This is a genomic window from Capnocytophaga sp. oral taxon 338 str. F0234 (assembly GCF_000192225.1).
Taxonomy (GTDB): Bacteria; Bacteroidota; Bacteroidia; order Flavobacteriales; family Flavobacteriaceae; genus Capnocytophaga.
This window is the reverse complement of the sequence record NZ_GL872413.1, coordinates 310905-368575: the sequence shown is the minus strand read 5'-3', so window position 1 is coordinate 368575 and position 57671 is coordinate 310905. Positions and strand designations below refer to the sequence as shown.

50 protein-coding genes and 1 pseudogene (1 of these 51 only partly in view) are annotated in these 57671 nt (G+C 37.4%); 17 read left to right on the top strand and 34 right to left on the bottom strand.

Annotated features, from left to right (window positions below; all coding sequences use genetic code 11):
- The 24 genes from sufB to HMPREF9071_RS01680 form a co-directional block, all read right to left on the bottom strand.
- Positions 1–855 carry the 5' portion of a Fe-S cluster assembly protein SufB gene (gene sufB, locus HMPREF9071_RS01790; RefSeq protein WP_009744827.1) on the bottom strand. Its footprint begins 615 nt before the window's first position, so only the first 855 of its 1470 coding nucleotides appear in the window; it begins with the start codon at positions 853–855; its stop codon lies beyond the left edge, outside the window.
- Between the two features lie 198 nt (positions 856–1053).
- The gene (locus HMPREF9071_RS01785) at positions 1054–2229 is read right to left on the bottom strand and encodes an OmpA family protein (protein ID WP_009744826.1); all 1176 of its coding nucleotides are present in this window, start codon (positions 2227–2229) and stop codon (positions 1054–1056) included.
- Positions 2230–2494: 265 nt separating this feature from the next.
- Positions 2495–5653: an efflux RND transporter permease subunit gene (locus HMPREF9071_RS01780; protein WP_009744825.1), complete on the bottom strand. Its 3159-nt coding sequence runs from the start codon at positions 5651–5653 to the stop codon at positions 2495–2497.
- 87 nt (positions 5654–5740) lie between these two features.
- Positions 5741–6490 carry an SDR family oxidoreductase gene (locus HMPREF9071_RS01775; protein ID WP_009744824.1) on the bottom strand — a complete coding sequence of 250 codons (750 nt, stop codon included), beginning with the start codon at positions 6488–6490 and terminating at the stop codon, positions 5741–5743.
- A 42-nt stretch (positions 6491–6532) separates the two neighbouring features.
- The gene (locus HMPREF9071_RS12200) at positions 6533–6685 is read right to left on the bottom strand and encodes a hypothetical protein (protein ID WP_009744823.1); all 153 of its coding nucleotides are present in this window, start codon (positions 6683–6685) and stop codon (positions 6533–6535) included.
- Positions 6666–7253, bottom strand: a complete 588-nt coding sequence (locus HMPREF9071_RS01765; RefSeq protein WP_009744822.1) for a zeta toxin family protein — start codon at positions 7251–7253, stop codon at positions 6666–6668. Before HMPREF9071_RS01765 ends, HMPREF9071_RS12200 begins: the two co-directional genes overlap by 20 nt.
- A 21-nt stretch (positions 7254–7274) precedes the next feature.
- On the bottom strand, positions 7275–7883 hold the full coding sequence (locus HMPREF9071_RS01760; RefSeq protein WP_009744821.1) for a hypothetical protein: 609 nt from the start codon (positions 7881–7883) through the stop codon (positions 7275–7277).
- A gap of 13 nt (positions 7884–7896) precedes the next feature.
- On the bottom strand, positions 7897–8568 hold the full coding sequence (locus HMPREF9071_RS01755; RefSeq protein WP_009744820.1) for an SMI1/KNR4 family protein: 672 nt from the start codon (positions 8566–8568) through the stop codon (positions 7897–7899).
- Between the two features lie 12 nt (positions 8569–8580).
- Complete coding sequence (locus HMPREF9071_RS01750) at positions 8581–9126, bottom strand: SMI1/KNR4 family protein (protein WP_009744819.1); 546 nt, start codon at positions 9124–9126, stop codon at positions 8581–8583.
- A gap of 9 nt (positions 9127–9135) precedes the next feature.
- A complete protein-coding gene (locus HMPREF9071_RS01745; RefSeq protein ID WP_253908243.1) occupies positions 9136–9690 on the bottom strand; it encodes an alpha/beta hydrolase in 555 nt (184 codons plus the stop codon).
- Positions 9691–9911: 221 nt separating this feature from the next.
- On the bottom strand, positions 9912–10664 hold the full coding sequence (locus tag HMPREF9071_RS01740; RefSeq protein WP_009410928.1) for a DUF6261 family protein: 753 nt from the start codon (positions 10662–10664) through the stop codon (positions 9912–9914).
- Positions 10665–10798: 134 nt separating this feature from the next.
- Positions 10799–11338 carry an NAD(P)H-dependent oxidoreductase gene (locus tag HMPREF9071_RS01735; protein WP_009744817.1) on the bottom strand — a complete coding sequence of 180 codons (540 nt, stop codon included), beginning with the start codon at positions 11336–11338 and terminating at the stop codon, positions 10799–10801.
- A 69-nt stretch (positions 11339–11407) separates the two neighbouring features.
- Positions 11408–12148, bottom strand: a complete 741-nt coding sequence (locus HMPREF9071_RS01730) for a hypothetical protein (protein WP_009744816.1) — start codon at positions 12146–12148, stop codon at positions 11408–11410.
- Positions 12149–12221: 73 nt separating this feature from the next.
- Positions 12222–12962, bottom strand: a complete 741-nt coding sequence (locus tag HMPREF9071_RS01725) for a hypothetical protein (protein WP_009744815.1) — start codon at positions 12960–12962, stop codon at positions 12222–12224.
- Positions 12963–13078: 116 nt separating this feature from the next.
- Positions 13079–14476, bottom strand: a complete 1398-nt coding sequence (locus tag HMPREF9071_RS01720; protein WP_009744814.1) for an efflux transporter outer membrane subunit — start codon at positions 14474–14476, stop codon at positions 13079–13081.
- A gap of 57 nt (positions 14477–14533) precedes the next feature.
- Positions 14534–15073: a carboxypeptidase regulatory-like domain-containing protein gene (locus tag HMPREF9071_RS01715; RefSeq protein ID WP_040357894.1), complete on the bottom strand. Its 540-nt coding sequence runs from the start codon at positions 15071–15073 to the stop codon at positions 14534–14536.
- A gap of 316 nt (positions 15074–15389) precedes the next feature.
- Entirely contained in the window at positions 15390–15956 is a 567-nt protein-coding gene (locus HMPREF9071_RS01710) for an isoprenylcysteine carboxylmethyltransferase family protein (protein WP_009744811.1), read from the bottom strand.
- 71 nt (positions 15957–16027) lie between these two features.
- Positions 16028–16222, bottom strand: coding sequence for a hypothetical protein (locus HMPREF9071_RS12195; protein ID WP_009744810.1), 195 nt, complete (start codon positions 16220–16222; stop codon positions 16028–16030).
- Entirely contained in the window at positions 16219–17160 is a 942-nt protein-coding gene (locus tag HMPREF9071_RS01705) for a carboxypeptidase-like regulatory domain-containing protein (protein ID WP_009744809.1), read from the bottom strand. Before HMPREF9071_RS01705 ends, HMPREF9071_RS12195 begins: the two co-directional genes overlap by 4 nt.
- Before the next feature lie 5 nt (positions 17161–17165).
- The gene (locus HMPREF9071_RS01700) at positions 17166–17672 is read right to left on the bottom strand and encodes a hypothetical protein (protein WP_009744808.1); all 507 of its coding nucleotides are present in this window, start codon (positions 17670–17672) and stop codon (positions 17166–17168) included.
- Positions 17669–18646, bottom strand: coding sequence for a carboxypeptidase-like regulatory domain-containing protein (locus HMPREF9071_RS01695; RefSeq protein ID WP_009744807.1), 978 nt, complete (start codon positions 18644–18646; stop codon positions 17669–17671). Before HMPREF9071_RS01695 ends, HMPREF9071_RS01700 begins: the two co-directional genes overlap by 4 nt.
- A 67-nt stretch (positions 18647–18713) precedes the next feature.
- Complete coding sequence (locus HMPREF9071_RS01690) at positions 18714–19826, bottom strand: efflux RND transporter periplasmic adaptor subunit (protein WP_009744806.1); 1113 nt, start codon at positions 19824–19826, stop codon at positions 18714–18716.
- A gap of 231 nt (positions 19827–20057) precedes the next feature.
- On the bottom strand, positions 20058–21311 hold the full coding sequence (locus tag HMPREF9071_RS01685; RefSeq protein WP_009744804.1) for a Bcr/CflA family multidrug efflux MFS transporter: 1254 nt from the start codon (positions 21309–21311) through the stop codon (positions 20058–20060).
- A complete protein-coding gene (locus HMPREF9071_RS01680) occupies positions 21308–21784 on the bottom strand; it encodes a GbsR/MarR family transcriptional regulator (RefSeq protein WP_009744803.1) in 477 nt (158 codons plus the stop codon). Before HMPREF9071_RS01680 ends, HMPREF9071_RS01685 begins: the two co-directional genes overlap by 4 nt.
- Before the next feature lie 562 nt (positions 21785–22346).
- Here HMPREF9071_RS01680 and HMPREF9071_RS01675 point away from each other — a divergent pair.
- The gene (locus HMPREF9071_RS01675) at positions 22347–24677 is read left to right on the top strand and encodes a hypothetical protein (protein WP_009744802.1); all 2331 of its coding nucleotides are present in this window, start codon (positions 22347–22349) and stop codon (positions 24675–24677) included.
- Between the two features lie 18 nt (positions 24678–24695).
- Here the strand turns inward: HMPREF9071_RS01675 and HMPREF9071_RS01670 are convergent, their stop codons facing one another.
- The 8 genes from HMPREF9071_RS01670 to HMPREF9071_RS01635 form a co-directional block, all read right to left on the bottom strand.
- Complete coding sequence (locus tag HMPREF9071_RS01670; protein WP_009744801.1) at positions 24696–25091, bottom strand: hypothetical protein; 396 nt, start codon at positions 25089–25091, stop codon at positions 24696–24698.
- Positions 25092–25114: 23 nt separating this feature from the next.
- Positions 25115–27289 carry a glutamine synthetase III gene (locus HMPREF9071_RS01665; protein WP_009744800.1) on the bottom strand — a complete coding sequence of 725 codons (2175 nt, stop codon included), beginning with the start codon at positions 27287–27289 and terminating at the stop codon, positions 25115–25117.
- Between the two features lie 46 nt (positions 27290–27335).
- Positions 27336–28574, bottom strand: coding sequence for a sulfate adenylyltransferase subunit 1 (locus HMPREF9071_RS01660; RefSeq protein WP_009744799.1), 1239 nt, complete (start codon positions 28572–28574; stop codon positions 27336–27338).
- An 11-nt stretch (positions 28575–28585) separates the two neighbouring features.
- The gene (locus tag HMPREF9071_RS01655; protein ID WP_009744798.1) at positions 28586–29884 is read right to left on the bottom strand and encodes a peptidoglycan DD-metalloendopeptidase family protein; all 1299 of its coding nucleotides are present in this window, start codon (positions 29882–29884) and stop codon (positions 28586–28588) included.
- Positions 29885–29991: 107 nt separating this feature from the next.
- Positions 29992–31110, bottom strand: a complete 1119-nt coding sequence (locus HMPREF9071_RS01650; protein ID WP_009744797.1) for a beta-ketoacyl synthase N-terminal-like domain-containing protein — start codon at positions 31108–31110, stop codon at positions 29992–29994.
- Positions 31111–31122: 12 nt separating this feature from the next.
- Complete coding sequence (locus HMPREF9071_RS01645) at positions 31123–32856, bottom strand: mechanosensitive ion channel family protein (RefSeq protein ID WP_009744796.1); 1734 nt, start codon at positions 32854–32856, stop codon at positions 31123–31125.
- A 270-nt stretch (positions 32857–33126) separates the two neighbouring features.
- The gene (locus HMPREF9071_RS01640) at positions 33127–33663 is read right to left on the bottom strand and encodes a hypothetical protein (RefSeq protein ID WP_009744794.1); all 537 of its coding nucleotides are present in this window, start codon (positions 33661–33663) and stop codon (positions 33127–33129) included.
- A gap of 2 nt (positions 33664–33665) precedes the next feature.
- Positions 33666–34169, bottom strand: a complete 504-nt coding sequence (locus tag HMPREF9071_RS01635; protein ID WP_009744793.1) for a hypothetical protein — start codon at positions 34167–34169, stop codon at positions 33666–33668.
- 218 nt (positions 34170–34387) lie between these two features.
- Here HMPREF9071_RS01635 and HMPREF9071_RS01630 point away from each other — a divergent pair, with 218 nt between their 5' ends.
- Both HMPREF9071_RS01630 and rnr read left to right on the top strand, forming a co-directional pair.
- Entirely contained in the window at positions 34388–35476 is a 1089-nt protein-coding gene (locus HMPREF9071_RS01630; protein ID WP_009744792.1) for a glycoside hydrolase family 6 protein, read from the top strand.
- A gap of 681 nt (positions 35477–36157) precedes the next feature.
- The gene (rnr, locus tag HMPREF9071_RS01625) at positions 36158–38299 is read left to right on the top strand and encodes a ribonuclease R (RefSeq protein WP_050784924.1); all 2142 of its coding nucleotides are present in this window, start codon (positions 36158–36160) and stop codon (positions 38297–38299) included.
- 45 nt (positions 38300–38344) lie between these two features.
- Here rnr and HMPREF9071_RS01620 read toward each other — a convergent pair whose 3' ends face one another.
- Positions 38345–39094: a 1-acyl-sn-glycerol-3-phosphate acyltransferase gene (locus tag HMPREF9071_RS01620; RefSeq protein WP_009744788.1), complete on the bottom strand. Its 750-nt coding sequence runs from the start codon at positions 39092–39094 to the stop codon at positions 38345–38347.
- Positions 39095–39263: 169 nt separating this feature from the next.
- On the opposite strand from HMPREF9071_RS01620, the gene HMPREF9071_RS01615 reads away from it, so the two are divergent.
- The 3 genes and pseudogenes from HMPREF9071_RS01615 (at position 39264) to HMPREF9071_RS01605 (ending at position 41212) form a co-directional block, all read left to right on the top strand.
- Positions 39264–39524, top strand: a complete 261-nt coding sequence (locus tag HMPREF9071_RS01615) for a phosphopantetheine-binding protein (RefSeq protein ID WP_009744787.1) — start codon at positions 39264–39266, stop codon at positions 39522–39524.
- A complete protein-coding gene (locus HMPREF9071_RS01610) occupies positions 39524–40732 on the top strand; it encodes a beta-ketoacyl synthase (protein WP_009744786.1) in 1209 nt (402 codons plus the stop codon). Before HMPREF9071_RS01615 ends, HMPREF9071_RS01610 begins: the two co-directional genes overlap by 1 nt.
- A 15-nt stretch (positions 40733–40747) precedes the next feature.
- Positions 40748–41212 (top strand): annotated as a pseudogene (locus HMPREF9071_RS01605) (DinB family protein).
- Between the two features lie 308 nt (positions 41213–41520).
- Here HMPREF9071_RS01605 and HMPREF9071_RS12190 read toward each other — a convergent pair.
- Entirely contained in the window at positions 41521–41694 is a 174-nt protein-coding gene (locus HMPREF9071_RS12190; protein ID WP_162859665.1) for a hypothetical protein, read from the bottom strand.
- Between the two features lie 117 nt (positions 41695–41811).
- Here HMPREF9071_RS12190 and lipA point away from each other — a divergent pair, with 117 nt between their 5' ends.
- From lipA to HMPREF9071_RS01550, 11 genes are all read left to right on the top strand, one after another.
- Positions 41812–42693, top strand: a complete 882-nt coding sequence (gene lipA / locus HMPREF9071_RS01600) for a lipoyl synthase (protein ID WP_040358146.1) — start codon at positions 41812–41814, stop codon at positions 42691–42693.
- Between the two features lie 401 nt (positions 42694–43094).
- Positions 43095–45407, top strand: a complete 2313-nt coding sequence (locus tag HMPREF9071_RS01595) for a 2,6-beta-D-fructofuranosidase (RefSeq protein WP_009744780.1) — start codon at positions 43095–43097, stop codon at positions 45405–45407.
- Positions 45408–45451: 44 nt separating this feature from the next.
- Positions 45452–46978 (top strand): DUF1593 domain-containing protein, encoded by a 1527-nt coding sequence (locus HMPREF9071_RS01590; RefSeq protein ID WP_009744779.1) that lies wholly within the window; start codon positions 45452–45454, stop codon positions 46976–46978.
- An 18-nt stretch (positions 46979–46996) separates the two neighbouring features.
- Positions 46997–49357: a glycoside hydrolase family 3 protein gene (locus tag HMPREF9071_RS01585; protein WP_009744778.1), complete on the top strand. Its 2361-nt coding sequence runs from the start codon at positions 46997–46999 to the stop codon at positions 49355–49357.
- Between the two features lie 19 nt (positions 49358–49376).
- Entirely contained in the window at positions 49377–51689 is a 2313-nt protein-coding gene (locus tag HMPREF9071_RS01580; protein ID WP_009744777.1) for a glycoside hydrolase family 3 N-terminal domain-containing protein, read from the top strand.
- 77 nt (positions 51690–51766) lie between these two features.
- On the top strand, positions 51767–52795 hold the full coding sequence (locus HMPREF9071_RS01575) for a nucleoside hydrolase (protein ID WP_009744776.1): 1029 nt from the start codon (positions 51767–51769) through the stop codon (positions 52793–52795).
- 225 nt (positions 52796–53020) lie between these two features.
- Positions 53021–54226, top strand: a complete 1206-nt coding sequence (locus HMPREF9071_RS01570) for an alpha/beta hydrolase (RefSeq protein ID WP_040358144.1) — start codon at positions 53021–53023, stop codon at positions 54224–54226.
- Between the two features lie 87 nt (positions 54227–54313).
- Positions 54314–54988, top strand: a complete 675-nt coding sequence (tsaB, locus tag HMPREF9071_RS01565; protein WP_040357889.1) for a tRNA (adenosine(37)-N6)-threonylcarbamoyltransferase complex dimerization subunit type 1 TsaB — start codon at positions 54314–54316, stop codon at positions 54986–54988.
- A 626-nt stretch (positions 54989–55614) separates the two neighbouring features.
- A complete protein-coding gene (locus HMPREF9071_RS01560) occupies positions 55615–56427 on the top strand; it encodes a class I SAM-dependent methyltransferase (RefSeq protein WP_009744773.1) in 813 nt (270 codons plus the stop codon).
- Between the two features lie 141 nt (positions 56428–56568).
- Positions 56569–57075 (top strand): OmpH family outer membrane protein, encoded by a 507-nt coding sequence (locus tag HMPREF9071_RS01555; protein ID WP_009744772.1) that lies wholly within the window; start codon positions 56569–56571, stop codon positions 57073–57075.
- A gap of 335 nt (positions 57076–57410) precedes the next feature.
- Positions 57411–57671 (top strand): Arm DNA-binding domain-containing protein (locus HMPREF9071_RS01550; RefSeq protein WP_009744771.1); only part of this gene is annotated, 261 nt, incomplete at its 3' end.

Here is a 57671-nt window from a genome sequence, read left to right as displayed (position 1 = left end):
ATCTCCAGGAAACCAATTTTGTACAGTAGAATACTTGATTTCTCCTCCTTCCATAGCGATAAGTTCTACTACAGCTGCATGGAGCTGGTTTTCATCACGCTTAGGTGCAGTACAACCTTCTAAGTAGGACACATAAGCTCCCTCATCCACAATGAGGAGGGTACGCTCAAACTGTCCTGTACCTGCTTGGTTGATGCGAAAGTAAGTAGAAAGCTCCATTGGACAACGTACCCCTTTAGGCACATAACAAAAAGAGCCGTCAGTGAAAACTGCCGAATTCAATGCTGCATAGAAATTATCCGTCTTAGGTACTACTGTTCCCAAATATTTGCGAACAAGGTCTGGATGCTTTTGGATTGCTTCCGAAATAGAACAGAAAATAACCCCCTTCTCTGCTAATGTTCTCTGGAAAGTAGTGGCTACTGAAACAGAGTCCATAACCACATCCATCGCTACAGTAGGCTTTTCTTCCACTCCGGAAAGTCGCTTTTGCTCCTCAAGAGAAATACCCAACTTATTGAAAGTTTCCAAGAGTTTAGGGTCTACTTCGTTCAAACTGTTGAGTTTAGGTTTTTGTTTAGGGGCGGAATAATAGGCAATATCTTGAAAATCTGGAGTTTCAAACTTTAAATTTGCCCAATGGGGAGGCTCAGGCATTGCTTTCCAAATTCGAAAAGCCTCCACACGCCAATCGGTCATCCATTGAGGTTCATTTTTCTTCTTAGAGAGTGCAACAACAACCTCTTCATTAAGTCCTTTAGGAAAAGTGTCGGACTCAATATCAGTATAGAAACCATACTTGTATTCACTATTTTCTAATTCTTCCTTGAGTTCTTCTTCTGTATATTTTGCCATTCTACAATATATTTCAGATTCAACATATTGAATAAAAGATTGTTAAATCTTTTAACTCACTTTCTTTATACTTATTCTTATTAAGGGACAAAAGTACTATTTTTTCTGTACTTATGATATATTATTATAGGTTAAAGTATATATAAAAAATGCGGGGTGCACATGCGCACCCCGCATTCCAATTTATCTTTATACAAATTATTCTACGATAGTAGAAATACTTACACGGTTCCAATCTGGTTCGCTAAACATATCACCGATACCATTTCCTTCAGCTTGAATACGGTCAGCAGCAATTTTGTAACGAGAAACCAAGATTTTCTTAACAGACTGAGCACGATCAGCAGCTAATTTCTGATTTTTCTCTAAATTACCTTCTGGAGAAGCATATCCTTTGATAACTACCTTACTATTAGGATATTTTTTAAGGTAAGTAGCGATACGTTCTACGTTAGGTAACTGAGATGGTTCAATATTAGTTCTACCTACACGATAAGTAACTACAGATTCTAAAGTTTTCTTACTAGTAGTAATTGTTTTTTCAATCACCTGAGGTTTTTTGTTACGAGCTTCTTCCAAATCTCTTTCTAACTGAGCAATTCGTCTTTGACTTTCAGAGAGTTGATCTTCTTTTCCTCTTAGGTCACTACGTAACCCCGCTAATTGTTTGTTAAGTGCTTCTAATTCTTCTCTGTTAGAAGGTCTAGTAAAGTGATGTGCTCCATTACTTCCTTTAAAGCGATATACTACGCCAGCGGTAAGCTGAGTAAAAGAGGCTGAACTATTCAAACTATTTATAGAATTTTTAGCTGGTGTATCTACTGCATAAACAATAGCAGGGCTTAGCTTAATACCCCATGCTTTGCTTTGACCTAAGTTGAATAACAAATTAGAACCAAACTGAGCACTCATTCCATTAGTAATGCTATTTTCACGTGTATTTACCCCTGGAATAATGTTTTGTATGTATTGGTGCATCCAACCTAATCCAGCAAAACCTTCTACTTCGAAGAAGCGAGGAGCCTCTTTGTATCCTGCAAAAAGATTACTTAAATTCACAGTACCAACTAAACTTACATTAGTTTGGTCAATAAAATTACCATACTTAGGATCATCATCAACTAAGTTAGGACGTACATAAGCCATCCCTTCTAATCCAAGACGGAAAACAGGGGAGATTTGTTTGCCAATCTCAGCTCCAAAAGTGGCACGGGTATTTTTAAGGAAAGCCTCTTGAGTAGTGTAAGAGAATCCACCAGCTTTCACACCTACTTGCCAGTTGTCAAAAAATTTGCTGTTGCTTAGTGTTTCTTGTGCGTTAGCACTTACTGCAGCTGTAAATATAGCTGCGAGAGTTAAAATATTCTTTTTCATAAAAAATTCTTTTTCTAATTCTTTATTTAATTCGGCGCAAATATATAACTTTTTTCGCTATCAAAAATATTTTGAAGAAATAAATATGTTTTTTATAATATATATAACACTTTTTATAATTTCATAAAGGTCTATCTGTTAAATTTATTTGCTATATCTGCTATAGCAGAATAAAAAAATTTCCCCTTATAATTATCAAGGAAAATAAAGAAGGTGTTCAAAAGACTCTTTAAACACCTTCTTTTCATGAGTATAGAACTCCCTACTAATAATTATTGGTAGGAGAGACAAAGATTTCCTCTTTTTGCTCAGTACCGCTAATGCGTTCTTGTAAGTGTTGGAAGATCACAAAGAGTACAGGGATGACTACCAATCCAAAGAAAGTCCCAATAAGCTGTCCTGCAGCAGCTCCTGTAGCGACAGAACGGTTCCCTGATGAACCAACTCCAGTGGCAAATACCAAAGGCATCAATCCTACAATAAAGGCAAAAGAGGTCATTAAAATAGGACGTAAACGTGCCATTGCTGCATTAATCGCCGCTTTAGAAAGGCTTTCCCCATGTCGTCGCCTCTGTACAGCAAACTCCACTATCAAAATCGCATTCTTCGCCAAGAGTCCTATCAACATAATGAGTGATATTTGGAAGTAAATATTATTCTCCAAACCAAAGAGCCATTGTCCTAAGAAGGCACCAAAGATCCCAAAAGGTAAGGACATGAGTACTGAAAGTGGTAAAAGATAACTTTCATACTGAGCAGAAAGAATAAAATAAGTAAATATCAAGCTGAGCATGAAGATGATAATAGTTTGTGTTCCTGCGTTCTGCTCCTCACGAGTAAGCCCTGTATAATCTATACCATAGTTAGAATTAAGGGTTTGAGCAGCAACTTCTTCTACAGCTTTTACAGCATCTCCTGTACTGTAACCAGGATTGCTATTTGCTGAAATAGAAACAGAAGTAAAGAGGTTATAACGACTCAAAGATTGAGGACCAAATACTCGATTCAATGTTACAAATTCTGAAATAGGAGCCATCTCACCATTTCCTGCTCTCACAAAGAGCCCATTAAGGCTATTTATATCCTTACGTGATTCTGGTAAAGATTGCACCATTACACGGTACTGCTTCCCATAAAGGGTAAAGTCAGTAGCATAAAAGCCTCCAATGTAATTCTGTAAGGTGGAGAGAATAGAACTTACCGAAATTCCTGATTGCATAGCTCGCTCTACATTAATATCCATTTGATACTGTGGATAATTAGTGTTAAAGGATGTCTGAACATATTGTATCTCAGGTCGTTTCATAAGAGCGTCCATGAACTGTTGAGTAGTTTTACTCACCTGACTAATCTCATCACCGGACTTATTAAGTAACACAAGAGAGACTCCATTACTTATACCGAATCCTGCTACAGAAGGTGGTTGGAAGAAGAGAAATCGTGCATCCTTAATATGAGCAACACTTGCAAAGGCTTTGCCTATAATAGCTTGAATACTTTGATCAGGATGTTTGGCACGCTCCTCGAAAGGTTTGAGGGTAAAGAAGCCCATACCATTATTACTACCTGACCCAGAGAGCATCCCATTCCCCGTAATATAGGTAAAGTTGGCAACTCCGGGAATATCACTAAGGGTTTTGCTGGCTTCTCTCAGCACATTGGCAGTACGCTCCATAGAAGCTCCTGGAATAAGTTCCACATTCATCATCACAAATCCTTGGTCTTCACTGGGTACAAAGCCCGATTGTAGGTTCTTATTAGCATAATAAATTCCTCCTCCTGCTATCGCAAAAAGCACTAAGGTAATCCACTTATGACGAAGGAAGAAAGTAAAAGTCTGTCCGTACTTGAGCGTAGCGGTATTGAAGGCAATGTTGAACTTGTGAAAAAACTTACCTATCCAAGATTTTTTCTCATATTCCTTATCTCCATGAGGCTTAAGAAAGAGAGAACACAATACTGGACTCAGGGTAAGCGCATTAATAGCTGAAATAATAATTGCCACAATCAAGGTAATCCCAAACTGCTTATAGAATACCCCTGTGGTACCACTGATAAAAGTTACAGGCACGAATACTGCCGCCATCACCAAGGTAATGGAGATAATAGCTCCTGTTATTTCATTCATCGCTGAAATAGTCGCTGGCTTTGCCTTCTCATGAGTCTGTTCCATCTTGGCATGGACAGCCTCGACCACCACAATGGCATCATCTACCACAATACCAATAGCCAATACCAAAGCAAACAAAGTAAGCATATTGATAGAATAACCAAAGAGATTCAAGAAGAAGAAGGTACCCACAATAGAGACTGGTACGGCTATGGCAGGAATCAGTGTGGAACGAAAATCCTGTAAGAAAACATACACCACAAGGAACACCAAAAGGAAGGCTTCCAAAAGAGTAGAAACCACTTTAGAAATCGCAGCATCCAAGAAAGTATTTACATTAAAGTTGATAGAATAAGTAATTCCTTCAGGGAGGGTTTTCTCAATAGATTTAAGGTATTTGTCAATATTCTGTACCACCTCATGAGCATTGGCGCCAGGAGTCTGGGAAATCCCCATAGAAACGGCAGGGCGCCCTTTACTCTCAGCAAAGCTGGAGAAAGTAAGAGCATCAAGCTCTACCTTGGCAACATCCTTTAACCGAAGTACCCGTCCGCCATCCAAAGCCTTAATAACTACATTCTCATACTCAGAGACTTGGTTATATTTCCCTTTATACTTGATCACATATTCATAGGATCCCCCACTATTTTGCCCCAAAGTACCCGCAGCAGCTTCCAAACTTTGAGCAGAGATCGCTGCAGTAACTTCCGTAGGGTTCAGCTTATAGGCTTGGAGTTTTTGAGGATCCAACCATACGCGCATGGAATAAGTTTTGGCACCAAACACATCGGCATCTCCTACTCCATTGATACGCTTAAGAGCAGGGATTACGTTAATACTCAAATAGTTTTGCAAAAATACATCATCCAACTCTGGATTTTCGGAGAAGAAGGAAAGGAACATAAGATTTCCAGATGTGCGTTTCTCCACGGTTACCCCTGCTTGTTTTACCTCAGCAGGAAGAATTGCATTAGCATAGGATACTCGGTTCTGCACCATTACCGCTGCATTATCGGCATTGGTACCATGTTTAAAATATACGGTGATACTTGCCCTACCACTATTGGAAGCGGAAGAAGTAATATAGTCCATATTTTCCACCCCGTTGATCTGTTCTTCCAAAGGAATCACCACCGCCTTAAGTACCGTTTCAGCATTGGCACCTCCGTAGCTGGCACTTACTTGTACTGTAGGTGGCGCAATTTCAGGGTATTGGGAAATAGGTAAAGAAATAATTCCTAAGATCCCTAAGATGACTATCAAGATAGAAATTACCGTTGATAATACCGGTCTGTTAATAAAATTCTTTATCATATAAAATTAATTATTCATTATTAAAAAAGTCGTTATTTGTATAAACTCTCCTCCAGCAAAAGGATGATTATAGAAAGAAATAGATATTTAAAATTCTTGTTTGGTAGGGCGTAAAGTGATTTCATTGATGGCTACCTCTTCAGGCTCGCCAATAGCATAAGCAATCGCACGAGCAACTGAATCGGCAGGGATCTCGTATTCCTTATAGAAAGCCTGAATATTAGCACTGGCTTCAGGGTCGGAGCTACCATACTTGAGTTCGCTCTCCACCGCACCAGGGTAGAGGGTGGTTACACGGATATTGTCCTTAGCTACCTCCATACGTAAACCTTCACTAATCGCTTTAACAGCGAACTTAGTGCCACTATACACCGTACCACGCCCTGCTGCCACACGCAAGCCTGCCACTGATGATAGGTTGATGATGTGTCCACTGTGTTGTTGTTGCATCGTAGGGAGTACTGCTGCAATGCCGTAAAGTACTCCTTTAATGTTAGTATCAATCATTCTGTCCCATTCCTCTACTTTAAGTTTTTCCAATGGTGCTTGAGGCATAATGCCTGCATTATTGATAAGCACATCTATACGGGAATAAGCATTAAGCGTTTCCCGTACAATATGTTCCACATCGGAGCGTACGGCTACATCAGCAACCATTACGAGGGCTTCTCCACCTTGGTTTTTAATGGTTTGAGCCAATTTTTCCAGACGTTCCCTTCGACGAGCTGCCAAGACTACCTTTGCTCCGTACTTTGCTAAGAGTAAAGCTGTTGCCAGACCAAGTCCACTGCTGGCACCGGTGATAATCACTACTTTATTTTTAATATTTTCTTCCATTATTATATATTTAAAATTCTAATACATTTCCTCTTTCATTCTCTACGGATTAATAGTAACGATTTTACCCCCACGGCGCACCACAATCTTTTGATTATTCTTGCGTTTTTGGACAATCATTCGCTCATAAGCAAGAGATAAACCTTTTAAAAGTTTTTCTTCTAATATATCTTTTTTAACTTCTTTCTTTTTCATAGCTGTTTTTCATTTGATTATAGAGGTCTGTATTATAAATTATTTCTTTCTCTCCTTTGTATTTCTTTGCAATAGGAGTACGTTCTCCCTCTGAATTATCAAATATATAACAAATATCTACCGTATCGATATAGATAGTAAAGAGATTTACAATACCGTTATAATATCTTCTTTCAATGGTTTCTAAGGGAATATTATGACCTCCTTCAGCAACTCGCTGGGCAACCCGCTTTTTAGCCATATTGGGTGAGTCCAACCAAAAGAACAACAGGGTAACCTCATAGCCATTGGCTTGTGCCCATTCTATTTTTTGCTTATAGCTTTTAGTAGCCAAAGTAGTTTCAAAGGCAAAAGTTTCTCCTTTTTGCAATAGTTCGTCCATACGAGCGAGCATTATTCTACCGGCTTGCATAGCTACGTTTTCGGGCTGGAAAGGCGATAGCCCCTTGGCTATCTCGTCGGCATTGATAAACTCTTTACAGTCGAGTACTTCGGGCAAAATGGTAAAGGAAGCGGTGGTTTTTCCCGCGCCATTACAACCTGCTATGATATAGAGTTTTTTGCTCATTCTGTTGTGTTTATATATTGGCTATATATATTCTTCAAATTTTCCTGAGCGCAAAGCTACCGTTTGCTCTTGTATAAGGTTTTGCATCTGTTCTTGTAGAGCTACGTCTTTACCATTGTTGACAATAATTACCCTTGTAGCGCGGAGTATCAAGCTATTACGCATTGAAAACTCAAGCAGTAAATCATTCTCTTTTACGGCTTTTTTTAGTACTTGTTCGCGTTCTTTTATCGCTTCCAACGAAAGAATATTAGCAAAAAAGTTAGTAAAAAGATCTTGCGCCTCCTTAAAAGAAGAAGTATATTGGGTAACCTCTTTATAACGTGCAAAAATAGCCTGTTTTTGCGCCTCTGTACACAACGGATTGTTATAGAAAACGGATAAAATATCCCAAAAAGTATCCCATAGAGGAAACTCTTCGTCTAATGGTAACTTGATGATTTCCTCATAATAATACATTATGGGTTCATATTTCTCTTCTATATGGAAGCTATCCAACAACGATTCCAACAGAAAACTATCACTATGGCGCTTGATACGGAATTTTTGTATCTTTTTAAGCCGTTGCCACAATCTTTTTTCTGCATCGGTGGTGCAAAAAGGAGCTATTTCTGATAAATAGATGTTCATTTTCTTTTTATGATTATTCTGTCATCTCATAAAACCAATTTAAAAAAGGGTCATCGGTTGCTTCATCGTCCATACTATGAGGGGTTACCACTTCTAATCCTATTGCGGGGATAGTGGTATGAAACGTATTTTGCACCCACTCTTGGTATTGTGTATTGGGGTGGACGAACATTTCGTTCTTATCACTGTTAGGAGGGAGTGGATAATACTCGTCCCAACAAATTTCATCATAACCAATGGCTAAAAGGCGCAAGAAATCCAAGGCGTTTTTCACCAATATACAGGTCATCATAGAGCCTGAACCCGACCCGATATGCACGATTTGGGTACGCCCTTCATCGTCGAGCCATAGGGCACATTCCGAACCATCCCCTCCGCTCTGTGCAAAGGAAAGCAAACGCTGTGCAGTTTCCCCCTTATGTTTCCCGAAAGAAATCTCTAACAGCTCCTCACGTTCTGAGAGTTTTGCCACATAAAACGAAATATCAGTACCGCCTTCACGTTCGTCCTCTTTCCAGCTATCTCTTAGCTTATCTTGTGGATATAGATAGCCATAACGCACGCCATCTCTGTCCTCATAATAACCATTGTCCTCTATCCACTGATAGAGTTGGCGGAGTTCCTCAGGGATTTGCATTCCCTCAGGGAGGGCATTTTCTAATTGTTGTAATAAAATATTTTTCATTTTTCTTTACGATTATTCATACATCATCGCATCATACCAACCTTCAAAATCATCATTTAAGCCATTATCCTCTGAGCCCATTGGTACAAAAATATCTATTCCTTTTGCGCGAATAGATACTTTATTGAAATTCAATTGCTTTTTTACCACTTCCCAGTTGCCTGTCTCTTCAACCGTATTCACACAACGGACTATTTGGGTTGTTCCTCTGTAGTCCAACCACAAAGCTACCATAGAACCATTATATATATTTTCGGCTATTTGCAAAAAACGCTGGGCGGCATCGTCGGCATTCTTACCAAAAGAAATGGTTAAGAGTTCTTTACGAAAGTTTTCTTCTTCCATATAAAAAGCAATATCGATATCTACGTTTACGTCATCTAGGTATGTATTCCTAAAAGGATTTTTAGGATACAGATATCCGTAACGTACACCATCGTCTCTGTCCTCATAATAGCCATTACCTTCTATCCACTGATAGAGTTGGCGAAGTTCTTCGGGGATTTGCATTCCTGTGGGAAGTGCGTTTTCTAATTGTTGCAATAAGATGTTGGGCATAATTTGTTGTTATTTCTCATTAAAGATATCTAATACTTTATCTCTCACTAATGGAAATTCAGTATATCCTCCTCGGTCGAGGAAGTGTTTCCCTTGTGGAAGACGAATAAACTCACAATTGAGCAAGCGAGAGAGATTATCACTTAGCTGAGTGGGTACTATATCATCATCTATAGCCGAAATAACCACTGCTTTACCTACCATTGGCAAATGTTTGGAACTTGAAAACTTCTCTACAAATGGGTTTAAGCTCTCGAAATTGGGCACTGGTTCATAAAATCCCGATACGAGTACGATACCTTTAGGTTCTTTTTTGCTCTCCAATAGGAAATCCAGAGTAGTAATCGTACCCAAGCTATGCGCTACTATTACTGTTTGAGGTGTTACATTCACCTGTTTTTTAAGTGTTGCTATCCAATCATCAACGTTTGGATTATCAGGAGAAGGCATTGCAACACGATAGGCTTTAATTTTATGCTTTTTTAATTCTTCTTCTAACCACTTAAACCAATGATTATCGGGTGTGGCGCCATATCCGTGTACTATATACACTTGTTTTTCCATTTTTTTAGTATTTTTATTCTGTGCATAACTTAGAGAAAATACACTTAAAACTAATATTAATAATATATTTTTCATATAAAACATTGTTCTAAATAATACATTAATATATCATCAAGATAACAAATCACATCTCAAAACACTACTCAACGTATCGTAAAGGTACGTAAATTACTCTTTGTTGAATAATTTACGTACCGTTGATACGTGTAAATGAGTTGTTTTTAACTCTCTTTGGTGCCGTTGCTTGCCGTTTTGGGATTCTTTTTGGCACGTGTAGACCTACTTGCTTTCAGCGCTACGAGCTTATCAATATGAATATTGATACGTGCAATAAGCTGATTAAGGGCTTCGGTGGGTTGTATCACAGCAAGAGCATTGAGATGCATAATGATTTCGCGATATACCACATCGATGTCTTTGCGAATGAGCCTGAGTGCGCGAGTCCCTGCGATAGTAGAAGCCCGCTCATCGCGGCGTGTTCGGTAAAGCTCCATAAAGGTGTTCTCGGCTTCTTCAAGCCAATTCACCCATCGCGCTAACGAAATCTTCTTAACCGCTGCCGCATACTTATCGGCGCGAAGGTCTTGAATGAGGTTTTGTGTCTTGCTGTGTTGCGACTCGAAACTCTCGGAAATGATATTGCCATAGGTTTTGAGCAATATCTTAATAAGCACTGCCGCCTCGCGTTCCTCTTTCGTAGGACTGTAATAGGCTTCGTTCACGCAAGCCGAAAGCCCTCGAAACATATTGTCGCGATTGCGGTCTAATTCTTTCAAGCGATGCGTGTGTTCACTCTTGGCAACCACCTCAAGCGATTTGTTTTCCTCCTCTACCAAAGGCGTAAACTTACCCAAAAGGGTAGCGAGCGATTCAATATTGGCTTGTTCTAACGCCAATTTCACTTCGGTTACGAACCCGTAATGTTCGTGGTTCTGTAAACTTGCAATAGCAAGTCCTTTAATTCTTTTATTCATAATGAATCTCGGTTATGATTTGTTAAGAAATAATGCCACAACAAACGTACCAAAAGCCTTGATTTTCTGTCTAAATTAGCCGTCAGAAGTGTTAAACTTTAAGATTTAAAACTTTGAAAAGATATATAAACTAATTATTGTTTAGCAAATTCTTCTAAAAACTGCCTATATAATGGTACACTTCTCTCTATCCATTTGGTTGTACTGTTCATCTCGATGCCGTAATAGGCAAAAAACGGACGAAAATCGGCGTGAATGTATTCGAATGTGAGTTCAAAAGGACGCAACAATTCCTTAAGGGTGTATTTATATTTTTCGTTATGCGCATATTCACGCTCATCAATACCTGCCGAAATGGCAAGCGTTACCTTTTTGCCACCTACTTTATAACCGCTTTTTCTCCCGTAAGCCCAACCGTAGGTAAGGACTTCGTCTTGCCATTTCTTTAACAATGGGGGCATACTAAACCAATAGAGCGGAAACTGAAATACAATGTGGTCGTACTGCTCTATCAGTTGTTGTTCCTTCCTGACGTCGATATGTTCGTCGGGGTATACTTTGTACAACTGATGTATGGTATATTGCTTTGGGTATTTCTCGAGCTCCTCAATCCAACGTTTGTTGATGAGAGAATCCTCTATATGAGGGTGTGTTACTATAATGAGTGTCTTCATTCGATACGAGCCGCACGGGCAATTAATGATTTAATTAAATTGTTAATATATTCAAATTGCTTAATCAATTTACGAATAATCAAAAGTGAATAGCACGATACGGCTTACAGGCTCGTAAAGCATAATGATAGCATCGATACCGCCACCGTACCAATCGTAGCTTGCCGTTTCTGCAATAAAATAGAAAGGATTTCCTTGATAGGTTATACTAATCCCATCGTTAGGGAGGTCATTACCTATTTCTATTTTCATATCAAATGCTTTCGGATACTCATCACTTTCAATAGTTGTAGTCCAATTTCCGTCCCATATATCTCCCCCCAATCTGTTTAAGTAGTTCACTTTATTCATTTTTCCGTCGTATTCAGGAGAATATAAATTAATTAATGAACCGTATTTTTCAAAATTTGCTTTACTTTTCTCGTAGCCTTTCTGCATTTCTTGAAATTCCTTTTCTTCTTCGGAATTGAAATCCCAGTCGTGAATGGCTGTTCTTTCAAAAAATCCTTCTTTTCCCAGAAACTCAAACTTATTATCATCAGTCAATTTAAAGGCTAACCAATTCGTAGCAGTATATTCATTATGATATTCGGTAGTATTATAGCCTATATAAACCTCGTAAGGCTCAAACGGACTGAGCATATATACCTTTTGCCCTGCCCATTCGGGGTTGATTTCTGCCAAATCGATACTCATCAAGGGCAGAAAATGTTTTCTGAGCCATTGTTGGTCTTTCGTAAAGATGTCTTCTGCCTTTGGGAACGCCTGCAAATGGTCGTTCAATTCTTGAATGTTTTCTCTTGATTGCATAATGATAATTATTTAAGGTTTATGAATTTAAGGCGAATTGCAATTCGCCCCTACGCATACCACAAAAACGATGTTATGAATAATCAAAAGTGAATAGCACGATACGACTTACGGGCTCGTAAAGCATAATGATAGCATCGATATGCCCATCACACCAACTATAGTTAGGAGTACTTGCTACAAAGTAAAAGGGGTTTCCTTGATAGGAAATTTTAATCCATTTATCAGAATCTTCATCTTCATAATCTAATTTCATATCAAAAGCCTTTGGATATTCTTTACTACTAATTGTACCTACCCAATTTCCTCCTATTATATGTCCTCCTAATATATCTAAAAATTTAGTAAAGTTAGGTTTCCCATCATATTCAGGAAACTGTAAGCTCACCAATGAACCGTATTTCTCGAAATTTGCTTTACTTTTCTCGTAGCCTTTCTGCATTTCTTGAAATTCCTTTTCTTCTTCGGAATTGAAATCCCAGTTATGATATTTAGTTCTTTCAAAAAATCCTTCGTTCCCTAAGAACTCAAACTTGTTATCATCGGTGAGTTTGAATGTTATCCAGTTAGGGGCAGTGTATTGATTGTGATATTCGGTAGTGTTTCCCCCCATATATCCTATATTCGCCTCAAAAGGGCATAACATATACACTTTTTGTCCCGCCCAATCGGGGTTGATTTCTGCCAAATCGATACTCATCAGGGGCAGAAAATGCTTTCTGAGCCATTGTTGGTCTTTCGTAAAGATGTCTTCTGCCTTTGGGAACGCCTGTAAATGGTCGTTCAATTCTTGAATGTTTTCTCTTGTTGTCATAGTGTTTTGTTATTTATAAAACTTGTCAGATGAATCAGACTGGTCAGACGAGTCAAATAGTGACTTTGACAAAGTTTAAAACTTTGCTAAAGTGTTGGGCGAACTGCCATTCGCCCCTACCTCCAACCGCCACCAAGGGCTTTATACAAGGTAATGCCATACTGCATACGGGTAAACTGTGCGTTGGCTACACTAAGCTCGGCATTGAGACGGTTTACTTCGGCTGTAATGACCTCTAAATAATTCACCATACCGCTATCGAACAATTGTTTGGAATAGTCGGTGGCATCTTGATAGGCTTTCATTTCTTGGGTTTTGAGTTGAATGAATTCGTCTTGCGAACTAAATTGACGCATTGCATCGGATACTTCTTTGCCCGCTGAAAGAATTGCTTTTTTGAAATTCAGCAAAGCGGTTTCTTGAGCAGCTTTCTGCACTTCGTATTGGGTGCGAATTTGTCGGCGATTGAGGATAGGTTGCGCCAATCCTGCTATAAAATTAGCAAACATTGATTTGGCAGAAAACCAAGTATCGAGTTCGGTACTACTGATACCTCCACGAGCGGAAAGAGTAAGCGTAGGATAGAAATTGGAACGCGCTACATTCGTAAGTTCAAAGGCGTTGCGCAAGTTCAGTTCGGCACGTGCCACATCAGGACGATTTTCGAGCAGACTTACCGCATACCCTTGATGAAACTGTGTGGGGAATTGTTGTTCAGCAAGCGTGCTTCGCTCTATCGTATGAGGCTCTTCCCCCAAGAGTACACAGATGGTGTTCTCCAATGCCCAAACGCTATTGTTGATAGTAATGAGTTGCGCCTGTGCGTTGTATACGAGTGCTTCGATTTGTTTGGTTGCTACTTCGGTAGTAGAACCTGCTTTTTTGAGTTGTTTGGTAGTTTCTAAACTTTTGGTACGAAACTCAATAGTTTGTTCGAGTACTTTTTTCTGTTCGTCGAGCATCAAAAGTTGGTAATAAGCCGTTGCTAAGGTAGCTACCACTTCGGACTGTACTGCTTTTTGTGCCTCTACCGTAGCGAGGTAAGAAGCATAAGAAGCGCGTTTTTGAGCGGATAGCTTGCCCCATATGTCGGCTTCCCACGAAGCGTTACCTGTGATATCGAATAGATTGTTGTAAGTACGGTCGGAAGCTCCACCTCCGGCATTCAATGAAGAGGTGCTACGAGTATAGTTAGCTCCTACCGAGAGGGTAGGAATAAAAGCTGCCTTACTTTGTTTGAGGTAGGCTTGTGCTGAAACCACATTTTGCATCGCTACACGCACATCGAGATTATTAGAAAGTGCCTTGCTGATGTGTTGTTGCAAGAGCGGGTCGGTGAAGATATTGCGCCAAGAGACATTGGCACTACTAAGACTATCCGTAGAGATATTATCCGTACGGAAAAGTTTTTCATTTACGACATTGGGACGCTCGTAAGTTTTGCGACCTGCACAAGCGGTAAGGGTAAGGGCTACAAAAGCCGCTGCGAAACCTTTATAAATGATTCTGTTCATAATCTTAATTTAGGTAATAAGTAATAGATAATAAGCGATAAGGTTTTATAATATTAATTATTTTTGTTTATCTTTGATATGTTGGTTATAGTAATCTTCAGTATAGACAAGGACAGTATACCGAGAGAGCTTTTCTATAGTTTCGGGAAGTTCATTGCAAGTGCGTATCTCATAGGTATAAAACTCTCCGTTGCGCACATGCTCCTTGAATGCTTCTTTGTCTGTTGTGATTTTTTTATCATTGAGATAAAAGGAAATCCCATACGTACAAATTGTTTCCCTTTCGCACTTATGCCAGAGAATCGAATAGAGTGTTGTATTAAACTCTTGATGAGGTGTATTCTCTACCACACAGTATTCTTCATACTTTATCTTACGCCCTTTCAACTTTGTTTCTCCGTCAAAATAGAGAATATCAAATAGTTTTGCTTGTATAGTATAGTTTCCTTGGGCATCGGTATATACCTTTTCTCTACCATTGGATACTATTGCCGTAGGGAAAGGTTTCTTTTTCTCATCAAAAACCCTTCCTGATACGATGATTTGCGCCATAGTGGAAAGCGTAAAAAAGAATAGAAATATAGTAATTCGGGTCATAGTTGTTAGTTTTTAGTCCTCTCTGACGAGTTGTGTTCTTCAGTTGGATCAAACTGATTGGAAGGGTCAGACAATTTAGATAGTTCAGCTAAGTAAAATTGGTACACTTCCCAGATTTCTCTATATCGTCGTTCTTTCTTGTTCAATCTTCGTTTGCCTTTTTCATTAGCCATTTCTGCTGTTTTTTAGGACTCTTCCTCAGAGATAATATAGACGGCTCCATATTTAGTATGCCTACCAATAAGTGGTAGTGCATCTATAATGTAACAGATTTGTTGTCAATCCTTAATGACTTATGAGTTTTGGTTAATCTTTCTCATTCCCAAAGCAGATATCGGGGCGTTTTGGCTTTATATTCTAGATATTCTTTCCCGTATGTTTGTTCGCAATAACGCTCTTCGCCCAATATGGTGAAGTGCATCGCAATCCCGAAGGGAACAGTAACGATGAGCAGCCAAAGCGAGGCGCAGGCAATGCATGTTCCAAGCATTGCCGTAAAAAAGAATAGGTACATGGGGTTGCGTGACCAACAATAGATGCCGCTCTTAATGGTTTTTCCGGCTGGGTCAATGCCATAGCTGTGAAATGCCCAGATAAAGGCGGCTAATGACAGGGCGAATATCGTGGCACCGACAACAAACCATAGCGTGCCCAACTTAAACGGGACAAAGACCGAAAGCACAAGCAACACAATTTGAAGAAACATACTTACCCTGGACCAAAACCTGTCTTTGGACGTATACCACGACGTGTCTACCGCACGCCTGCCCACTTCGCGGAATAAGACCATATAAACAAACTGTATCAGCACTATACCAAACGCGGGTATCCAAGCGTTAAGCCAGCCGAATTGAAAGGTTGTAAAGAATGAAAAATCTAACATGTTACTTTGGGTTTATAAGGTTATAAGTTTATGCTAATTCGAAAAAAGAAACAACCATACGTTCTATATCCTCAGTATCTATTTTTATATCTTTTTCCATCAACAATAAACAATGGATAATGTTTTAGAGCATTTTTCGGGCGCCCAATAATAATCTTTGTATTAGCCACCTCTTCAGATGTTTTTACCTTTCCCAGTGTATCTTGTACTTGTTGCGCCATAGTGGAAAGCGTAAAAAAGAATAGAAATATAGTAAATCGGGTCATAATTGTTGTGTTTTTCGCATTTTTCTTTTGAATTTTCTTGTATAAATTTTATCTTGTTTTCGCCCTTTTTCATCTCTGACCGTTACAATACCAAAACGACCTTGAGTTCCATAAAGCGCTATAGCCTCTTGCTGTTCTATCTCACGGGCTTCTATCTCCTTACTGTTTTTTATCCTTCTGAGAAATTGCTTTTTATCCTTCATCGGCTTACCATTAAGGGCAAAAAGCTTATCACAAGGCGAACCTCCTACCGTCACCAGACCCACAGTTGTATAGTTGATAGAAGGTTTTTTAAGAGGAGGACGTACAAAATCCATCGTTTGTTCTGTGTTATCGGTTACAACAACACGGCACTGCCCTACACATTCACTTAGTATAGCATCCCAACGGCAAGCTTTTATCTCATATTCTCCCAAGCTATCGGTATATACCTCAGCGTCTCTTTCTCTGTTTTCTATTCTACAGCCAGCGATAGGATTACCTTCGTCATCAGTAACCCTACCCGTTACTGTTATAGGCAATTCCTTTTTTCTCAATATCTGTGCTATTTGGTAGTATTTGTATTCTTCTTGGGTCAGTTTTCCTAACTTCTTATGCTGTATTTCCTTTATTTTTTTCTCTGCTTCCTTTGTTACTATATATATCGCCCCACCTACTGCTTGTTTTCCAAAGAAATTTACTGACATTTTCGGTCTAAAATGATACACAGCTACATCTTCCGCCTTAAACGATTTCCCTTCATCTACTTTCTTTGTATTATCAAATATTTCTCCATCCAAAAAGAACACTGGCTGCGGGCTTAAACCTATCACACACCTTATATCATGATTTATATTAGGATCCTCTTCGGGTGTTTTTACCTTTTCCAGCGTATCTTGCACTTGCTGCGCTATAGTGGAAAGCGTAAAAAAGAATAAAAATATAGCAAGTCGGGGCATAGTTGTTAGTTTTTAGTCTTCTCTGACGAGTTACGTTCTTCGGTTGGGTCAAACTGATTGGAAGGGTCAGACAATTTAGATAGTTCAGCTAAGTTAAATTGGTACACTTCCCAGATTTCTCTATATTGGCGCTCTTTCTTGTTCAATCTTCGTTTGCCTATCTCACTGGCAATCTCCTTCGCTTTTTGGAATCCTTCCTTAGAAATCATATAGACCACTCCATATTTGGCACGCCTATCAAAGCGTTTTTTAGCCTCTGGAGGAAGGAAAACAACCACATTTTCTATATCCTCATTAGCTATCTTTATATCTTCTTCAGGTTTTTTTGTTTTATATTTTTTTCCATCAACAATAAACAATGGATAATGTTTTAGAGCATTTTTCGGGCGCCCAATAATAATCTTTGTATTAGCCACCTCTTCAGATGTTTTTACCTTTCCCAGCGTATCTTGCACCTGTTGTGCCATAGTGGAAAGCGTAAAAAAGAATAGAAATATAGTAAGTCTGTTCATAGCTTATTGTTTTTCTGATCTTTACGGGCTTGTCTTTTTTCGTATTTCCTCTTAGCTTTTTCAGTCACCACTACCAATACCCCATCTATAGCTCCAGAACCACAAATAGCTGTAGCTGCTGCTGGAGTAAGGTAATGAATCTCTTTTGAAATCTTTAACCTACTTGTTTTCTCTCGGAACTCCTTCTTGTCCATAACCATACCATCCAACACAAAGAGAGGTGTGGCACAATGATCCTCTGAAATTTGCACTATTGCACTCGGAGGAATCCGCTTTATCATCTCTTCTATATACGCTTTCTCTGCTTCTTTATAAGTACCTTCAAATGATCCCACAAAATTAATTTCTTGAGTTTTCTCTTCATCAGTAATCAGTTTGCAAGAAGTACAACAATGAACCATCAGCATATCCCAGCGTTCAGCTTTGATCGTGTAATTCCCTAAACTGTCTGTATAAGTCTCAGTATTCCTATCTTTGTTATATACCCTAATATTAGCAAGGGGATTTCCCTCTTTATCAGTAACTTTCCCTGAAACCACTATAGGCTGTTGCATTTGATAGATTTCCCAAATCTCTGCATAATGCCGCTCCTTTCGGTTGAATTGTCTATTGGGTGGATTATTGGCAAGTGCTTCTGCTTTCTGAAAAGTTTCCTTAGTGATGATATATAGCACCCCATTTTTTGCTCTACTCCCAAAAAGACCTTTTGCCCTTTCTGGATAAAATACCATTATGTGAGCTATATCTTCTGGTTGGAGCTTCTTGAACTTATCTCTGAGCTTGGTGTATTTCTTTCCATCAACAATACAAAGGGGTTGTCCTTTATGAGAAATTTTTCCTAAATCCCTTATACCTCCGCCTTGGTTTTCCTTAACTTGTGCCGTGAGAGACAGAGAAAACAATGTAAAAAGTAAAAGAATCTTCTTCTCCACCCACTGTCGATTGTTCTCAAAAATAGTTCTGTAAGAATCCATAATCCTTTGATTTTATCATTTCCCCCTACCCTCTTCTTGGAAAAGGGTTCCTTGAGAGACAGATTTTTTAGAATATCGGTTGAATAGCTTTGACAATACTATCCATAGAAACGGGTTGAGGAGTTACCTTGTCGCCAGTGCGTACCCCATTAAGCCCTTGTACGATGATTACATCACCTGCTTTAAGACCACTATTCACTACGACCAAATTATTAGCACGACTTCTTAAAGTAATCACAGTTTGCTTGATAGTCCCGTTTTCTACTTTATAAGCAAATACTTTTCCTTGTTGCTCAAAAGTAGCTACTTCTGGAATCACTAAGGATTTATCGAAGGTTTGCGGAATCAGAATAGTTCCACTATTCCCATTGGTGAGCAAGCGATCAGGATTAGGGAAAGTCGCACGAAATTGAATGGCTCCAGTGGTATGATCTATTTGACCGGTAACTGTTTGTATCTTCCCTTTTTGGTTATAGGTCTGTCCGTTAGCCAATATCAGAGACACTTCTGGAAAGTTAGCTATTTTCTCCTTTACAGTAGCCCCTTGGGTTTGTGCCAAATAAGCTAAATAGTCTTTTTCATTCATAGAGAAATAAGCATATACATCCTTTACATCGGAAACAGTAGTAAGCACTGTATTATTAGCGGTTACCAAAGCTCCTTCACGGTAGGAAATAGCCCCTACTACCCCACTTACAGGAGCCTTTACTACTGCAAAGCCTATATTGCTTGCGATCTCATTATATGCAGCCTTAGCGCGTTGTAAGTTGGCTTGAGCTGTTTCAAGTTGTACTTTGCTCACAATATTCTTTTCTACCAGAGGAATGAGCTTATTCACCTCTACTTGGGCTACTTCTATCTGTGCTTTAGCAGAAGCTGCAGATTGGTTAAGAGTTTGTGTTTCAAGCTGAAACATAGGTTGTCCTTGACGAACTGCCTGCCCTTCATCTACCAATACCTTTGTAATATAACCAGAGATTTTTGCTTGTACAGGACTATTAACTACCCCTTCTATATTCACCGGAAAGGAAAGATTGGAGGTAGTACTCTGTTCTGTTACAGTGATCACAGGTAATGTTTTCTCCTTTTCCATACCCATCTGAACCCCTGCTTGCTGGTTTCCTTTTTTACACCCTATCATAAGGGTAGCAATACTTGCCAAAAATAAAAATTTATTCATAAAAAAATATTATTATTTAATATAGTTCGTTTTTAGTTTCTTATTTCATGGGATTAGTCCCTGACCATATAATTATTATTTTTCTGTCCTTCTCTACATTTAATACCTCCTTGAACTTAGAAAAGTATTCCTGAACTCTCTTCAAGGATCCTCTTTGAGGTATTTTACAAGATAAAAGCATAAGGCTTTATGTTACCAATAAAAATTCTTTAAATTCTTTTTTTTTTACTTCTATTTAAGCTGTGTTCCCATAATAGGAATATCTATTTCCTTTTTAAGAGCCCCTTTAAAACGTTCTTTGTGGAGCTCTCTCCATACAAAAGCTATATAAAAAGTAATAGCTACTAATATATTCAATGTAATAGCAAATAACATAGGACGTTCTGTCTTCACAGAAAATAAAGCTAATATTGCTCCAATGATTGCTCCTATAGCAAAGCGAAACATTCCTATTAATGAATTGGCAGTCCCTGCCGTACGAGGGAATATTTCCAAAACAGCAGCATTGGCATTACTTGATACAATGGACACCATTCCTACATAGAGAGCTACCCCTATAGCCACTTCCCACAGACCTAAGTGAAAGACACCACAGATAGCCAGCCATATTCCTGCCATAAACTGTATAAACAACCCTATACGGAGAATGCGTTCTGTTCCTACTTTGGTCACAAACCGTCCACCTAAAAAAGTAGCAAGCATCATCACACCCACATTCAGAATAAAAAAATACCCAAAATTCTTAGGAGCTACTCCATACACTCCAGTATAGACAAGTGAACCTGAGGTAAGGAAACAAAACATTCCTGAATAGGAAAAAGCATTCGTGAATATATATCCTATCACCTTTCTGTTAGTTGCCACAGAACGATAATTACGTAATACCCCTATTAAATCCAAAGAGATACGTCTCTCATTGGGAAGTGTTTCATCAATACGAAGCCATACCAATAGAGCACATAACAATCCTAATCCCGATAAAAGGTAGAAGATAGAATGCCAATGGAACCAATCAGCCAAATACCCACCCAATATAGGTGCTAGTAAGGGAGCTATCATCGTTACGATCATCACCATGGACATCATCTTAGAAAAAGCAGCCTTATTGAATATATCCCTAAGTAAGGCTCCTACCACTACTGCAGGAGCGGAACCAAAGAAACCTTGTAAAAGACGTAAAACATAGAAATGTATGATCTCATCTACTTGTGTAAGCATAAGAGAAATGACTGCCGCAATGAGTACTCCTGTTAAAATGGTTGATTTACGACCATAACTATCAGAAAGGGGACCCCAAAGAAGTTGCCCAAAGGCAAAGCCTAAGGTAAAAAGAGCCAATGTAGTTTGTATCCTCTCCTCGGAAACATGCAAATCCTGTGCTATACTCCCAAATGATGGCAAATACATATCTATTGCCAATGGAGTGAGCATGGAAAGCAATCCCAAAATAAGTATAAAAAAGATATCTGTATTATAGTTTTTCACTTATTCTCTTCTTGTATTTTCTGTAAAAATTCTTCTGTTATACCCTCTATAGTAGTAAGAAATTCCAAAAGTATTTCTGTTTTCTTAAGTTTTTTCTTAGTAAATGTATCCTCTTGTAAGGGTTGTTTCTGTGTATATTCTATAAACTTAAGTGTAAAATTCTTCTCATAGCGAATCAGTTCTAAGAACTTCCCAAAGCGCTTATCAAAAGGAAAGGATTTGAAATATTTCCTTCGTTTGCCTTCCTTTACCTCATAATGAATCAACCCCTTATCCAGCAGCGTTTTGATATTTGTAGAAAGACTACTTTTACTAGCATGGAGCCTTTCTATAAGAGATTCGAAAGTAAGCCCCTCAGAACATCCCTCTATCGCCAGTATTGAAAGTATCTTAGCTGCCATAGGGGAAAGATGGTGTATTCTTCTAAAGAGTTCTGTCATCATCTCTATAAGAGCAAGTTTCTCTGTCTGCATGGTTAAGTGTTAGTTAGTATAAAAATAAATACTTTTCTGGGGCAAAGATAGTTATTTAGTTCTATCATTTGCGAACCAAAACGTTAATATTTTTGTAAAGTTACAGGGTGGGTAAAATACTATAATATCCTAACTATTATCTTTTTAAACAATATAAGAATTGATTTTTAACATATTCTTAAAAATTACGTATGCTATAAATTATAATAGTAAAAAACTCTATTATTTTGAAGAATATTAAATATTGAAAAGAGAATGCCTTATCCTAAGATAAGTTCATAGGAGAGAGTGAAAGTTTTGTTTTATTCTTTTGGTGTTTTTGTTTGTATATTGTACCTTTGTGCCCAGAAGCTACAGAGGAAATAGATATAATTAAATGAAATAAGAACTATTCCTACTCTTTATTATGAGCATAGTATCTTCTTTGTATTTTAATTAATTATAGATTTGAATTTATTTTTGTCTATAAAGACAAACAACCTATGGAAATATATACTATTTTTGTATAATTATCTATTTTTCTTATAACCAGAGGCATTAACTCTATAACCATTTATTAACCATGCGCTTACTTGGGTTCTCTTTTATATCTATTCTTTTTCTTTTAGGTTGTTCCCATAAAGAAAAAACTCCTGAGCCTGTGGATTATCTATTGAGCAAGGAACCTTCTCTTCTATTCCAAATCCATCATAAAGACCAATTTGTCAACCAATTAATTAATAATGATTTTTGGAAAAATTATTTTAAGTATTATCCCAATCAAAATGTACAAAACTTATTACATTCTCTTCCCCAGGATAATAATATATGGGTAGCTTATACCCATGATGGGGTATACCTTAGTACCTCCATTATCCAAAAGGATAGCTTAAGTCCTTGGAAAAACATTTCCGTTGAAAAATTAGATTCTTTAACTATTGAAGATAAGAAGTGGTATTATATAACTCAAAATAATCAGTTACTAATCAGTTCTTTAAAGGATATTTCTTTTCCTAAAAGCATAGAAAGCAAATATCTTGATTTTCATAAAGTTGCCAAAACAATTAGTCAAGAAGTCCCCGCTAATTTGTTTCTTGCTCAAAAGAAAAATAAAGAATTCATAGGGGGTATTTTTCCTGAAAATTTGGTGAAAAATTTGGCTTCTTGGACAGCTTGGGATCTCTTCTTGGAGAAAAATACCTTACGTATGAGCGGATCTTCTCTCCGTCCTGCGGACAGTCTCCCACAATTGCCTCTTGTAAAAAATAAGAAAAAAACTTCTGATATATACCGGATAATTCCACAAACCTTTCAGGAAATCTTCTATTTTTCCTTTGAAGAAGGGCTTATCCCTACAGAATTTTATTTTGATTTTCAACAGGATATCTCTTCTGTTTCCTTTTTTTCCTTTCAAGGGGATTCCTTAGCTGTACTACAGAGTATAAACCCTACAGAGACCTTACGCTACTTTACCATCCTTAAAACAGATTCTTTTCAAGGGGAATCTATCTATAATATAGAAGAGTTTTCTGATATTCAATCCTTTTTTTCTATATTTGGAAAGGAATTACAACCAAAGTATATCTACAAAAATGAGGAAAATCTCATCTTTTCCCAAAAGAAAGAAACTCTTGAGGGACTTATCAATGCTATACAAATGAAACAAACCCTCTCTGAGAGAAAAGCTTTTGAAAATCTGCAACAGAAAAGCAGTAGTCAAACTTCCTTCATTGCTATAGAAAACCTCCAAAAGAATTCCTCTTTCGTTGAAAAATTTCCTTCCTTAGCTCAGAAATATGGATATGCATCACTACAAATCAGCCCTCAGGATGAATTTTACTTATTAACTTTTACCACAACCACCGGAGAAGGTGAAGGAAAGTTAGCAATTCCTCAGGAAGAGGGTATAGAAGAGAGGTTCCAGATTACCTTGGACAAAGAAGCCCGCACCCTACCCAAATTCGTTACCAACCATCGTACCAATAAGCGTGAAGTAGTTATACAGGATATTGATAATCAACTATATTTGATAGGTAATGATGGAAAAATTCTTTGGAAGAGACGCCTTGATGCCCCCATTGTGGGAGAGATTTTTCAAGTGGATTTATTTCAAAATGGTTTCCTACAATTGGCATTTAATACCGAACATTCTCTTTGGGTAATTGATAGAAATGGTAGGGAAGTAGCCCCTTTTCCTATCTCCTATAAAGAAGCCATTCTTCCTTTGCAAATATTTGATTATGAAAGAACGAAAGATTATCGCTTTGTCGTTTGTTCTCAGAATCAAATTCATTTGTTAGATAAGAAAGCAAATCCTATAAAAGGATTTGAAAAATCCCATGTGCCTAATGGCCTTGGAGAAACGCCTAAACATTTAAGAATCTTAGGAAAAGATTTTATTGTCTTCCCTGAAAAGGAAGGAACCTTAAGTATCCTCCATCGTAATGGAACGACTCGCATTCCCTTAAGCCAAAAGTTTGATTTTTCTAATAATCCTATTACTTTATATAAGGATTTTATTACCTTTACTACTCGAAGTAATAAACAATTTTACATAGACGGAAATGGAGGAATTCGCTCAGAATCTTTAGGAATAAATATGCCTTATTTCTTTGATTGTCTTAAGGATATTCCTGTTATTCTTAGTGGTAATATTCTTCTTCTCAACAAGAAAAAAATAGAACTTCCTTTTGCCGAATATGACCGACCTACCCTACATTGGGTAGGAAACAGGTTTCTCTGTTCCGTTATTGATACACAGAATAATAAGCTATATATATTCAATTCCAAAGGAGATCTTCTTCCTTATTTTCCCATTTTTTCTATCTCACAAGCGGATATCACCTCTGAAAATGGAAAATTATTACTGACTTTCCTTAAAGAAAAAAACATACTCTCAGTAAGTCAATTTTGATCTTAAATTACAATTATTCTAATAAGAGTCTTTTCTGATACGAGATAGAGTATAGGCACCAAATGAAAAATCTTTTCCCGTTTTTTTAAATATATAGAGTGTCTGGGTTCGCTCTAAGGTATCTGTACGCTCATAATAGAAATTCTCTTCGTCTTCGGTTATTTCACTTATAAATGGAGCATTAGGGGCAAATTCCCTCTCAAAATTTAAGAATACCTTACGCTCTTTTTGGCTCATCACATAAGGGGAAACGCCATTAAAAAACTCTAAGTTACCGAAAGTATGTTTCCTTTGAAAAGCCTTATCCGTCTTAAAACGATATAAGAAATTTTTGAACTCCTCCTTTGTGCTTAAGTGTGATTGTGAAATCACATTGAAGGGGATAAAAAGAAATAAAAACCATAGAACTTTCATAAATAAAATATTTGCTTGCTTTCCTAATTTACAGAAAGCAGTTCCCTGTACTTAGTAAGTGTCCAAAGTTCATCATCTACCATAAGTTCAAGCTTATCACAGTGGTAGCGTATCTGGTCAAAAAAAGGTTTTACTTCATAGCAATATCCTCTGGCTTTTTCCTCAAAAGAAGAAAGGAGGTTAACCTTTTTACGAGCTTCTACCATTTGGGATACTTTGCTATGAATTTCCTTAATATGTTCTGAAATATGCCGTATTAAATCCATTTGTTCTAAGGCTACTTCCTCATAATGTTCTGCAAAGACTTCCTTAAGTCCTCGTACATTTTCTATAAGAATATTTTGATAGCGTACTGCTGTGGGTACTACATGATTACGAGCAATATCTCCTAATACACGTGCTTCAATCTGTACTGTTTTCACATATTCTTCCAAAGCAATCTCATAACGAGCCTCTATCTCCACACGGCTAAGTACTCCCATTTCCTGAAAAAGGACTATTGCCTTCTCAGAAATATTTTCTTTGAGAGCCTCAGGAGTTGTTTTATGATTACTTAAGCCCCGCTTCTGTGCTTCCTTTTCCCAAGCCTTGCTATACCCATCTCCTTCAAAAAGGATAGGCTTGGAAACCTTCACATATTCACGTAATATTTTTAGAATAGCTTCTTCTTTTTTTATTTCATTTTTCTTCAGGAGAATATTCACTTCTTTTTTGAAGTCCATCAATTGCTTAGCAACTATAGTACTGAGTACCATCATTGGTTTACCACAATTAGCCTTGGCTCCTACTGCACGAAATTCAAATTTGTTTCCAGTAAAGGCAAAAGGAGAAGTACGGTTTCTATCTGTAGCATCTATCAGAAGATCTGGTATATTTGCCAATACATTCAATACATTTTTCTCTTTAGAAGTAGTTTCCTCCACGGATGCTTTTTCTAATTCCTGAAGGACTTTAGTTAGCTGTTCTCCTATGAATACTGACATAATAGCAGGAGGTGCCTCATTAGCTCCCAAGCGATAATCATTTGTAGCAGAGGCAATAGACGCTCTTAATAGAGATTCATAAGTATGCACTGCCTTAATTGTACATAGAAAAAAAGTAAGAAATTGTAGATTTCTCAAGGGTGTCCTACCAGGGGAAAGCAAGTTCACCCCTGTATTAGTCACCAGAGACCAATTATTATGCTTTCCAGAGCCATTCACTCCCGCAAAAGGTTTTTCATGAAAAAGAATGAGAAAGTCATGGCGCTCTGCTACCTTTCGCATAAGCTCCATAAGGAGTGCATTTTGGTCTACTGCAAGGTTTGCTTCTCCAAAAATAGGAGCCAATTCGAACTGATTAGGAGCTACTTCATTATGACGAGTTTTTACAGGTATTCCCAGAAGAAGACATTCTTGTTCCAAGTCACGCATATAAGCTAATACACGAGAGGGTATAGCTCCTAAATAGTGATCTTCCAACTGTTGTCCCTTAGCTGCCGTATGTCCCAAGAGAGTTCGTCCTGTAATAAGTAAGTCAGGACGAGTGCTGGCAAGGGTTTTATCTATCAAAAAATATTCTTGTTCACAACCTAAAGTAGTCGTTACCTTACTTACATTCTTATCAAAATACTGTACCACTTCCGTAGCTGCCTTATCTATAACACTAAGAGCCTTAAGCAGAGGTGTTTTGTTATCTAATGCCTCTCCTGTATAGGCAATAAAAATAGTAGGGATACAAAGTACTGTTCCAAAGACAAAAGGAGGAGAGGAAGGATCCCAAGCGGTGTAACCACGTGCCTCAAAAGTATTGCGAATTCCTCCATTAGGAAAACTAGAAGCATCCGATTCCTGCTGCACCAACTGATTTCCTGAGAAATGCTCCATTGCCTTATCACGTGTAATAGGCTCAAAGAAAGCATCATGCTTCTCTGCAGTCCCTCCTGTAAGAGGCTGAAACCAATGTGTATAATGAGTAGCTCCTTTCTCAATAGCCCAATCTCGCATAGCGATAGCTACTTGGTCTGCTATCTTTCGGTCTATCTTAGTTCCCTTACGGATTGCTTGCATAACACTTTCAAAAACTTCAAGTGTCATTCTCTGATGCATAGCCTCTTCATTAAATACATGGGCGGCAAACAACTGCGAACGCTTACCTTTTTCAACCACAACAATAGGCTTTTTTTTCTGTAATTCAGTTAAGGCATTGAATCGTAACATATTTATATCATATAAGTTATATTAAAATAGTGTAGGAAGAGCAAACTTATTCTATCATTACAGCCCCTACAGTCGCATTGCTAGTTTCATCAATTAAAATAGCACTCCCCATAGGTGGGTTCTCTTTGAAATTATCATATACCAAAGGGGTTGCTGCCTTTATGTGAATCTTAGCTATTTCATTAATTTTCACACTTTCCACCTGAGGGGTTTGTTCAAGCGTATTTACATCTATCTTATAGGCTATTTCTTTAATAATTACCTTTGTAAGGCGACTCCTTTGCTGAAGGAGGTATTTGTTTCCCTCCCGCAATTCACGCCTATCCATCCAACATACGACCACATCTACATCTTGACTTATTTGTGGTTGACTATCCGTTTTTGTAAAATAATCTCCCCGTGAAATATCAATATCATCTTCAATATGCAACACTACCGCCTCTCCTGCTACAGCTTCTTGGATTTCTACTCCTGCCATCTCAATCCTACTTATCCTACTGAGGATACCCTCAGGTTGTACTTCAATAATATCTCCTTTTCGGTAAGTACCTGAAATTATCTCTCCTGCATAACCTCGATAATCATGCAAAGCTTCTGTTTGAGGGCGAATTACATATTGTACCTGAAAACGTGGTTGTTGGTATCTATCTTTATTAATTTCTATAGTTTCTAAAAAATCTAATAATGACGTTCCATGGTACCATGGCATTGCCTTTGTCGTATTCACAATATTATCTCCCATAAGGGCAGAAATAGGGAAATAATGAACGTTCTTTAGTGATAGTCGTTGAGCAATTGCTTCATATTCTTTTTTGATATTAGCAAATACCTCCTGAGAATAATTCACCAAATCCATTTTATTAACGGCTACTACTACCTGAGGAATATTCAATAACGAAGCTATAATAGAGTGCCTGCGTGTTTGCTCTGTAACTCCATTACGTGCATCAATAAGGATAATGATAAGCTCTGAATTAGAGGCTCCTGTAATCATATTACGAGTATACTGTACATGTCCTGGAGCATCTGCAATAATAAACTTACGCTTAGCAGTAGCAAAATAACGATAAGCCACATCAATGGTAATTCCTTGTTCTCGCTCAGCGCGCAAGCCATCCGTTAAGATAGCAAGATCAACCCCATCTTCATTTTTATTTTTAGACTGTTGTTCCAATGCCTCCAGTTGGTCTGCTAAAATACTCTTACTATCATATAATAAGCGCCCAATAAGGGTACTTTTTCCATCATCTACACTACCTGCAGTGATAAATCTTAATATATTCATTGTTAAAAATTCTAATTAGTTTGTAATGAGTCCACTATATCACCATCCTTAGCATCCTCTATTTCAATAGTTTGTATATTAGTATAGGGTACTGCATCTAATTGTTTTTTAAGAGGCTCTACAAATTTAAGATAACGGGGCTTAAGCTTAGCGTCAATAGGGGTGGCTTCAGGAAGTCTTTCTTTAAGAGGGTCTATCTGTACTCCATTTTTCCAAAAACGGTAGCATACATGAGGACCTGTAGCAAGCCCTGTACTTCCTACCAGTCCTATAATATCTCCTTGAGATACATGTTGTCCCCTTCGTGCAATAATCTTGGACATGTGTAAGTATTGGGTCTCATACGTTTTATCATGGCGGATTTTTACATAATTTCCATTTCCTGAACTATACCCTGCCTGAGTTACTGTTCCATTGGCAGTGGCACGAATAGGAGTTCCTGTAGGCGCTGCATAATCTGTACCAAAATGTCCCTTCATCCGATGTAGGATAGGATGATAACGCATTCCATAATGAGAAGTAATACGAAAAATGTCTAAAGGAGATTTAAGAAACATACGCTTCATCATATTTCCATTCTCATCATAATATCCCCATTTGTGATTAACAGTATCTGTTTCAAAATTAAAAGCATAGAAAGGTTTCCCTTTATGTTCAAAAAAAGCAGCTTTCACTCGTACAAGTCCGGCATTAATGGTATCGTCCACATAACGTTCATCATAAATGATCTTGAACTTGTCATCCTCCTGTAGGTGAAAAAAGTCAATAGTATAATCAAATATCTGTGAAAGCTTATAAGCTGCCGAAAAGGACATACCTGACTTCATTACATCTTCAATAAGATTATTCTTAATATACCCTCCTCCTTCACGTTCTACAATAGTTACTTTTCTTTCAATTTTCCTCACTGAGATAGAGTCCTTTAATCTCACCTCTATAAAGTTTAACAGATTTGGTTGATAGATAAAATAAGCCAGAGAATCGGGCATCTTTTTATCAAATATGAGTGCGTATGGCTGTCCTGCACGAAAATCCTTTGGGCGAAGTAATTCTTTAGATTTTTCTGTTATCTCTGCCACTTTTTGAGGAGAAATATGCTGATCATTAAGGATAGCTCCAAAGGTATCTCCTGTTTTAAGTGTATCTTTCACTACATTATATTCCAGCAAGTTAAACCCATATTCATAAGTAGGTTTGGGAGGTGGAGGTACCTCCACAGGGGGTTGGGCTTGTTTCTTCTCTTTTTTACAACTTACTGTTATTGCTGTAAAACTTAGCAATAGAAGGCTTACTTGCAGAATTCTCTTCATGTGTTTATGTTTAAAATAAGAGCAAAGTTCGTATTTTTTTTTTAAAGTGGAAAGTTTTTTTAAGAAATTAATATGCCTTTGTAATTCAACAATGTATTTTTAAGAAACTAATCTCCTATTTTGACTATTATAGCAGTATTACTTCCTCCAAATCCTGAAGCTGTTTTAAGGAGATACTTCACTGTAGTCTTTTGTGTTTTTCTTATGATATTCAAGGGAAAAGAAACTCCTAAGGTATTGAATCCTTCACTTTTAATCATTGTTCCTTGTTGGGCTAATTCCACACTTAAAATGGTTTCCAACAGACCTGCAGCGGCTAAGGTATGCCCAAAATACCCCTTATAACTATTTAAGGGGACTCCCTGCAAGCCCAAGCGGGAGAAAGCAATGGCTTCCATTTCATCATTATATAATGTACCTGTTCCATGTGCATTAATCAAGTCCAACTGTGATACCTCTATGTAGGCATCACATAAAGCATTCTGTACACTTAGGAATAAACCTTCTCCTGTACGTGAAGGTCCTGAAATATGATTGGCATCATTAATAGAACTACTTCCTATTATCTGAATGTTTTTCCCTTGTTCTTCAATGGTAAGAAATGCTGCCGCAGTAGCCTCCCCAAGTGTGATACCGTCACGTTCCTTATCATAAGGACAACAGGGCTTGGAGCTAATGGCTTGAAATGACTGAAACCCTGAGAGCACAAACTCTGAAATTTCATCTCCTGCTACCACAAGTGCATTTTCATATATTCCCATTCTTAATAACCTATCTGCTAAGGAAAGTGCCATAACTCCCGATACACAAGCATTGGACACTATAATAGGTTCTGTTTTTACTCCTATAAAAGAAGCTATCTTTTTTGCTATCTTTGTAAGGTATGGTAAGCTCCCTTTCTCCATTTGAGAATTTAATTGAGAAATGTTTCCCTTAGTAGTGGAGAAAATAAAAGCTGTCTTCTCTGTAATTCTTATGGTAGATAGAATGGGAACTATGGCTAAAAGGAGCATTTTCTCCAACCAAGACCATTTCTTTGTAGAACTTATATAAGGAAAATATTCTTCTACCTTTTCAGTAGAAACTTTTGCTAAATATATATCCGAAATTCTACCAAAATGATGAAAAAATTGTATCCCTGTACGTCCTTCTAATAATGCTTCTACACTATCTTGGACAGTAATTCCTAACGGAGTTACACAATTATAAGAATGTATGAATGACACTTTATTTACTAATTAGTTATGAGTTGTTTTTTCAGATATCTCTACAAATTCAATAGAAGTAAGCTCTATATTTCGTTCACGAAAAGCATTATAAATATTCTTAATAAGGTCAGACTTAATCACATACATATTCTGTGGTTCAAAGGTAAGCGCATTAATCTCATACGTAGCATTAAGTTCGTTCAAGGATATATGATAGATATAAGGAGTTATCCTATCTGTAATCCCTTTGGTAGCTTGTGCTGCAGCAATAAGAGTCGCATCTACCTCCTCCAAGCGAGCATCATAACGAACTTTTACTTGAGTGGTAATTACCAGTCCATTGGTACGCCCTATAGAAGAAAAATTCATAGTAGAGCTTGTAAGTATCGTAGAATTAGGTACTGTAACTTCCTCATTATTAATAGTCCTAAGACGAGTTACTAAACTATCTTTATGAATTACCATTCCAATAAGATCACCTACTTTTATCCAATCATTTTCTCGGAAAGCACGCATATAAGTAATAAATATCCCTGCTATTCCATTGGAAATAGTAGAAGAAGACCCTAAAGAAATGAGTAATCCTAAAAAAATAGAAACTCCCTGAAAAGCAGAAGATCCTGAACCTGGTAAATATGGAAATATTACTATAAAGACAAAACATAAGAACAATATGCGTACAATATTATAAGTAGGTTTTGCCCATTCCTTATAAAATCCTTTTATCTTGAGAGCTCCTCGCTCTATTTCATACAGAAAATAACGCATTAGCTGGAGGATAATGCGAGCAATCAGAATAATGATTCCTATCACTACCAGATTAGGTAAGTATTTCACTATAGCATTTCCTATTTCAGTAAGGGGTTCTAAAAGAAGATTTAATAACTTCTCTGCCCACAGTTGGGTAGAAGGGAAAAGCTTTAAAGCTATAGGAATACTGGAAAAAATAACTATAAAGAATATAATTAATTTTATCAAGGATATGATTCTGGTAAGAATATAATTAATCTTCTCCTTATTAAGTATTTGGTAATTCCTTACTTTTATTCCAGTTTTAAAAACGGATTGCTTAAGTAATAATTTCTTAAGTTTTCTAAAAAGAAAATTAAGTATATAGAAAAGAATAGTAATTGCCATCACAAGCAAGACTAATTCTCCTATACGCATGAGACGTTTCTGTATGCTATGCTCTTCTCTATACTGGTCTATTCCTCTAAGTATGTCCCCGCGTAAGGAGTTTGCCAATTCCTCCTTAGTAAGATGAGCTAATAGTGCATCTTCCTCACTAATGGCTTGTATCCATTCCCCTTGATAAGTTATCATAAGTAAGTCATCATGAGGTTTTATTTTTAAAGAATCTGGCTTAAATACGGGGAGTTCTACTAATTTATGTAATTTTTTCTCTATATACTCAGAACGCTCTAAGGGAGAATAAAATCCCAAACTTACATATATTGTATAAAGAGTGTCATTATCCAAGCGTATGGGAGCACCGTTAGCCTTAGAATAAATACGCTTGATTTCTTCTTGACGTTGTTTCTTATAAAGAGAATCTTTAGAGGTTTCTGCGTGCTGCGTATCCAAAAGTAATAAGGACTTTAACTCCTCACTAAGCACATTTACTTTCAAAGAATCCTGACTACGTTGTATCTTTAATTCTCTTACTTGTTTCTGTAATATCCGTAAAAGACTGTCTTGAGCTTGCCCTAAAGTAGTTAATGAATAAAGAAAACTACTAAAAAGAAAAAAAAACTGTATTCTCATAGTTTACCTAATATTAGAAGGCAAAGATACAAAATTAATGATTAGCCTTTACTTATTAATTACTAATTTTTTAAATCATAATATATAGTAATAGAAATACTTATAGTATAAAAGACTAATAAACTAAAATAATGAAGTATAGATATAAAAAAATTGCCTCGCAAGAGGCAATTCCTTTTTTAACCAATAAATTCCAATATTATGAAACGATGCAAAGGTACGACTTTTTCTCGAACCCTAATATTTTTTAACTAAACTTTAATTTTTAGCTTAACTACAAGATGGTGAAAGATTTGTATGACTATCCTTTTGCAAGGAAGTTGCTCTTGAGAACTTAGTTAGTTGTAATTGTGTAATTTTTACACAATTAAGATTTTGATTTCCTTTTACATTTAACTTATCCACTAAGCGGGGTGCCTGAGAGATATCCAAACTTATTAATTTGTTATTACTCAAATCAAGCTCTTCAAGCATAACATTCTTTACCGTTGCAGACATAATATTATTCCCTGAGAAATTTGCTTGCTTAAGATTCACTAAATCCTCCAATCCTTCTAAAGAAGTAAGTCCTTTTCCTGCTGCGTCAAGAGTAGTAAGACTTGCTATTTCAGAACGCTCTAAAGTACCATTACTATTAGCATCATATAAGGGTAAAAGGTATTCCTTCAAGGAAAGAGTTGTATTATTATTGTTATTATTATTTTTACGCTTGGTATAATCAGGATTATCCACTACATTGTTTACAGTAGTTTTATCACATGAAACTACACTCATTAAGGTAAGTACTACTAAAAATATCTTTTTCATAATTAATTACATGTTGATTTAAACTGAGTTTGAGCATCTTTTTTATGCTTTTTCATATTTTGTTCTATGATAAGTTTATTTCCTCCTACACTTACACAAGTAAGGTTAGGATTCCCTGAAACATCCATAGGAAGCCTTCCAATAAGAGGAAGATTGGATATATCCAACTTAACAAGCTTATTATTACTCAAATTAAAAGAGGTTAAATTTCTATTTTTTAAAGTTACCTCAGTAAGGTTATTCCCAGAAGCATTGAGTGTCTCTAATTGAGTAAATACTTCTAAACCTTGAAGGTCAGTAAGTCCCTTTCCTGAAAGATTCAAATCGGTAAACCCTTCTAACTGGTCTTCTTTTCCTATTTTACCATCATTATTTTTATCATATCCATTTTTCAAAAGATATGCTTCTAAAGTAGTGGCTGTCGGTGGAGTTATTACTTCATCACTTTTTTTAGAACAGCCTAAGAAAAATAGTAAAAAAGCAATTCCTAATATTATTTTTTTCATTAGTAAACTATTTAGTAATTTTATGTGGCAAAGTAACTACTTTTTTATGAAAGTCAACCAACTTTAACACTTATTTTTTTGTTAAATTTTAGTTTAAAAATATTAATCTAAAAAGAAGAAATGATAAAATTAGCATGCTAAATTGATATTTCTACTTTCCAAGCATTGAATATCCAATATTTTTAATACCTTTGCGAAAATTAAAAGTAAAATTACCTATGAAAAAATATCTCTTATTTGGAGTACTTATCTTTTCTTTGATAGGTGCTTGTAGTAGTAATAATGAGGAAAATCCTCAAAAGCCAGAACCCAAAAAACCAGATCCTCAAAAACCAGAACCTCAAAAGCAAAAACCTGTTGCTTATGATTGGGATTTCTATACAGAACCCTCTCGACTTACTGTAGTAAAGAATGAAAAGAATCCCAAACTCAAAAAACTTTACTATCAAATATATGGTACCCCTTGTGGAGCTTGGTATGATGGTATCAGCCCTACTAAAGAAAAAAATGAAAGGTACTTAAGAAACTTAGTAGAAGGTGCTGAAAGAACTCAAAAAACACCTATTATAGTTATCTATGGAATTCCACACCGTGACTGTGGTTTCTATTCAAAAGGGGGGCATCCTAATGCTGCTTCTTATAAAGAGTGGATAAATCACGTAAGTACTATTATAGGTAACCGAAGAGCCGTGGTAATTGTAGAACCCGACGCTATTAACTATTGTAATTGGAAAGTAGGTTCTAATGAGCGAAAAGAACGTGCCGAATTACTCAATTATGTAGGACTAACACTTAAGCAGAAAAATCCAAATGTAGCCACTTATATTCATGCAGGAAGTGCAGGACTTCCTACTAATGCAGCTGCAAATGCTATCATAGAAGGAGGGGTAGAACATATGCGCGGTTTTGCCTTCAATGTATCAGGGGTAGGAGGTACGAAAGAGGAACAAGAAGGAGCTGAAAAATTAGTAGCTCGCTTGGAACAACTAGGAATAAAAAACAAACACTATGTAATAGATACAGGTCGTAGTGGTATCAACCGTCCTAAAAATCCCAACCCAAAAGCTCCTTACAATTCATGTAATAACTTTGCAGCTGCATTGGGTCCCCGTAGCACCAAAAATACAACAGGAGCTCATGCTGATGCTTACCTTTGGATAAATGGTGGAGGAGGATCTGACGGAGATTGTGGTACAGGTGCTCCTGCTGCCGGTAAACCTTATCCTAAATATACTAAGGCATTGGTAGAAAATGCTCTAAGAGTAAAGTCCATTAAAGAATTAGAAGTACCTAAAGAATTACAATAATAACTTAGACTATTCTCACAAACCAAGGGCTACTGAGATTTTTTTCAGTAGCCTCTTTCTTTGCAAAATTTTCGTTATAAACAAGGTTGTTTATTTCTTTATAAAAACATTCATTATCAAACATTACTCATAATCCCATTTTTGTTGATAATTTTACTATAAAAAAACATTAAAAACTTGCTTGTTTTTCTTTCTTGTATATATAAGATATAGAAGATAAAAAACAAATTAATTTCTTATAAGTTATCAACTATAAAAAGGTGATTTTAGTGAGTTTCTTTATATGTTTTTTATTTAAAAATAAAAATGAGAACAACTTTTACAAAATAGTGAATAATCCTTTTTTATTTTATTTTTCAATAAATTAGAATACACTAAACCCGTTAATAACTTATGATAAACTCCTAAAACCATACAAAAGCAATTTATACTGTTATTTTTTTATCTAAATTCACTCCGTATTATCATCATCATATTTTCAAATTAAAAAAATATATTTATTTCTCATATATAAATTATGTGGAAAAACTTTTGAACTAAGAAGTTTTTCAATTTCTTTGTATCTTTGCACACTTTCTAAGTATAAACTTAAGAAACCAAATTAAAATAATTTAAAATTTTCCTTATGAGTAGAAGAAAATTTAAACAAAAAAAGAAAAAAATAAAGATTTTAGTAGAGATATTCTTGCTATCCTTCAAAAAAATAGTACTAAAAGTTTCTCGTGGAAGCAAATTGCTGAGAAGCTTAAAGCAACTTCTACCGAAATGCGTAATGATATTATTATGTCATTGGCAAAGCTTGTCAAACAAGCTCATATTAATGAGGTTACTCGTGGGCAATATAAGGCTAATGAGGCTACTTACTATCATCAAGGCATTGTGGATATGTCATCAAATGGTAATGCGTATGTAACTTGTAAGGATTTAGCACAAGATGTTTTTATTCCTAATAACTTATTGAATAAGGCTCTTCATGGAGATGTAGTAGAGGTGTATGTATTTCCTCGCCGTAAGGATAAGCTCGAAGGAGAAATTACTCAGATTATAGAACGAAAACGTACTACTTTTGTAGGAATTGTACAAATGCAGAAAAACTTTGCTTTTGTAGTACCTACTGATCGGAGAATGTATACTGATATTTTTGTTTCTAAAAATGATTGTAATGGTGCTAAAGATGGAGATAAGGTATTGGTACGCATTACCCAATGGACTTCTCGTGCTAATTCTCCTTATGGAGTGATAGAAAAGATACTTGGAAAGCCTGGTGAGCATAATACTGAAATGCATGCTATCTTGGCAGAATATGGACTACCTTATGAATTTCCTGAGGAAGTAGAGAAATATGCACAAGGGCTGGATACTACTATTAAGCAAGAGGAGATTGCCCGACGTAGAGATATGCGAGAGGTGCTTACTTTTACTATTGATCCCCGTGATGCTAAGGATTTTGATGATGCCCTTTCTTTCCAGAAGTTAGAAAACGGTAATTATGAAGTAGGGGTACATATTGCCGATGTTTCTTATTATGTGCAACCTAATACTATTTTGGATGATGAAGCTTATAAGCGTGCTACTTCAGTATATTTAGTGGATAGAGTGGTACCTATGCTTCCTGAGGTGCTTTCTAATTTTGCTTGTTCCCTGCGCCCTGAGGAGGAAAAATATACTTTTTCGGCTATCTTTGAACTCTCCCCAAGGGCTGAGATTCGTAATGTGTGGTTGGGACGTACTGTGATTCGTTCTGATGCACGTTTTTCATACGAGGAAGCTCAAGCAGTGATTGAGGCTTTTGATACTCCCTACAGAGAGGTTTTAACAGATTTTATGATGCCAGAGGAGATTTCTATTCGTCCAGAGGGAAGTTACAAAGTAATTCAACCTATAGTGGAGGCTATTCTTTCGCTGAACTATTTAGCAGAAATTTTCCGTGACAAACGGATGAAATCTGGAGCAATTTCTTTTGATAAGTTGGAGGTGAAATTCCTATTAGATGAAAATAATAATCCTATTGGTGTGTACACCAAAGAGAGTAAGGAAGCCAACAAACTCATTGAGGAGTTCATGTTACTTGCTAACCGAAAGGTAGCAGAATATGCATCTAAACTTAAGAAAACATTTGTATACCGTGTGCATGATGAACCTGATGAGGAAAAGCTGATACAAATGCAGGGGATTATTTCTCGCTTTGGATACAAACTTAATATGCAGAGTAAGGATAGTATTGCTCACTCTATCAATCATTTATTAGAAGAAGTGCATGGTAAGAAGGAACAGAACTTAGTGGATACTTTAGCTATTCGCAGTATGAGTAAGGCGGCTTATTCTACCCATAATATAGGGCATTATGGATTAGCATTTGCTGATTACACCCATTTTACTTCTCCTATTCGTAGGTATCCTGATGTGATGGTACACCGTCTTTTACAAAGATATTTAGATGGAGAAAGCTCAGCTAATGAGGTAGTGTATGAGGAAAAATGTAAACATTCCTCTCAGATGGAGAACTTAGCTACTTCAGCAGAAAGAGATTCTATTAAGTATATGCAAATTAAATATATGGAAGAACATAAGAACCAAGAATTCTTAGGAGTAGTTTCAGGGGTTACCGAGTTTGGTATTTATGTGGAGATCATTGAAAACAAATGTGAAGGAATGATACGTGCTCGTGATATGAAAGATGATTATTATGTATTTGATGAAAAAGCCTATGCCCTCATAGGAGAAATAAGCAAGCATTGCTATACTCTTGGTGATGAAGTAATGATACGTGTAAAGAATACTGATTTGGTCAAGCGTTATTTGGATTTTGAATTGGTAAAGTAAAATGATAAAGAGGTTACCTAAGAAGGAGAGTTTCAGTGAAGGTTGTCATTTTGGATATACTTCTGTAAGCCTTTGCAAGATGAGTGCTCTCACTTCCTCTTGCAAAGGATCTTTTTCTGTAAGAGATTTGCCCTCAGTGGGAACCGGAGGTAGAATATCTACTCGCATACGTCCCATACTTCCTGCAAAAAAGTGAAAGGGAAAACGTTTTTTAGCATCATAAAAAACCATAGGTACTATAGGAATTTGACACTCAATAGCAATGCGGAAAGCTCCATCCTTGAATTTGTCAAGGATAATGCACTCATCATCAGGAACTCCTCCCTCAGGAAAGATACATATACTTAGCCCATTTTGAATACGTTGCATGGCTTGAGTATAGACCTCCTTCTTGCTTTGTGGGCTTTTTCTGTTAACCATGATGGCTATACGCTTATAAAAATAGCCAAATAGTGGTAATTTGGAAAGTTCTTTTTTTCCTACAAATACAAATGGGTTCTTACTACAATAGAACATTAACATAATATCCATCATACTAGTATGATTGGCAACTAACATATAACTATGACGGTTATTAGAAATGGCATATCCTCTCCTTATTCTTGGGAAAAAACCCATTCCATAGAGGATGGGGATTGCCCATAAGTTACGTGCTACCCAATAGAAAAGATGATACCAACGTGGCTTAGCTGTAAAAATAAGTAATAAGGGTAACCATAAAAAAATAAGGAGAGTTGCTAAAAGGTAAAACCAACTTTTCCAGAGTATCCAAAAGGGATATTTTATTACTTTCATTCCTTGTCATATTGTGGGGACAAAGATAAGAAATAAGTATTAACTGCACTAATATTAAGTGTAGATTCTCATGAATCAAAAATAGCATCAGTGATTTTTCTCTTGTTATTTGACTTTATGAAAAAAATTGTATCTTTGCAGAAAAAAAATTGTAGATAATTAAATAATAATGGATACACTTATTAAAGAACTCAAAGAAAAGATAATAGAAGTGCTTAATTTAGAGGAAATTACTCCAGAAGATATCAAAGCAGATACTCCTTTGTTTGGAGATGAGGGATTAGGATTGGATTCTATTGATGCTTTAGAGCTTATTGTGCTTTTAGACAAAAATTATGGCATTCGTCTTGCTGATCCTAAGGAAGGAAGAGAAATTTTTTATTCCATCCAAACCATGGCGGATTATATTCAAAAGCATAGGACTAAGTGATGAAATCTGAGAGGATTGTAATTACAGGAATGGGTATTTGCTCTTGTATTGGAAAGAATATACAAGAGCATCTTTTGTCTTTACTTAAAGGAAATACGGGGCTTTCTACTATTGAAAATATAGATACAATATACAGAAATCATATTAGGGTAGGGGAGATTAAGCAGACAAATGCTTCCCTTATTGAATCTTTACATTTGCCTGAAGATAATAATTTTTCACGTACTTCTCTTTTAGGTATTTTAGCTCTGAGAGAAGCTTTAGAAAGCATACCAATGACCAAAGATAATTTTTCTAATATAGCTATGGTGATGGCTTCCAGTGTAGGAGGAATGGATATGACTGAGAAGTATTTTTACCAATATACTACCGATGTATCCTCTCGCAAATATATTTTCTCTCATAATATAGGTGAAATAACTGGACAAATAGCAGATTTTTTTGGAATAAAAGGGCTAGTTACAAGCCTCAGTACTGCTTGTTCTTCTTCAGCGAATGCTATCATTACTGCTGCTGATCTTATTCGTACAGGGAGGGCTAAGTATGTTGCTGTAGGAGGAGCAGATGCGCTTTCTAAATTCACTATTAATGGATTCAATGCTCTTATGATTCTTTCCGATGAAGATTGCACTCCTTTTGATGAGAATCGTAAAGGACTTAACTTAGGGGAGGCAGGTGCTTTTCTTATTTTAGAGTCAGAAAAGGAGGCTCTATATAAGGGACATGAGATATTAGCAGAACTTTCTGGTTGGGGAAATGCTAATGATGCTTATCATCAAACGGCTTCCTCTAAGGAGGGAGAAGGTGCTTTTTTAGCTATGCAAGAAGCTTTAAAGATTAGTGGTCTTTCTCCTCGAGAAATTGATTATGTGAATGCTCATGGTACGGCAACTATTAACAATGACCTTTCCGAGAGTAGGGCATTGATTCGTGTATTTTCACAAGAGAAAATGCCTGATTTTAGCTCTACCAAACCTTTTACAGGACATACCTTGGCGGTAGCTTCAGCAGTGGAAGCTATTTTCAGTATCTTGGCTATTAGGGAAGGAATTGTTTTTCCTAACCTTAATTTTAGAACCCCAATGAAAGAGGTCATTATACGTCCACAAACTGTTCTGAAGAAAAAGAATATTAATCATGTACTTTCTAATTCTTTTGGTTTTGGAGGAAATTGTTCTTCCCTTATTTTTTCAAAATACAATTATTAACTTAAACTATTCAATATGTTAGATAATGCTATATTTGATTTGCATAAAGCTATCCGTAATAGGCTTTTAGTTTATTTAGAAAAGGTTACTGCTGAGCAATTAGCAATCATCCCCGAAGGTTTTCATAATAATATTCTTTGGAATATTAGCCATTGTGTGGTTACCGAGTAACTTCTATGCTACAGAATGGCGGGAATACCTACCTTAGTTAAGGAGGAATTAATTAATACCTATAGGAAGGGTACTTATCCAGATGGACATATTCCGACCACTCAGGAGATAGATAATCTTAAGGAGTTGCTTACCTATACAGGGGAATGCCTTCAAAAAGATTACATGAAGGGATTATTCAAAGAATATCCTACCTATGCTACTTCCTTTGGATATACACTACATACCATAGAGGAAGCAATTCTTTTTAATAATACTCACGAAGGAATGCACTTAGGAGTGATTATTGCTTTGAATTATCATCTATAGTACTAATGAAGATTCTTTAGTGCTGCCTCTATAGCTTGATCATAGAGAATATTTTTATTGTGATATTGATTTTTGTATGCTTTTAATTGATTGTATAACTACTCTCTTTCACTTTTTGTAACCTTGCGCTTATCTACCTTATAATGGGTAGCTATTACCTTATAGTATTCAAGTTGGAAAGGACGTAATAATGTATAAGCCTTATAAGTGTTTATATTCTCACAAAGATTTACCAGACGATTATAGTCAAACTTAACAATATTCTCATTATAATCCTTTTCAATAAGGGCGCACTGAGCCTGTATTACCTAATAAAGAGTTTCTATATTCTGCTGGAGATTTTCATTTTTGAAGAGTTCTAATATCTGTTGATAATGAACATTTTTGTATTCTTTATCGGCTTGTTGGAGTTTTTTAAGGGTAGTTTGTCCCATTATATACATGGGAATTAGTAAGAGTATACAAAGGGTTTTATACTTCATTTTTAATTATTTAGCATTAAATTTTCTACAGAGAATCAAAATCAATTTTCTCGAAAAGGTACAATATTTTTATCAAAAAAAATTAGTAACTTTGCACTCATTTTGAAAGGAGATAAAATGGAGACAGAAACAACTACAGCTCCTGTAGAGACAGAAAAGCAAGCAAAACCTCAATGGCTTAGGGTGAAGCTTCCTACAGGAAAGAAATATACTGAATTGCGTAGCTTGGTGGACAAGTATCAACTCAATACTATTTGTACCTCTGGAAGTTGTCCTAATATGGGAGAATGTTGGGGACATGGAACGGCTACTTTTATGATATTAGGAAATATCTGTACGCGTTCTTGTGGCTTTTGTGGGGTGAAAACAGGACGTCCTGAGACCATTGATTGGGAAGAGCCTGAAAAAGTGGCTCGTTCTATCAAACTTATGAATATCTCTCATGCAGTGATTACTTCTGTGGATAGGGATGATCTTAAGGATATGGGAAGTATTATTTGGGCAGAGACAGTGAAGGCTATTCGGCGAATGAGTCCTAAAACTACCTTGGAAACACTTATTCCTGATTTTCAAGGAGTAGAACGCAATCTTAATCGTATTCTTGCGGTAGCTCCAGAGGTAATTTCTCATAATATGGAAACAGTACGTAGGCTTACTCGTGAGGTACGCATTCAAGCTCAATATGACCGTAGTCTTAGAGTCCTTCGTTACTTAAAGGAAAATGGAGCTCACCGTACCAAATCAGGCATTATGTTGGGTCTTGGAGAAGAAGAAGAAGAAGTTATAGAAACGCTCTATGACTTGAAGGAGGCTAAAGTAGATGTAGTTACTATAGGGCAATACCTGCAACCTTCTAAAAAGCACCTTCCTGTAAGGAAATATGTTACCCCAGACCAATTTCAAAAGTATAAGGAAATAGGAGATACCCTTGGTTTCCGCCATTTTGAAAGTAGTGCCTTAGTGCGTTCTTCTTACAAAGCATACAAGCATGTAGAATAAGTTATAAGTTTTCTTTTTTAATTTTCTTAAAAGTTGGGATTTCCAATATCCCAACTTTTTTTATATTCAAATGGCTAATTCTACCAAAGAGAATTTGTGAAACTTACTATCTCATAGATTATGTATAACATAGTAGAAGTTATGCTTAAGGAAGCACTTTCTCTTTTAAATAGAAAAGCTAAGGTTTATACTGATTGTTTAGTATTAAAAATCAATAGTTTATATATATTATTATAAACTATATTTAATGTTAACTTCTCTATATTTACTAAGAAAATAGAGGGTTTTATATAAATATTTTTTATATAAAAAATATTTATATCATAAATAAAAGTTAATTATCTTACTCTATTTCTATAAAAATTTATACTTTTGAGGCAGAAATATAAAAATCATAATGTATGAATCGTATTTATATCATCGTGCTCTCAGCTATGGCTTCTATGCCAATGATGGGGCAAGAAGTGGACTCCTTACAAGTTAAACAGAAAGACTTAGGGGGTGCCTTAGAACAAAAGAAAGACAGTACAACTAATAAGGAAGCAGGGCACCGAAATATGCTACTCAATGCTTCCAGTACTGACCAACCTCGCCAAATTAACGTAGGCTTACCCTCCAGCCTAAGTACAACAATCTTTGAGGATGGACTTCCTGTTTCCTATAATTTCTGGCCTGATATGCCTTATTATTCTTGGTTTGGAGGTACTTCCTTTGGAAGGGTAGCTCCCTTGAGCCTCACCGAAGGGGCTCTACAATATGGTACTGTAGGTTATATTTTGGACAGTCATCATAAGAAATCCACTGAAGAATTCAAAGGAACAGCCTCTTATCAGCTTAATAACTTTGGTCGTCAATCCTTTGATGCTACTCTTACGGGTAGCCTTGGTAATGGATGGGGGTATATGTTCAGTTCTAATCAGATATGGGATCCTGGAACTTACAAGCTCCAAGCCGCTTACCTTACCAAGCGTGTGCAGAGTTACAAGGCACTCTTTGACAAACGCTTTGCTCAGGGACAGGGTTATGCCAGCTTACTTTACCAATATAGTTATTACATGAGCGTAGGTTCCGCCTATGCTCCTTTTATATATAAAGGAGATGGAAGTGTAAAAAAATATAATGGTTTCAAGTTCGGTACAGATGCTTATTATGGTAATGAAGCCTCTTGGTTTCCTTACTTGGATGTGATGACCGGTGAACATAAAACTAAGAAATGGACAGATGGGGGTACTACTAAGAACCATCAAATTACTTTCCGCTTGAATTACACTTTTGACAATGATACTGATTTGGATATCACTAGTAAAGCTAAATTCGGAGATGTAAGTATGGCAATGAGTGCTGTTTCTGGTATTGTGAATAATGTTCCTGGACAGTATTTCTATGCTGATGGAAGTGCTTTTACAGGGGATAAGATACAAAACCGTTTCTTTATGTATGTTCCTGGTTTTGAGCGTGATTGGATTACCAGTGCTGTATGGAAAGGAAAGCTCCAAGAGGGTCGCCATAACTGGCGTATAGGAGCCAATCTCTGGTATAACCGTGCAGGTGTACAACAGATGAATACCATTATGGCACATGAGGTAAAGGCAGATCCTGCACAACTCTATACCAAAAGAGCAGATGGTACTCTTGCTATGGCAAATATCTTTAACCCAGGTAGTGGAGAATATTATGACGGACATGAAACTAAGTTTGCCCTTTTTGTTAGTGATGATTGGAATATTACTCAGAAGCTATGGATGAGCTTAGGGCTTCGCTTAGAATCTCTTGGTTATGGAGGTACAGCAGCACTTACTAAGGATGGCAAGAATAATGACCGTATACCTAACTGGTGGATAGGTGCTCGTAGTGATGGAGGAATCACTTCCTTTTCTAATAATTTCTTTAATCCTTCGGCTACTTATAATATTCGTTATACACTTGCTAAGGGCTTCGGGCTTCTTGGAGAATATGTATATGTAAAACGTCGTCCTGACCTTCAGGATTATGCCGGATCAGCACTCCCTACCTTAGATCCAGTAAATATTAATATGGGACGATTAGGTATCTTTTATAATAATCCTTGGATACAGCTTGTTTCTCAAGTTTCTACCATTTCACAGACTAACTATAAGTCACGGGCTACCTTCTACCATACTCTTACTCAAAATGTAGGTGGTAAGTTTGCAGGAGAAGAAGTAAGTGTAACTCAACCTATTACTTATGATGTGCAGACCATAGGCTGGACAACTGATTTTGTTCTTTCCTATGAAAACTTCTCCTTACATGGTTTGCTTACCTTACAGAATCCTCAGTATAAGAAACTTAGTATTTATGCTACTTTCCCCGATGGAGTTACCGATGGAGCAGATGTGAGTAACAAAGTAGTTACCGCTATGTCCAAAGTACTTATTGAACTAGACCCATCCTATAGTTTTGGAAAATGGCGTGCAGGACTTAACTTCCGCTATTTCAGTAAGCAATATATCAATAAGACCAATACTTTATATTTTAATGGACATTGGGAATCTTTTGCTAACTTAAACTATATGTTGAACAAAAATATATTCTTTACCCTTAATGTAGTTAACTTCCTTAATCAAACAGGGGCTACTGGTTCCATTGGGGCAGCGGATTTGGTTACCGATACTTCCAAGTATAAGGATTATCTTATGTCTGGTTCTTATTTACGTCCGTTTGAAGTATCTCTATCTACCACTATTAATTTCTAATTTTGAGTAGAATTTTAGATGCATTTACAAATAAAATCTAAACCATGAAATTTTTTAAAATAATTATTGCATTATGGGTAGTATGCTTAGTGGGTTATGCACAACCCACTCATACAACTCATTCCTATAAGAAGGTGAAACCACGTATCATTATTACTGCTGATCCTGAATTGGATGATAACAACTCCCTGATACGCTTCTTATTGTACAGTACCGACTTTCGGGTGGAAGGCCTTATCTATGCCAGTAGCCAATTCCACTGGAAGGGTGATGGGAAGGGAACCACTTGGTATGTACCCAACCGCGAATATGGGCGTGTAGGTATGACACGTCCCATGACCTCTTGGCGCTATGTACCTAAGGAACGTTTTATTCATGAGAATGTGGAGACTTATGCCAAAGTGTATAAGAACCTTAAGGTACATCACCCCGATTATCCTACTCCAGAGTATTTGCTATCTAAAATCCGAGAAGGTAATGTTGCCTTTGATGGGGATTTCTCTAAAGATACTCCAGGTTCAGAACTCATCAAGCAGTGTATTCTTGATGAAGATGACAGTCCGCTATACATTCAGGCATGGGGAGGAGCTAGTACCATTGCTCGTGCTCTTAAATCCATTGAGGAAATTTATAGTGAGCAACCTTACTGGAAGGAACTCAAGGCACGTATTTCAAAGAAAGTAGTCTTATGCCTCTCGATGGATCAGGATGATACCTATGCTCGCTATATTCACCCTTTCTGGCCTGAGATAGAGGAACTCAATCCCAATGGGATGCAGGTGGATCTGACCTTCTTTGCCCCCTTAAGAGTCAAGGAGGAAAACAAGGTGTTCTATTCACCCGAGTGGACAGAACAATACATACGTAGCAAAGGACTCTTTGGTGAGCGATATCGCGTATGGGGTGACGGCAAGCAGATGGTCAAGGACGATATCTTTGACTTCTTTGGGGTGAGTGAATTGGGTAAGGACAAGCTCAAGGAAAAAGGGTATATCTTATGGATGCCTACTCTATTACCCAAGGGAACTTTTATCTCGGAAGGGGATACTTTCTGCTACCTGAACCTCATTGATAATGGTTTACGTGCCGATGAGGATCCCACCTTTGGCGGTTGGACGGGAGCTAAGATGGCAGTACCTTCGGACGTAAAAGCTGCAGACATTCCCGCTTATGTACGTGGAAAGGTAGGCTTTCCGGATTTTACTGCTGCTGTGCAGAATGGTTTTGCTGCCCGTATGGCATGGTCTGTAACTGATGACTATAAGAAAGCTAATCATGAGCCTGTTATACAAGGAATAGAAGAGAAAAGCGTTCACGCTGGGGAGCGAGTAACTCTTAGTTGTAAGGTAACTGACCCTGATAAGGACAAAGTTACCCTACAATGGCGACAATTCCTGGTAGGAAGCTATCCCAATACAGTAACCATAGAAAAAGCTACTACTAATAGTCCTATAATTACTATTCCTACAGATGCTCAAAAGGGACAAACTATTCACTTAGTTCTGGAAGCTACCGATAACGGAACACCTTCCCTTACCCGATATCATAGAATAATACTAACCGTGAAATAAATATTTATCCTTATAATTATGAAAAATAAATTATTGATAATCAAAACCTTAATTGTTTTTTCTTTGGGTATTACTGAAGGGACACTTGCACAAGTAAAGCTAAATGCCCAGAATATAGACCAAGTTCTTAAAGAAATGACCCTACACGAAAAGGCTCTATTGGTTGTAGGAACAGGTATGGCAGGAGTTACCGATAAAGCAAACTCTAACTTTGGTTCTTTCTCTAAGTTAGTTCCTGGTGCGGCAGGTACTACCGTGGCTATTCCACGCTTAGGCATCACCTCGGCCGTACTTTCCGATGGACCTGCAGGGGTACGGATTGATCCTACTCGTCCTTATGACAGCAAGACGTATTATTGTACCCACTTTCCTATAGGCACCTGCCTTTCCAGCTCTTGGAATACCGACTTGGTTACCAAGGTAGGAGCAGCCATTGGGAAAGAAGCTAAAGAGTATGGGGTGGATGTGATGCTCTCTCCTGGAGTGAACCTACATCGCGACCCACTGAATGGGCGTAACTTTGAGTACTATTCTGAAGACCCTGTACTAATAGGGGAGATTGCCACCGCCTATATCAATGGGATACAAAGCCAAGGGGTAGGTACCTCTATCAAGCACTATGCAGTCAATAACCAAGAAACCGCCCGCTTGGGTAACGATGCACAGGTGAGCCCTCGTGCTGCCCGCGAATTGTACCTAAAAGGCTTTGAAATTGCTATCAGAAAAGCACAACCTTGGACAGTGATGTCCTCCTACAACTTGGTTAATGGTACCATGACCAGCGAGCGCTATGACCTACTAACGACCATTTTACGCGACGAATGGGGCTTTAAGGGGATTGTGATGACCGACTGGATGGGGGGTATGGATCCTATCCGTCGCAACAAAGGCACCAATCGTGTAGCCAATATGAAAGCAGGCAATGACCTAATAGAACCAGGAAAAGACGAGGATGTAACCACTATTGAAGAAGCGGTAAAGAAGGGTACCTTGGATATAAAATACTTGGATACCAATGTACGCCGTATCTTGGAACTGATCGTTAAGACTCCTCGCTTTAAGAGGTATGCCTATAGCAATGAGCCAGACCTCAAGGCACATGCTATCGTAACCCGCAATGCCGCTGCTGAAGGAACTGTATTGTTGGAAAACAAAGGGGTACTTCCACTTGCTGCTAATATTAAGAAAGTAGCCCTCTATGGGGTGGCTAGTTATGACCCTATCGCAGGAGGTTCAGGCTCTGGAAATGTAAATCGTGCCTATACCATTTCCTTGGTTGAGGGTATGCGAAACCAAGGTTATATAGTAGATCGTGCGGTTACTAACTACTATACCAACTATATCCGTCAGGAAAAAGAGGAGATAGCCAAAACCAAGCGCAATTGGTGGGAAGCGGTTCCCTTACCTAAGGATAGGCTTCCTGCCAATAGTGATCTTACTAAAGCTGCTATGGATAATGACTTGGCTGTCATCACATTCCCACGCCTTATAGGAGAAGGTTTTGACCGTAGTGAAAAGGAATTCTACCTAAATAATATTGAGACACAACTGATTCTCAAAATATGTGATATCTATCACAAAGCAGGTAAAAAGGTAGTGGTGGTACTCAACATAGGAGGGGCTATTGAAACCGCCTCCTGGAGTCATACCCCCGATGCTGTTTTGGTACCTTGGCAATGTGGTCAGGAGTTTGGTAACTCTGTAGCGGAAATCCTCTCAGGCAAGCTCTCTCCCTCAGGCAAGCTCCCTATGACATGGCCTGTTAGGTACAAAGATGTATCCACTTATGGAAATTTCCCTGCTGATGGGCTTTATGTGCCTGTTTTTGCTGATGGGTTAGAAAAATACAAAGACCAAAAGAACATAGGTTACACCCTTTACGAAGAAGGTATCTATGTAGGATATCGCTATTTTGACTCTTTCAAGAAACAGGTCTCTTACCCCTTCGGGTATGGACTTTCTTACACTACCTTTGACTATGACAAGCCTGCGGTGGCTGACAAAGGAAATGCCATAGAGGTGAGTGTAAAGGTAACCAATACGGGCAAGGCTTCGGGTAAGGAAGTAGTACAGGTGTATGTTATGGCACCTAAGGGAGCAGTAGATAAGCCAGCCCAAGAGCTTAAAGCCTTTGCTAAAACCCATGTCTTAGCCCCTGGGGAAAGCCAAACTCTTGTAATGACTGTCCAAAAAGAAGACTTGGCATCCTTTAACCCCAAAGAAAGGGCTTGGATTACTGATGCAGGTAACTATGTCTTCCATATAGGAGCTTCCAGCCGCGATATTAAAGGCAGTGCTATGTTAAAGATAGGCAAAATAGTCAGAAAAGTACATGACGTACTACATCCTACTATGAAATTCAAAGAATTAAAACCATAAATTTAAATTATTTACTGTTATGAAAACAAAGAATATTCTCTTAACCTTAGGCTTCTGTGTAGGAATGACTACTGCATTAGCACAGAACTCCGATATTCAATATGTTACCAATAAAAAAGGAGCTACCTTGGGTTATAGTACCTCCTCAGGGGTAAAAATCATTACCGTAGGAGGTAAAAAGTTCAAAGATCTGAACAAGAACGGTAGGTTAGACAAGTACGAGGACTGGCGCCTGCCCGTAGAAGAACGTGCCAAAGACCTTGCTAAACAAATGAGCATAGAGGAAATTGCGGGGCTTATGCTCTATAGTAACCACCAAGCTGTACCAGGTCCCCCTGATGGCTACCGCAAAAGTACTTATTCAGGTAAGCCTTATGCTGAGAGTGGTGCCAAACCTTCTGACCTTACTGACCAACAGAAAATCTTCTTGGATCGCGATCATGTACGTCATGTGCTCATCACTACTGTTTCCTCTCCCAAAGATGCAGCCATTTGGAGTAACAACTTACAACGCACCAGCGAAGGATTACCCTTGGGAATTCCTGTGAATATCTCCTCCGATCCACGTCATACCACCTTGGTAACTGCTGAATATAATGCAGGAGCAGGAGGAAGTATCTCTCTTTGGCCTGATGGACTGGCTATGTCCGCCACCTTTGATCCTGCTGTAGTGAAAAAATTTGGTGAAATTGCTGCCAAGGAATACCGTGCTATGGGGATTACTACCGCCCTTTCTCCTCAGATAGACTTAGGTACGGAACCTCGCTGGAACCGCATGGTCTTCACCTTTGGTGAGTCTCCAGAGCTGACTACCGATATGGCACGTGCCTATGTGGATGGTTTCCAAACCTCTACAGGTAAGGCTGAGATCAAAGACGGTTGGGGTTATGAGAGTGTCAATGCTATGAGTAAGCACTTTCCAGGTGGGGGAGCAGGCGAAGGTGGTCGTGATGCCCACTTTGCCTATGGTAAGTATGCTGTATATCCAGGTAAGAATTTTGAGATGCACCAAAAACCTTTTACCGAAGGTGCCTTTAAGCTCCATGGCAAGACCAAATCCGCTTCTGCGGTGATGCCTTATTACACTATTTCTTATAATCAAGACACTAAAAACCATGAAAATGTAGGTAATGGCTTTAGCAAATATATCATAACTGACCTATTGCGTAACAAATACGGCTTTGACGGAGTGGTATGTACCGACTGGCTCATCATTGCCAAGGAACCAAGCACACCAGGGGGCTTTGCTGGTAAGCCTTGGGGGGTAGAAGACTTAGACTTGCCACAGCTTCACTACAAGGCTTTGGAGGCAGGAGTAGACCAATTTGGTGGTAACAACATGGTAGCTCCTGTGGTAGAAGCCTATAAGATAGGGGTGAAAGAACATGGTGAAGCCTATATGAGAGAACGTTTTGAGAAATCGGCTGTACGCCTATTGCGCAACATCTTCCGCTTGGGTCTGTTTGAAAATCCATACCTAAACCCAGAGGAAAGTGCTAAGATTGTAGGAAATCCTGAGTTCATGAAAGCAGGTTACGATGCCCAGCTCAAATCCATCATCATGCTCAAGAACAAAGGACATGTATTGCCCATTGACAAGAAGAAAACCGTCTATATTCCTAAGGTGTATAACGAACCCCAACGCAACTGGTGGGGGGTATATACTGAGGGCAACATCGCTTATCCTGTGAATATAGAGAATGTGAAGAAGTATTTCAATGTAACTGATGATCCCAATAAGGCTGATCTTGCTATTGTCTTTGTTAAGAGCCCTACTCAAAATCACCCAGGTTACAACGACGAACTCTTTAAAGCAGGTGAAAATGGTTATATTCCTATCTCCCTACAGTACAACACCTATACCGCTGAGTATGCTCGTGAGCACAGTATAGCCGCAGGAGATAAGGTAATTGCTCCACAAGTAACTGACCGTTCTTATAAGGGAAAAACAGCCAATGCCTCCAATATTACCGACCTGTATAACATATTGGAAACCAAAGAAAAGATGAAAGGAAAACCAGTAGTGGTTTCCATCACTGCCTCTCGCCCTATGGTATTCCATGAGTTTGAAAAACAGGTAGATGGTATCTTGCTTAACTTCGGTACTTCCGAACAAGCTCTTTTGGAAATTCTCTCTGGTAAGGTAGAGCCTTCTGCCTTGCTCCCTACTCAGATGCCTGCCAATATGAAGACGGTAGAGCAACAGTTTGAGGATGTACCTTTTGACATGGAGTGCCACAAGGACAGTGAAGGCAATGTATATGATTTTGGTTTTGGACTCAACTGGAAAGGGGTGATTAAGGATGCCCGTACGGCTAAGTATAAAAGATAAAAGTGAATAATGAAAAGTGGTTAGTGATTAGTTGTAATAGACTAAAAACTAACCACTAATAACTCAAAACTTTAAAGATGAAAGTAATTATAAAACAGCTCATTACCCTTTCTATGTCCTTAATGGTGGGTACTGTTGCTATATCACAGACTTACTATCGTGATGCACAAAGGGTAATCAAGCCGCGTATGCGGGTGATTGTGCTGAATGACTTTTCAGGCGATCCAGATGGTTATTTTCAGTTGGTACACCAGCTACTCTCCCCCTCAGCAGAAGTACAGGCAGTGGTAGGTACTCACCTGAAACCCAATGACCCCTTTGATAACTCCACCGTAACAGCACAGAATGCCCAGCGCAATGCCCAAGAACTGGTAACTCTTATGGGTATGAAAGGTAAATTTCCTGTTTTGGCAGGTTCCAATGTAGGGCTTACCAACACCCATACCCCTACCGAATCGGAGGCTACCGACTTTATCATCAAGGAGGCACTGCGTACCGATACCAAGCTCCCGCTGTATATCGTCAGTGGGGCAGGCCTTACCGATGTAGCTTCTGCGCTGCTCAAGCGCCCTGAGATTGCCAAGAAATTCACCTTGGTTTGGATAGGAGGCTCCGAGTATGAGGGCATCAACCTACCGCCAAATCACTCCACTGTTGAATACAATCTAGGTATCTCTGTCCCTGCGGCACAGGTCGTTTTCAACCAATCAGAAGTGATGATCTGGCAAGTACCAAGAAACGCTTATCGCCAAGTGCTTATGAGTTATGCTGAACTGACCACTCGCGTAAAGTCCCAAGGTAAGTTAGGTCAGTTCTTAGCCCAAAAGATAGAAGGAGTAATGGAGCGTACCCAACGATTTGATCTGCACATAGGTGAGACCTACATACAAGGAGATAACCCACTGGTGCTACTGACTGCTCTGCAATCCTCCTTTGAAGCCGATCCCTCCTCTAGCCTTTACCGCATAGTAGCTGCCCCACAGATTACAAACGAAGGCACCTACAAGGCGAATCCTTCAGGGAGAAAGATCCGTGTATATGACCAATTGGACACCCGATTGCTTTTGGAAGATTTCTATGCGAAATTACAACTCTTCAATAAGTAAATGAAAATTGTATATGAAAGCAAATTTAAAGCAAATTTTAGTCATTTCTGTGCTTTCTATGACTACTATCCCTGCTATAGCCCAATAAGCTACTACTATGTGTGGAACTGTACTCTCTATCTATTTTATTCGCAAATATTCAGCAATATTCTAGAAATGAAGAAAGTAAGATTTTACTTAATAGGCTTTTTAGAAACCTTAAAATCACATATAAATAAGAGAAAAATGAAAAGATTATTATTATTTAGCATAGTAGCACTCCTCTCAATGGGAGTCTATGCACAAAAGAAATTCAAGGTAACCCTTGATCCCGCTCGTAATGGTTCCTATACTGTTAGTCCTAAGCTCCCTAAGGATGGCATGGTCAAGGTAGGCACTGTCCTTACAATCCAAACCACTCCAGAGAATGACTATAGCTTTGACACAGGCTACTTTTCTACCCCTGGACAATGGGGTGCCATGTATTACGAATCGGTAACCCCTACTTTTAAAGTGAAAGTAGATAAGGACTTAAGTATAGGTGCTTGCTTTGTTCCTAAAGAAGCAGAGGCAAACCTAAATGTAACTCAAGATATCATCTATGCTAAGCCAGGGGTAAAGACCCTCAAGTATGATGTGTATTCGCCTAAGGGTAAGCAGAACCTCCCTTGTATTGTGATTATTCACGGAGGTGGTTGGAGTTCCAATACAGAAGAAGTGATGCGTGGTTTTGCTCGTGAGTTAGCCAATAGTGGTCGTTATGTAGTCTTTAACATAGATTATCGTTGGACAGGTAATTTGGATGGGGACAAAACGCCTACTGAATTACATCAACTCATTGAAGATGTGTATGGTGCTTTGTTACATATCATGGAAAATGCTACTAAATATGGGGGCGATCCTACTCGTATCTGTGTAACAGGTGATAGTGCAGGTGGACATCTTTCTGCTTCGGTGGCTAACTTTGTAGAGAGAGTAGGGGACAGAGGTTTTGGAAAAACTCAAGGAATATATGAATTTTTACCTACTTATATGCCTAAAGGGAAAACTATTGCCCAAGTAAAAAGTGAACTTGCTAAGGCTATCAAGGCAGTCGCTCCCAGCTATGGGGTATTTGCTCCTGAAACGCTCGTTTATCGTTTTAAGGACTATCCATACCGCAATGAAGTAGCACCTATCAATGGCATTCCTGAAGTCTCCAAGCGTGCAGTTCCCCAGCTATTGCTTAGAGGAACAGAGGATCCTCTGATTAAGGATGAACAGGTAAAGAAATATATGAATGCTTTAGTGAAAGCAGGTCAGCGTGTGGAATATATACAAGTAGGAGGCGCTACGCATGCTTTCCTTGATTGGAAACCGGATGCTAAAACACAAGAAACTTTCTACAAATATGGAAAGTACCATACTCATCAAATGCTTCTTTTCTTTGATGACGTATTGGAAAACAAATAATTACCTTTGCAAATGATTTATTTTTTACAGCAAGTTATTACAAACTTGCTGTTTTTTTGTACTTTTGTCAGCCAAAAGAGATTACTTATGCCTACTATATTATCTTTAGAAACCTCTGGAAAGAATTGTTCTGTAGCCCTTTTTACAGATAGTAATTTAGTATGCTTGGTGGAGGAACAAACTGAGAGTTTCTCTCATTCAGAGAACTTACATGTATTTATAGAAAGAGTTCTCAAGGAGAGTGCTGTAGACCCTCATCAGATAAGTGCTATAGCCATTAGTGCAGGACCGGGCTCCTATACGGGGTTGCGTATAGGTACTGCTACTGCTAAAGGCTTATGTTATGGATGGGGTATTCCTTTGATAGCCTTACCTACTTTGCGCATTTTAGCTGAAAGGGTAACGTATGAATTTACAGATATTAAATATATTATCCCTATGATAGATGCTCGTAGGATGGAAGTCTTTACTGCTGTATATAATCATGATTTTTCTCCTATAGTAGGGGAGAGGGCAGAAATTCTTACAGAAAGTACGTTTGATACTTACCTTAATGAGGGAAAAACAATTTTTTTAGGAGATGGAATCACTAAGTTCCAAGCTATTTGTAAGCATAAAAATGCTTATTTTTGGGAGAATAAATTTCCTTCAGCTAAGCAGATGGGAGTTTTAGCTTTTAAACAATATAACCAACAACATTTTGAAAATATAGCCTACTTTGAGCCTTTTTACCTTAAAGAATTTCAAAGTAATAAAAAATAAGGATTAGTAGCCAATATTGAGTATTTATACATTCTTAGTATTCCGCGTATAATATATTAAGTGAAAAATAAAGATTGAAGAATAAAAAATGATTTTAAATAGGTATTTTTAAGAGATCTATACTACTAATAAGGATTTATATTAAAAAGAAATAAAAATAAAAATTTAACCTGTTTCTGAAGGCTGATTTTTATGGTATTTAAAGAAGTATAGCTGTTTTTTATAAGATAATGAATTGAATTAAAAGAGAATTTGTTATTTAAGATATTAATAAATAAAATTAAGTATATTGTAATAGGTTATGAAATAAATTATTTAAGAGAATATTCAGTAATTAATAATGGCGGTTAAGATGTTCCACGTGGAACATATTGAGTAAAAAAATATTTTTAAATAAGGATTTTTAATAAAATTATGCGCTTGTAGAGGATTATGTTAAAATAGAACAAAAATGTAACTAATTTCATGTGTAAGCGAAAATGTATTAAATTAAGAAAAGAACTTATTATTTAGGGTATTAATATGATTAATAAATTAAATAAGGAATAATTAAGAGAAATGCTTAAAAGTGTATTAATAATTAAGATGTTCCACGTGGAACATCTTAAGAACTTTAATAAAGAAATATGAACATAATAGATTATAGCGTGAGTGGAGAGGAATTTTCATTGATATATGATAAGTATTATCAACTGTACTATACTACTCCTATTCCTAAGAACTTAGAAAAATATTACCAAAGTAACGCTTATATTTCCCATACAGATGGAAAGAGAGGGTTTTTTGAAAAACTCTATCAATGGGTGAAGAAATATACACTTCAACGGAAAATGCAGTTAATAGAAAAATATATACCGAAAGGAAAACTCTTAGATATAGGAGCGGGTACGGGTGATTTTTTACGTGTAGCTAAAGGGAGAGGGTGGAAAGTGATGGGAATAGAGCCTGAGGTAAAAGCTCGTGATAGGGCAGGGGAGAAGGGAATTTTTCTACAGAATAGTCAAGATCGGGTTGAAGAAACTTTTGAAGTAATTACTCTTTGGCATGTGTTGGAACATATTCCTAACCTAAAGGAAGAAATAGATTTTCTTAAAGAACACCTTAATCAGGAGGGATTGTTGATTATTGCAGTGCCGAATTATAGAAGTAGAGATGCGCAATATTATAAAGAATATTGGGCAGCTTATGATGTGCCTCGCCATCTCTGGCATTTTTCTAAGGAGAGTATTCGGTTGCTCTTTGAAGAGAAAGGGTTTGAACTTATAGAGATAAAACCCATGTTCTTTGATGCCTTCTATGTGAGCTTACTTTCTGAAAAATATAAATCGGGGAAAATGAACTTTTTTAAAGGGTTTTATCAAGGTTTTTGTTCTAATCTCTCTGCTATATGCACAGGAGAATATTCATCGCTGATCTATCTGTTAAAGATAAAGAAATAAAATGATAAAAAGTAAATATTTAGTGGTTTTAAGTAGAATAAAAAGTTAAATATCTGTTTGTTTTCTATTTGTTTTGTTAAAAACAAATAGAGTGATTATTTTATTTTGTACATTTGTCCCACTTTTTGAAAATGTATTATTATGAACAAAATTATTCTAAGTATTGGTCTTTTATTGAGTCTTGCTTCTTGCCAGCAGAGTCAGAAAATTGCTTTTGTAGATAATAGTAAGCTTTTGGATGATTATCAAGAAAAGAAAAATTTAGAAACCCTTCTTAAAGGAAAGATTGATAAATATCAACACAAGCGTGATAGTATTTCTCAAGCTTTTCAAGTAAAAGCACAAGCTTTTGAAGCACAGGCTAAGAGCTTGGCACCTGCTGTCGCACAGCAAAAATATAGTGAATTAGCACAGGAAAGCCAGATGTTACAACAGCAACTTATGGCAGAAGAACAAGCTATTCAGGAGGAAAGTCGTACCAAAATGGATACATTACTTAAGAGAGTAAAGAACTTTATTAAGGAGTATGGAAAGCAACATAATTATGACTTTATTCTTGGAGCCAATGATGGAGGAAGTGTACATTATGGCAAAAGTGATAAGGATATCACTGCAGAAGTAGTAAAAGCACTTAATGAAAAGAAATAGAAATTGCTTTATTATTTTTTAATTGTTATTGGTTACTCAAACGTTCCACGTGGAACGTTTTTTTATTTTCTAAGAAAATAGAATTTAAAATGCAAAACTACAAAAAATAATGTAATTAGCTCATACAAAGAGGATTATTTTTTTGATAGGAAGATAAGAGAAGACAGAGTCTTAGATGCTTTGGACAGGCTTTTTCAAAATTAGGTTTCTAAATCGTTACCTAATACCTTGAAAAAATATTTTTATTAGTAGGTTATATTTCAGTGTTTTACACCTTTTTTCATATTGTACAGTAACTTGATAAAAAGTACTTTCGCAAATTAAAAAATTAGAGTATGAAAAAAGTAAAACGCTCAACCTTTAAGGTATTGTTTTACCTTAAAAAGAATGCCCCAAAGAAGAACGGTAAAGTTGCTATTATGGGACGTATTACCATTGACAATCAAGTAGCTCAGTTTAGTACCAAACTTGAAATCCTTCCACAGAAATGGGATTTGAAGTACGGAAGGGTAATAGGTAAAACAGAGGAAGCTACCCAACTCAACCGTAAGCTAGAAGAGATCCGTTCACGTATGGTTACTCATTATGAGGAACTG

Bases quoted from the DNA above. Each gene is read 5' to 3' on its own strand.
- HMPREF9071_RS01655 (WP_009744798.1), bottom strand. From the start codon at position 29,884: ATGAAGAGAATTCTGCAAGTAAGCCTTCTATTGCTAAGTTTTACAGCA.
- HMPREF9071_RS01560 (WP_009744773.1), top strand. From the start codon at position 55,615: ATGAACATAATAGATTATAGCGTGAGTGGAGAGGAATTTTCATTGATA.
- HMPREF9071_RS01690 (WP_009744806.1), bottom strand. From the start codon at position 19,826: ATGAATAAATTTTTATTTTTGGCAAGTATTGCTACCCTTATGATAGGG.
- tsaB (WP_040357889.1), top strand. From the start codon at position 54,314: ATGCCTACTATATTATCTTTAGAAACCTCTGGAAAGAATTGTTCTGTA.
- HMPREF9071_RS01585 (WP_009744778.1), top strand. From the start codon at position 46,997: ATGAAAAATAAATTATTGATAATCAAAACCTTAATTGTTTTTTCTTTG.
- HMPREF9071_RS01710 (WP_009744811.1), bottom strand. From the start codon at position 15,956: ATGTTAGATTTTTCATTCTTTACAACCTTTCAATTCGGCTGGCTTAAC.
- HMPREF9071_RS01640 (WP_009744794.1), bottom strand. From the start codon at position 33,663: ATGAAAAAGATATTTTTAGTAGTACTTACCTTAATGAGTGTAGTTTCA.
- HMPREF9071_RS12200 (WP_009744823.1), bottom strand. From the start codon at position 6,685: ATGAAAAAGAAAGAAGTTAAAAAAGATATATTAGAAGAAAAACTTTTA.
- HMPREF9071_RS01570 (WP_040358144.1), top strand. From the start codon at position 53,021: ATGAAAAGATTATTATTATTTAGCATAGTAGCACTCCTCTCAATGGGA.
- HMPREF9071_RS01675 (WP_009744802.1), top strand. From the start codon at position 22,347: ATGCGCTTACTTGGGTTCTCTTTTATATCTATTCTTTTTCTTTTAGGT.
- HMPREF9071_RS01715 (WP_040357894.1), bottom strand. From the start codon at position 15,073: ATGACCCGAATTACTATATTTCTATTCTTTTTTACGCTTTCCACTATG.
- lipA (WP_040358146.1), top strand. From the start codon at position 41,812: ATGGAGACAGAAACAACTACAGCTCCTGTAGAGACAGAAAAGCAAGCA.
- HMPREF9071_RS01785 (WP_009744826.1), bottom strand. From the start codon at position 2,229: ATGAAAAAGAATATTTTAACTCTCGCAGCTATATTTACAGCTGCAGTA.
- HMPREF9071_RS01720 (WP_009744814.1), bottom strand. From the start codon at position 14,476: ATGAACAGAATCATTTATAAAGGTTTCGCAGCGGCTTTTGTAGCCCTT.
- HMPREF9071_RS01680 (WP_009744803.1), bottom strand. From the start codon at position 21,784: ATGCAGACAGAGAAACTTGCTCTTATAGAGATGATGACAGAACTCTTT.
- HMPREF9071_RS01620 (WP_009744788.1), bottom strand. From the start codon at position 39,094: ATGAAAGTAATAAAATATCCCTTTTGGATACTCTGGAAAAGTTGGTTT.
- HMPREF9071_RS01590 (WP_009744779.1), top strand. From the start codon at position 45,452: ATGAAATTTTTTAAAATAATTATTGCATTATGGGTAGTATGCTTAGTG.
- HMPREF9071_RS01575 (WP_009744776.1), top strand. From the start codon at position 51,767: ATGAAAGTAATTATAAAACAGCTCATTACCCTTTCTATGTCCTTAATG.
- HMPREF9071_RS01730 (WP_009744816.1), bottom strand. From the start codon at position 12,148: ATGCAATCAAGAGAAAACATTCAAGAATTGAACGACCATTTGCAGGCG.
- HMPREF9071_RS01645 (WP_009744796.1), bottom strand. From the start codon at position 32,856: ATGAGAATACAGTTTTTTTTTCTTTTTAGTAGTTTTCTTTATTCATTA.
- HMPREF9071_RS01670 (WP_009744801.1), bottom strand. From the start codon at position 25,091: ATGAAAGTTCTATGGTTTTTATTTCTTTTTATCCCCTTCAATGTGATT.
- HMPREF9071_RS01615 (WP_009744787.1), top strand. From the start codon at position 39,264: ATGGATACACTTATTAAAGAACTCAAAGAAAAGATAATAGAAGTGCTT.
- HMPREF9071_RS01635 (WP_009744793.1), bottom strand. From the start codon at position 34,169: ATGAAAAAAATAATATTAGGAATTGCTTTTTTACTATTTTTCTTAGGC.
- HMPREF9071_RS01665 (WP_009744800.1), bottom strand. From the start codon at position 27,289: ATGTTACGATTCAATGCCTTAACTGAATTACAGAAAAAAAAGCCTATT.
- HMPREF9071_RS12195 (WP_009744810.1), bottom strand. From the start codon at position 16,222: ATGACCCGATTTACTATATTTCTATTCTTTTTTACGCTTTCCACTATG.
- HMPREF9071_RS01780 (WP_009744825.1), bottom strand. From the start codon at position 5,653: ATGATAAAGAATTTTATTAACAGACCGGTATTATCAACGGTAATTTCT.
- HMPREF9071_RS01595 (WP_009744780.1), top strand. From the start codon at position 43,095: ATGAATCGTATTTATATCATCGTGCTCTCAGCTATGGCTTCTATGCCA.
- HMPREF9071_RS01700 (WP_009744808.1), bottom strand. From the start codon at position 17,672: ATGAACAGACTTACTATATTTCTATTCTTTTTTACGCTTTCCACTATG.
- HMPREF9071_RS01755 (WP_009744820.1), bottom strand. From the start codon at position 8,568: ATGAAAAATATTTTATTACAACAATTAGAAAATGCCCTCCCTGAGGGA.
- HMPREF9071_RS01775 (WP_009744824.1), bottom strand. From the start codon at position 6,490: ATGGAAGAAAATATTAAAAATAAAGTAGTGATTATCACCGGTGCCAGC.
- HMPREF9071_RS12190 (WP_162859665.1), bottom strand. From the start codon at position 41,694: ATGAAGTATAAAACCCTTTGTATACTCTTACTAATTCCCATGTATATA.
- HMPREF9071_RS01765 (WP_009744822.1), bottom strand. From the start codon at position 7,253: ATGAGCAAAAAACTCTATATCATAGCAGGTTGTAATGGCGCGGGAAAA.
- HMPREF9071_RS01750 (WP_009744819.1), bottom strand. From the start codon at position 9,126: ATGCCCAACATCTTATTGCAACAATTAGAAAACGCACTTCCCACAGGA.
- HMPREF9071_RS01725 (WP_009744815.1), bottom strand. From the start codon at position 12,962: ATGACAACAAGAGAAAACATTCAAGAATTGAACGACCATTTACAGGCG.
- HMPREF9071_RS01760 (WP_009744821.1), bottom strand. From the start codon at position 7,883: ATGAACATCTATTTATCAGAAATAGCTCCTTTTTGCACCACCGATGCA.
- HMPREF9071_RS01695 (WP_009744807.1), bottom strand. From the start codon at position 18,646: ATGGATTCTTACAGAACTATTTTTGAGAACAATCGACAGTGGGTGGAG.
- HMPREF9071_RS01740 (WP_009410928.1), bottom strand. From the start codon at position 10,664: ATGAATAAAAGAATTAAAGGACTTGCTATTGCAAGTTTACAGAACCAC.
- HMPREF9071_RS01580 (WP_009744777.1), top strand. From the start codon at position 49,377: ATGAAAACAAAGAATATTCTCTTAACCTTAGGCTTCTGTGTAGGAATG.
- HMPREF9071_RS01555 (WP_009744772.1), top strand. From the start codon at position 56,569: ATGAACAAAATTATTCTAAGTATTGGTCTTTTATTGAGTCTTGCTTCT.
- HMPREF9071_RS01610 (WP_009744786.1), top strand. From the start codon at position 39,524: ATGAAATCTGAGAGGATTGTAATTACAGGAATGGGTATTTGCTCTTGT.
- HMPREF9071_RS01705 (WP_009744809.1), bottom strand. From the start codon at position 17,160: ATGCCCCGACTTGCTATATTTTTATTCTTTTTTACGCTTTCCACTATA.
- HMPREF9071_RS01630 (WP_009744792.1), top strand. From the start codon at position 34,388: ATGAAAAAATATCTCTTATTTGGAGTACTTATCTTTTCTTTGATAGGT.
- HMPREF9071_RS01735 (WP_009744817.1), bottom strand. From the start codon at position 11,338: ATGAAGACACTCATTATAGTAACACACCCTCATATAGAGGATTCTCTC.
- HMPREF9071_RS01660 (WP_009744799.1), bottom strand. From the start codon at position 28,574: ATGAATATATTAAGATTTATCACTGCAGGTAGTGTAGATGATGGAAAA.
- HMPREF9071_RS01745 (WP_253908243.1), bottom strand. From the start codon at position 9,690: ATGGAAAAACAAGTGTATATAGTACACGGATATGGCGCCACACCCGAT.